At 65.5% G+C, this 57,671-nt stretch carries 48 protein-coding genes (1 of these 48 running past the window's edge); 29 read left to right on the top strand and 19 right to left on the bottom strand.

The features are described 5' to 3' along the window. The 18 genes from F3J20_RS24005 to F3J20_RS23920 form a co-directional block, all read left to right on the top strand. A protein-coding gene (locus F3J20_RS24005; RefSeq protein ID WP_167284718.1) for an FAD/FMN-binding oxidoreductase crosses the window boundary here: on the top strand, positions 1-2,128 show its 3' portion. 1,970 nt of this gene lie to the left of the window's left edge; 2,128 of the gene's 4,098 nt are visible here — the last part of the coding sequence; its start codon lies beyond the left edge, outside the window; it ends in the stop codon at positions 2,126-2,128. Between the two features lie 33 nt (positions 2,129-2,161). Beyond that, positions 2,162-2,590, top strand: coding sequence for an HIT family protein (locus tag F3J20_RS24000; protein WP_167035791.1), 429 nt, complete (start codon positions 2,162-2,164; stop codon positions 2,588-2,590). A gap of 95 nt (positions 2,591-2,685) precedes the next feature. Next, positions 2,686-3,099, top strand: a complete 414-nt coding sequence (locus F3J20_RS23995; protein ID WP_167035794.1) for a DUF971 domain-containing protein — start codon at positions 2,686-2,688, stop codon at positions 3,097-3,099. Between the two features lie 65 nt (positions 3,100-3,164). Beyond that, complete coding sequence (ubiE, locus tag F3J20_RS23990) at positions 3,165-3,896, top strand: bifunctional demethylmenaquinone methyltransferase/2-methoxy-6-polyprenyl-1,4-benzoquinol methylase UbiE (RefSeq protein WP_167035797.1); 732 nt, start codon at positions 3,165-3,167, stop codon at positions 3,894-3,896. A gap of 36 nt (positions 3,897-3,932) precedes the next feature. Next, entirely contained in the window at positions 3,933-4,931 is a 999-nt protein-coding gene (locus F3J20_RS23985; RefSeq protein ID WP_167035800.1) for a TIM44-like domain-containing protein, read from the top strand. A gap of 179 nt (positions 4,932-5,110) precedes the next feature. Beyond that, positions 5,111-5,755 (top strand): SCP2 sterol-binding domain-containing protein, encoded by a 645-nt coding sequence (locus F3J20_RS23980; protein ID WP_167035803.1) that lies wholly within the window; start codon positions 5,111-5,113, stop codon positions 5,753-5,755. A gap of 15 nt (positions 5,756-5,770) precedes the next feature. Beyond that, entirely contained in the window at positions 5,771-7,348 is a 1,578-nt protein-coding gene (gene ubiB / locus F3J20_RS23975) for a ubiquinone biosynthesis regulatory protein kinase UbiB (RefSeq protein ID WP_167284717.1), read from the top strand. A 48-nt stretch (positions 7,349-7,396) separates the two neighbouring features. Next, positions 7,397-8,020, top strand: a complete 624-nt coding sequence (locus F3J20_RS23970) for a methyltransferase domain-containing protein (RefSeq protein WP_167035809.1) — start codon at positions 7,397-7,399, stop codon at positions 8,018-8,020. 193 nt (positions 8,021-8,213) lie between these two features. Continuing rightward, on the top strand, positions 8,214-8,552 hold the full coding sequence (locus F3J20_RS23965) for an FmdB family zinc ribbon protein (RefSeq protein WP_167035812.1): 339 nt from the start codon (positions 8,214-8,216) through the stop codon (positions 8,550-8,552). A 75-nt stretch (positions 8,553-8,627) separates the two neighbouring features. After that, positions 8,628-9,284 carry a DUF502 domain-containing protein gene (locus F3J20_RS23960; RefSeq protein ID WP_167035815.1) on the top strand — a complete coding sequence of 219 codons (657 nt, stop codon included), beginning with the start codon at positions 8,628-8,630 and terminating at the stop codon, positions 9,282-9,284. A 76-nt stretch (positions 9,285-9,360) separates the two neighbouring features. Beyond that, positions 9,361-11,160 (top strand): aspartate--tRNA ligase, encoded by a 1,800-nt coding sequence (aspS, locus tag F3J20_RS23955; protein ID WP_167035818.1) that lies wholly within the window; start codon positions 9,361-9,363, stop codon positions 11,158-11,160. Between the two features lie 185 nt (positions 11,161-11,345). Further along, the gene (gene nudB / locus F3J20_RS23950; protein WP_167035820.1) at positions 11,346-11,849 is read left to right on the top strand and encodes a dihydroneopterin triphosphate diphosphatase; all 504 of its coding nucleotides are present in this window, start codon (positions 11,346-11,348) and stop codon (positions 11,847-11,849) included. A gap of 29 nt (positions 11,850-11,878) precedes the next feature. Continuing rightward, on the top strand, positions 11,879-13,105 hold the full coding sequence (clsB, locus tag F3J20_RS23945; protein WP_205192465.1) for a cardiolipin synthase ClsB: 1,227 nt from the start codon (positions 11,879-11,881) through the stop codon (positions 13,103-13,105). Between the two features lie 430 nt (positions 13,106-13,535). Then, positions 13,536-14,135, top strand: a complete 600-nt coding sequence (locus F3J20_RS23940) for a TetR/AcrR family transcriptional regulator (RefSeq protein ID WP_167035826.1) — start codon at positions 13,536-13,538, stop codon at positions 14,133-14,135. A gap of 96 nt (positions 14,136-14,231) precedes the next feature. Further along, entirely contained in the window at positions 14,232-16,019 is a 1,788-nt protein-coding gene (locus F3J20_RS23935) for an acyl-CoA dehydrogenase C-terminal domain-containing protein (protein WP_167284716.1), read from the top strand. A gap of 181 nt (positions 16,020-16,200) precedes the next feature. Next, positions 16,201-18,636 (top strand): 3-hydroxyacyl-CoA dehydrogenase/enoyl-CoA hydratase family protein, encoded by a 2,436-nt coding sequence (locus F3J20_RS23930; RefSeq protein ID WP_167035832.1) that lies wholly within the window; start codon positions 16,201-16,203, stop codon positions 18,634-18,636. A gap of 14 nt (positions 18,637-18,650) precedes the next feature. Beyond that, positions 18,651-19,850, top strand: coding sequence for an acetyl-CoA C-acyltransferase (locus F3J20_RS23925; RefSeq protein ID WP_167035835.1), 1,200 nt, complete (start codon positions 18,651-18,653; stop codon positions 19,848-19,850). Between the two features lie 127 nt (positions 19,851-19,977). Next, positions 19,978-20,748 (top strand): enoyl-CoA hydratase, encoded by a 771-nt coding sequence (locus F3J20_RS23920; RefSeq protein ID WP_167035838.1) that lies wholly within the window; start codon positions 19,978-19,980, stop codon positions 20,746-20,748. Positions 20,749-20,950: 202 nt separating this feature from the next. Here F3J20_RS23920 and fdhD read toward each other — a convergent pair whose 3' ends face one another. Beyond that, positions 20,951-21,868, bottom strand: a complete 918-nt coding sequence (fdhD, locus tag F3J20_RS23915) for a formate dehydrogenase accessory sulfurtransferase FdhD (protein WP_205192434.1) — start codon at positions 21,866-21,868, stop codon at positions 20,951-20,953. Positions 21,869-21,990: 122 nt separating this feature from the next. Between fdhD and F3J20_RS23910 the strand changes: the two genes are divergently transcribed. Both F3J20_RS23910 and F3J20_RS23905 read left to right on the top strand, forming a co-directional pair. Beyond that, positions 21,991-22,467, top strand: coding sequence for a nitrate reductase associated protein (locus F3J20_RS23910; RefSeq protein ID WP_167035841.1), 477 nt, complete (start codon positions 21,991-21,993; stop codon positions 22,465-22,467). 402 nt (positions 22,468-22,869) lie between these two features. Then, positions 22,870-25,971, top strand: coding sequence for an EAL domain-containing protein (locus F3J20_RS23905; RefSeq protein WP_167035845.1), 3,102 nt, complete (start codon positions 22,870-22,872; stop codon positions 25,969-25,971). Positions 25,972-25,983: 12 nt separating this feature from the next. Here F3J20_RS23905 and F3J20_RS23900 read toward each other — a convergent pair whose 3' ends face one another. After that, positions 25,984-26,379, bottom strand: a complete 396-nt coding sequence (locus F3J20_RS23900) for an acyl-CoA thioesterase (protein WP_167035848.1) — start codon at positions 26,377-26,379, stop codon at positions 25,984-25,986. A 307-nt stretch (positions 26,380-26,686) separates the two neighbouring features. Between F3J20_RS23900 and F3J20_RS23895 the strand changes: the two genes are divergently transcribed. Then, positions 26,687-28,594, top strand: coding sequence for an ABC transporter ATP-binding protein/permease (locus tag F3J20_RS23895; protein WP_167284715.1), 1,908 nt, complete (start codon positions 26,687-26,689; stop codon positions 28,592-28,594). Positions 28,595-28,700: 106 nt separating this feature from the next. Here F3J20_RS23895 and murU read toward each other — a convergent pair whose 3' ends face one another. After that, positions 28,701-29,420: an N-acetylmuramate alpha-1-phosphate uridylyltransferase MurU gene (murU, locus tag F3J20_RS23890; RefSeq protein ID WP_167284714.1), complete on the bottom strand. Its 720-nt coding sequence runs from the start codon at positions 29,418-29,420 to the stop codon at positions 28,701-28,703. A 3-nt stretch (positions 29,421-29,423) separates the two neighbouring features. Further along, positions 29,424-30,491, bottom strand: a complete 1,068-nt coding sequence (locus tag F3J20_RS23885) for a phosphotransferase (protein ID WP_167284713.1) — start codon at positions 30,489-30,491, stop codon at positions 29,424-29,426. Between the two features lie 268 nt (positions 30,492-30,759). Here F3J20_RS23885 and F3J20_RS23880 point away from each other — a divergent pair, with 268 nt between their 5' ends. From F3J20_RS23880 to rsmA, 4 genes are all read left to right on the top strand, one after another. Next, a complete protein-coding gene (locus F3J20_RS23880; protein ID WP_240158595.1) occupies positions 30,760-33,087 on the top strand; it encodes an LPS-assembly protein LptD in 2,328 nt (775 codons plus the stop codon). Between the two features lie 65 nt (positions 33,088-33,152). Next, positions 33,153-34,517 carry a peptidylprolyl isomerase gene (locus F3J20_RS23875; RefSeq protein ID WP_345889912.1) on the top strand — a complete coding sequence of 455 codons (1,365 nt, stop codon included), beginning with the start codon at positions 33,153-33,155 and terminating at the stop codon, positions 34,515-34,517. A gap of 14 nt (positions 34,518-34,531) precedes the next feature. Continuing rightward, on the top strand, positions 34,532-35,542 hold the full coding sequence (pdxA, locus tag F3J20_RS23870) for a 4-hydroxythreonine-4-phosphate dehydrogenase PdxA (RefSeq protein WP_167035866.1): 1,011 nt from the start codon (positions 34,532-34,534) through the stop codon (positions 35,540-35,542). Between the two features lie 102 nt (positions 35,543-35,644). Continuing rightward, positions 35,645-36,490, top strand: a complete 846-nt coding sequence (gene rsmA / locus F3J20_RS23865) for a 16S rRNA (adenine(1518)-N(6)/adenine(1519)-N(6))-dimethyltransferase RsmA (protein ID WP_167035869.1) — start codon at positions 35,645-35,647, stop codon at positions 36,488-36,490. Between the two features lie 49 nt (positions 36,491-36,539). On the opposite strand, the gene F3J20_RS23860 is transcribed toward rsmA, so the two are convergent. From F3J20_RS23860 to glyQ, 7 genes are all read right to left on the bottom strand, one after another. Then, positions 36,540-37,484, bottom strand: a complete 945-nt coding sequence (locus F3J20_RS23860; RefSeq protein ID WP_167035872.1) for a DMT family transporter — start codon at positions 37,482-37,484, stop codon at positions 36,540-36,542. 59 nt (positions 37,485-37,543) lie between these two features. After that, the gene (gene gloA, locus F3J20_RS23855) at positions 37,544-37,939 is read right to left on the bottom strand and encodes a lactoylglutathione lyase (RefSeq protein WP_167035875.1); all 396 of its coding nucleotides are present in this window, start codon (positions 37,937-37,939) and stop codon (positions 37,544-37,546) included. 217 nt (positions 37,940-38,156) lie between these two features. After that, entirely contained in the window at positions 38,157-39,050 is an 894-nt protein-coding gene (locus F3J20_RS23850; RefSeq protein WP_167284712.1) for a SprT family zinc-dependent metalloprotease, read from the bottom strand. 48 nt (positions 39,051-39,098) lie between these two features. Further along, a complete protein-coding gene (locus tag F3J20_RS23845) occupies positions 39,099-39,857 on the bottom strand; it encodes a lysophospholipid acyltransferase family protein (RefSeq protein WP_167035881.1) in 759 nt (252 codons plus the stop codon). Between the two features lie 40 nt (positions 39,858-39,897). Beyond that, positions 39,898-40,452: a D-glycero-beta-D-manno-heptose 1,7-bisphosphate 7-phosphatase gene (gene gmhB, locus F3J20_RS23840; RefSeq protein WP_167035884.1), complete on the bottom strand. Its 555-nt coding sequence runs from the start codon at positions 40,450-40,452 to the stop codon at positions 39,898-39,900. Between the two features lie 10 nt (positions 40,453-40,462). Further along, positions 40,463-42,562: a glycine--tRNA ligase subunit beta gene (gene glyS, locus F3J20_RS23835; protein ID WP_167035887.1), complete on the bottom strand. Its 2,100-nt coding sequence runs from the start codon at positions 42,560-42,562 to the stop codon at positions 40,463-40,465. Positions 42,563-42,577: 15 nt separating this feature from the next. Then, complete coding sequence (gene glyQ / locus F3J20_RS23830; RefSeq protein WP_167035890.1) at positions 42,578-43,585, bottom strand: glycine--tRNA ligase subunit alpha; 1,008 nt, start codon at positions 43,583-43,585, stop codon at positions 42,578-42,580. Positions 43,586-43,887: 302 nt separating this feature from the next. On the opposite strand from glyQ, the gene F3J20_RS23825 reads away from it, so the two are divergent. After that, complete coding sequence (locus F3J20_RS23825) at positions 43,888-44,733, top strand: hypothetical protein (RefSeq protein WP_167284711.1); 846 nt, start codon at positions 43,888-43,890, stop codon at positions 44,731-44,733. Positions 44,734-44,968: 235 nt separating this feature from the next. Here the strand turns inward: F3J20_RS23825 and F3J20_RS23820 are convergent, their stop codons facing one another. The 3 genes from F3J20_RS23820 to F3J20_RS23810 all read right to left on the bottom strand — a co-directional run bounded on the left by F3J20_RS23820 (position 44,969) and on the right by F3J20_RS23810 (position 48,872). Continuing rightward, positions 44,969-46,579, bottom strand: a complete 1,611-nt coding sequence (locus F3J20_RS23820) for an FMN-binding glutamate synthase family protein (protein WP_167035896.1) — start codon at positions 46,577-46,579, stop codon at positions 44,969-44,971. A gap of 474 nt (positions 46,580-47,053) precedes the next feature. After that, positions 47,054-48,274: a tRNA 2-thiouridine(34) synthase MnmA gene (gene mnmA / locus F3J20_RS23815; protein ID WP_167284710.1), complete on the bottom strand. Its 1,221-nt coding sequence runs from the start codon at positions 48,272-48,274 to the stop codon at positions 47,054-47,056. Positions 48,275-48,392: 118 nt separating this feature from the next. Continuing rightward, complete coding sequence (locus tag F3J20_RS23810; protein ID WP_167284709.1) at positions 48,393-48,872, bottom strand: NUDIX hydrolase; 480 nt, start codon at positions 48,870-48,872, stop codon at positions 48,393-48,395. Positions 48,873-49,232: 360 nt separating this feature from the next. Here F3J20_RS23810 and F3J20_RS23805 point away from each other — a divergent pair, with 360 nt between their 5' ends. The 3 genes from F3J20_RS23805 to F3J20_RS23795 are packed head-to-tail and all read left to right on the top strand — an operon-like array spanning position 49,233 to position 52,164. Continuing rightward, on the top strand, positions 49,233-50,372 hold the full coding sequence (locus F3J20_RS23805; protein WP_167035904.1) for a Re/Si-specific NAD(P)(+) transhydrogenase subunit alpha: 1,140 nt from the start codon (positions 49,233-49,235) through the stop codon (positions 50,370-50,372). A 13-nt stretch (positions 50,373-50,385) separates the two neighbouring features. Next, positions 50,386-50,712: an NAD(P) transhydrogenase subunit alpha gene (locus F3J20_RS23800; RefSeq protein ID WP_167035907.1), complete on the top strand. Its 327-nt coding sequence runs from the start codon at positions 50,386-50,388 to the stop codon at positions 50,710-50,712. Further along, a complete protein-coding gene (locus F3J20_RS23795; protein ID WP_167284708.1) occupies positions 50,713-52,164 on the top strand; it encodes an NAD(P)(+) transhydrogenase (Re/Si-specific) subunit beta in 1,452 nt (483 codons plus the stop codon). It begins immediately after the preceding gene. 89 nt (positions 52,165-52,253) lie between these two features. Here F3J20_RS23795 and F3J20_RS23790 read toward each other — a convergent pair whose 3' ends face one another. The 5 genes from F3J20_RS23790 to F3J20_RS23770 all read right to left on the bottom strand — a co-directional run. Continuing rightward, a complete protein-coding gene (locus tag F3J20_RS23790) occupies positions 52,254-52,994 on the bottom strand; it encodes a YafY family protein (protein ID WP_167284707.1) in 741 nt (246 codons plus the stop codon). A 37-nt stretch (positions 52,995-53,031) separates the two neighbouring features. After that, positions 53,032-53,415 carry a VOC family protein gene (locus tag F3J20_RS23785; protein ID WP_167035916.1) on the bottom strand — a complete coding sequence of 128 codons (384 nt, stop codon included), beginning with the start codon at positions 53,413-53,415 and terminating at the stop codon, positions 53,032-53,034. A gap of 231 nt (positions 53,416-53,646) precedes the next feature. Then, positions 53,647-54,945 (bottom strand): class I SAM-dependent RNA methyltransferase, encoded by a 1,299-nt coding sequence (locus tag F3J20_RS23780; RefSeq protein ID WP_167284706.1) that lies wholly within the window; start codon positions 54,943-54,945, stop codon positions 53,647-53,649. Between the two features lie 104 nt (positions 54,946-55,049). Continuing rightward, entirely contained in the window at positions 55,050-57,200 is a 2,151-nt protein-coding gene (locus F3J20_RS23775; protein ID WP_167035921.1) for a site-specific recombinase, read from the bottom strand. Between the two features lie 58 nt (positions 57,201-57,258). Further along, positions 57,259-57,671, bottom strand: a 413-nt coding sequence (locus tag F3J20_RS23770) for a PqiC family protein (RefSeq protein WP_167284705.1), incomplete at its 5' end; no start/stop codon positions are given.

The raw sequence follows: 57,671 nt of genomic DNA, 5'->3' as shown, positions 1-57,671 counted from the left end.
GGTCGGTCTCGGCTACGAAGCGCTCGCCGGGAAGTTCGCCGACCGCGTCGACGCGCAGCCCGACGCGACGGTGTTCCATCTCGCGCAGGACCGCACGATCCGCGTGTCGTGGAAGCAGGAAATCCGCGCCGAATTGCGGCAGATTTTCAATGGCGGCGAGTTCAAGCCGATCCTCGAGGAAGCCCAGACGATCCACAAGCGGGTGCTGCGTGGCCGCGTGTTCGTCGCGCTGCACATGCACGCGGGCGACGGCAACGTGCACACGAACCTGCCGGTCAACTCCGACAACTACGAGATGCTGCAGGACGCGCATGCGGCGGTCGCGCGCATCATGACGCTCGCGCGTTCGCTCGACGGCGTGATCTCGGGCGAGCACGGCATCGGCATCACGAAGCTCGAATTCCTGACCGACGACGAGATCGGCGAATTCCGCAAGTACAAGCAGCGCGTCGATCCGCACGGCCGCTTCAACGCGGGCAAGCTGCTCGAAGGCGCGGACCTGCGCAACGCCTACACGCCGAGCTTCGGCCTGATGGGCTACGAGTCGCTCATCATGCAGCAGTCCGATATCGGTGCGATTTCCGAATCGATCAAGGACTGCCTGCGCTGCGGCAAGTGCAAGCCGGTGTGCGCCACGCACGTGCCGCGCGCGAACCTGCTGTACAGCCCGCGCAACAAGATTCTCGCCACGTCGCTGCTGGTCGAGGCGTTCCTGTACGAGGAGCAGACGCGCCGCGGCGTGTCGATCAAGCACTGGGACGAGTTCAACGACGTCGCCGATCACTGCACCGTCTGCCACAAATGCGTGACGCCGTGCCCGGTGAAGATCGACTTCGGCGACGTGACGATGAACATGCGCAACCTGCTGCGCAAGATGGGCAAGAAGAAGTTCAACGCGGGCAACGCGGCGGGCATGTTCTTCCTGAACGCGACCAATCCGCAGACCATCAACCTCGCGCGCACCGCGATGATGGGCGTCGGCTACAAGGCACAGCGCCTCGGCAACGAGCTGCTGAAGAAGTTCACGAAGAAGCAGACCGCGCATCCGCCGGCCACGGTCGGCAAGCCGGTGGTCACGCAGCAGGTGATCCACTTCATGAACAAGAAGATGCCGGGCAACCTGCCGAAGAAGACCGCGCGCGCGTTGCTCGACATCGAGGACAACAAGATCGTCCCGATCATCCGCAATCCGCAGACGACCACCGCCGACACGGAAGCGGTGTTCTACTTCCCGGGCTGCGGCTCGGAGCGCCTGTTCTCGCAGGTCGGCCTTGCGACCCAGGCGATGCTGTGGGAAGCGGGCGTGCAAACGGTGCTGCCGCCGGGCTACCTGTGCTGCGGCTATCCGCAGCGCGGCTCGGGCCAGTTCGACAAGGCCGAGCAGATCGTCACCGACAACCGCGTGCTGTTCCACCGCGTCGCCAATACGCTGAACTACCTCGACATCAAGACGGTGGTGGTGTCGTGCGGCACGTGCTACGACCAGCTCGCCGGTTATGAATTCGACAAGATTTTCCCGGGCTGCCGGATCATCGACATCCACGAGTTTCTGCTGGAGAAGGGCATCAGGCTCGATGGCGTGAACGGCGTGCGCTACATGTACCACGACCCGTGCCACACGCCGATCAAGACGATCGACCCGGTCAAGCTCGTCAATCAGCTGATGGGTTCGGAGCACGACGGCTACAGGATCGAGAAGAACGATCGCTGCTGCGGCGAGTCGGGCACGCTGGCGGTTACGCGTCCCGACATCTCGACGCAGGTGCGTTTCCGCAAGGAAGAGGAAATCCGCAAGGGCGCGGCCAAGCTGCGCGGCATTCCGGTCGTGGCCGACGCGGGCGCGAACGCGCTCGACCCGGCCAATGCATCGGCCGGCGCGCCGAACGGCTCGGCGCTGACGGCCGGCGCCGCTCCGCAGCCTAATCACGGCAACGCGGGTGCGACCGACGTGAAGATCCTCACGAGCTGCCCGTCGTGCCTGCAAGGGCTGTCGCGCTACAACGAAGACGCGGGGACGGAAGCGGACTACATCGTGGTCGAAATGGCGCGCCACGTGCTCGGCGAGAACTGGATGGCGGATTACGTTCAACGGGCGAACAATGGCGGAATCGAGCGCGTGCTGGTTTAATGGCACGACCCACGATTTCTGCCGAGGACGACGATGGACTGCGTTTTTTGCCGTGAAGACGGTGGCGATGTGCTGTGGCAGGACGACTCGCTGCGGGTCGTCCTCGCCGACGAACACGATTACCCGGGCTTTTGCCGGGTGATCTGGAACGCGCACGTGGCCGAATTTTCGGACCTGTCGGCCAGCGAGCGCGACCGCGTGATGCAGGCGGTCTACGCGGTCGAGCGCGCGATCCGGCGCGTGATGCAGCCGGTGAAGGTGAACCTGGCGAGCCTCGGCAACCAGGTGCCGCATGTGCACTGGCATGTGATCCCGCGTTATTCGAACGACGCGCATTTTCCGCTGCCGATTTGGGCGCCGCGCCAGCGCACGGTGTCCGAAGCGATGCTGTCGTCGCGTCGCGCGCAGGCAACGCTGCTGCGCGAAGCGGTGCGGCAGGAAATCGAGCAGGCGCTCGGCTGAACCTCCCCGGGCGTGATTGACCGGTCGCCGCGCGAGGCCTATGCCCCAATGGGCGAAAGGCCGGCGCGGCCCGGCGTTTTCTATATGAGACCATGATGAGCGGATTGACTCCCGAGACCCCGGTGCCGACCGGCGTCGTCGTGCATTCGAAGTCGCGCGTGCTCGAATTGCAGTACGCGAACGGCGAATCGTATCGCCTGCCGTTCGAACTGCTGCGCGTGTATTCGCCGTCGGCGGAAGTGCAGGGCCACGGGCCCGGCCAGGAAACCTTGCAGACCGGCAAGCGCGACGTGACGATCACGATGATCGAAGGCGTCGGCAATTACGCGTTGCAGCCCACGTTCTCGGACGGCCATTCCACCGGCATTTATTCGTGGGATCTGCTGCATGACATGGCCGTGCGTCAGGATGAACTCTGGCGCGCGTATCTCGCCAGACTGGCGGCGGCCGGCGTCGATCGCGATACGCCGATGGTTCCGGCGGCGGCTGCGCACGGCCACTGTCACTGATACCATTCGCCCCGAACGCCGCGCGAGCGGCGCAACATTCAAGAACACGCGAAAGGACGAGCGCGATGAGCAAAACCCACTTCGGCTTTCAATCGGTCGACGAACAGGACAAGGCGCAGAAGGTGGCGGGGGTGTTCCACTCGGTGGCCGCCAACTACGACTTGATGAACGACCTGATGTCGGGCGGATTGCACCGCGCGTGGAAGATGTTCACGATCGCCCAGGCGAACGTGCGGCCGGGCTACCGGGTGCTCGACATCGCGGGCGGCACGGGCGACCTGTCGAAGGCGTTCGCGAAGCAGGCCGGCGAGAGCGGCGAGGTGTGGCACACCGACATCAACGAATCGATGCTGCGCGTGGGCCGCGACCGGCTGATCGACAAGGGCATCGTCACGCCGACGCTGCTCTGCGACGCCGAGAAAATTCCGTTTCCCGACAACTACTTCGACGTCGTGACCGTGGCGTTCGGCTTGCGCAACATGACCCACAAGGACGTCGCGCTCGCGGAAATGCGCCGTGTGCTGAAGCCGGCCGGGCGGCTGCTCGTGCTGGAGTTCTCGAAGGTGTGGGACCCGCTCAAGAAGTTTTACGATCTCTACTCGTTCAAGGTGCTGCCGTGGCTCGGCGAGCGCTTCGCCAAAGACGCAGACAGCTACCAGTACCTGGCGGAATCGATCCGCATGCATCCAGACCAGGAAACTTTGAAAACGATGATGGAACAAGCCGGCCTCGATGGCGTCAAATATTACAATTTGTCAGCTGGCGTGGTAGCTTTACATGTGGGGACCAAGTACTAGGGTTCCTAACCCATCGATTTTTAAAGGAAATGTGAAATGTCCGATTCGAATTTGTTATCTGCTCGTAAGGTTAAGGGGGCGCTGGCGAGAAGAATCGGACTGATCGCAATGGTCGGTCTGCTCGTGGCCGGCTCCCTCGCTTCCCTCGACGCGGAAGCGCGCCGCATGGGCGGCGGCCGCAGCATCGGCCGCCAATCGAATAGCCTGCAGCAACGTCAGACGCCGCCGCCGTCGCAACCGGCGCAGAGCAATCAGGCCACGCAGCAGCGTGCGCAACCGGCGCCCGCAACCACTCCTACACCGCCCGCCGCGCCGAACCGCAATCGTTGGCTCGGGCCGATCGCCGGTCTCGCGGCCGGCCTCGGCATCGCCGCGTTGCTGTCGCATTTCGGGCTCGGCGAGGCGTTCGCCGGCATGTTCGCCAACGTGATCGTGATCGCGCTGATCGCGATGGCCGTGATCTGGCTGATCCGCCGCTTTACCGGCCGCAAGCGCGATGCGTCGCAGCCGGCGTACGCGGGCACGGCGCCCTCGCTGAATGCCGGCAACACCGGCTACGCGCAGGAGCCGCGCTACAGTGCGCCGCCCGCCGGTTCATATCTCGAACCGCAAGGTAATCCGCTCGCTACGCCGTCTGTCGGCGCGGCGCCGTCGGTGCCGGCCGGCTTCGATACGGAAGCGTTCCTGCGTAACGCGAAGGTCTATTTCGTGCGCCTGCAGGCCGCATGGGACGTCGGCAACGTCGAGGACATCCGCGAATTCACGACGCCGGAAATGTTCGCCGAAGTGCGCGTCGATCTCGCGGCGCGCGGCACGCAGGCGAACCAGACCGACGTGGTGCAGCTGAATGCCGAACTGCTCGACATCGAGGAACGCGCGACCGAGTATTTCGCGAGCGTGCGCTTCTCCGGCCTGATTCGCGAGGAACCGGGCGCGGCGGCCGAGCCGTTCGTCGAGGTCTGGAATCTGTCGAAGGCACACCGTCCCGGCGAGGGCTGGCTGCTTGCCGGCATCCAGCAGGTCGAGCAGCACTGAGGCAACTGCGGGAGCACGGCGTCCAGCCGTCTCTCGACCAGGCCGGCGGCCGGCACGCCGCGCGCCGGCCAGTCGCATCACATTGGCCGTTCGGCCAGGCAGGCTGCGAAGCGAACGGACGTTACAATAGGAGCCCGCGCAAGCACCTCGCTCGCGCGGGTTTTTTCTTGCCACTTTCGATGACCCTTGCCGCCAAGCCCTTCGCTGCTGCTGTCAATCATCTGCTCGCCCGCGAATCGTGGGCCCGCGAGCGCCTCGCCCCTTATGCGGGCAAGACCGCCTGCCTGTCATGTCCGCCTGTCGTGCTGTCGCTGCTGGTGCAGCCGGACGGCTATCTGGGCACGCTCGGCGAGGCCGACGCGCCTCGCTTCGACGTGACGATCTCGGTGCCGTCCGACGCATTGCCGGCCTTCGTGCAAGGCGGTCAGGCCGCGGTGATGAAGCACGTGAAGATCGAGGGCGATGCCGAGTTCGCGACCGTGATCGCCAAGCTCGCCGAGCATCTGCGCTGGGAGCCCGAGGAAGACCTCGCGAAACTGATTGGCGACGGTCCGGCCTGGCGTATCGCCTCGCTCGTGCGTTCGGTCGGCGAGCACGTGCAGCGCACCGGCCGCAACCTGCTCGACACCGCCGCCGAGTATCTGCTCGACGAGAATCCGCAACTGGTGCGCCGCGCCGCGCTCGACGACTTCAACGTCGAACTGGCGCGTGCGCGCGATGCCCTGGCGCGCGTCGAAAAACGTATCGAGCGTCTCGAACAGAAGGTCGAAGCCCGTGGCGCGCATGCGCCGGGCGCCGCCGCCACGTTGCGCGGCACGCGCTAGTCACCGGGCCACACCATGCGTTTTCTGCGTTTTCTCAAGATATTTTTCGCGGTCATCCGCTTCGGCCTCGACGAAATGATGCTGAGCCGCATCAACGACCGGCGCGTGCGTCTGCTGCTGCGTATCACGACGATCGGCCGCAAGTTCGACGATCCGCCGGGCGTGCGTTTGCGGCTCGCGCTCGAAAGCCTCGGGCCGATCTTCGTCAAGTTCGGCCAGGTGCTGTCCACGCGCCGCGATCTGCTGCCGGTCGACATCGCCAACGAACTCGCGAAGCTGCAGGACCAGGTGCCGCCGTTCGATTCGGCGGTCGCGATCGGGATCGTCGAGAAGTCGCTCGGCGCGCCGGTCGACGAGCTGTTCGACGACTTCGAGCGGGTGCCGGTCGCGAGCGCGTCGATCGCGCAGGTTCACTTCGCCAAGGTGAAGGCCGGCCAGCATGCGGGCAAGGCCGTGGCGGTGAAGGTGCTGCGCCCGAACATGCTGCCGGTGATCGACTCCGACCTCGCGCTGCTGCGCGACATCGCCGTGTGGGCCGAGCGCCTGTGGGCCGACGGCAAGCGCCTGAAGCCGCGCGAGGTGGTCGCTGAATTCGACAAATACCTGCACGACGAACTCGACCTGATGCGCGAGGCAGCTAACGGCAGCCAGTTGCGGCGCAACTTTCAGGGGCTCGATCTGCTGCTCGTGCCGGAAATGTACTGGGAGTTCTGCACGCCCACGGTGCTGGTCATGGAGCGCATGATCGGCGTGCCGATCAGCCAGGTCGAGACGCTGCGGGCGGCCGGCGTCGACATTCCGAAGCTCGCGCGCGAAGGCGTCGAGATTTTCTTCACCCAGGTGTTCCGCGACGGCTTTTTCCACGCCGACATGCACCCGGGCAACATTCAGGTGAGTCTCGACCCGGCGCACTTCGGCCGCTATATCGCGCTCGACTTCGGCATCATCGGTGCGCTGTCGGACTTCGACAAGAACTACCTCGCGCAGAACTTCCTCGCGTTCTTCAAGCGCGACTACCACCGCGTCGCGACGCTGCATCTGGAGTCGGGCTGGGTGCCGCCGACGACGCGCGTCGAGGAACTCGAAAGCGCGATCCGCGCGGTGTGCGAGCCGTATTTCGATCGCGCGCTGAAGGACATTTCGCTCGGCCAGGTGCTGATGCGCCTGTTCTCCACGTCGCGGCGCTTCAACGTCGAAATCCAGCCGCAGCTGGTGCTGTTGCAGAAGACCATGCTGAACGTGGAAGGGCTGGGCCGTTCGCTCGATCCGGAACTGGACCTGTGGAAAACCGCGAAGCCCTATCTCGAACGCTGGATGAACGAGCAGATCGGCCTGCGCGGCTGGTTCGAGCGCCTGAAGATCGAGGCGCCGCAATGGAGCAAGACGCTGCCGCAGTTGCCGCGCCTCGTCCATAACATGCTCGCCGAGCGGCATCACCCGGCCGGCGGCGCGAACGACGACGTGATTCGCCAGATTCTGCTCGAGCAGAAGCGCACCAACCGTCTGCTGCAAGGCCTGCTGCTGTTCGGCGCGGCGGTCGGCGTCGGCGCGGTGCTGGCGCGGGCGTTTCTGGTGCTCGCCTATGGTGGATGAGGCGGCCGGCTGCCTGCCGCCGAGCGCACAACCCGTACGAGGCATCCGATGAGCGATCCGACCCAACCCCCCGTGCCCGATTTTTCGAGCCGCGATCCCAACTCGCCCGAGTTCTGGGACGAACGCTTCGAGCGCCGTTTCACGCCGTGGGATCAGGCGGGCGTGCCGGCGGCGTTCCGCGCGTTCGCCGCACGGCATCGCGACGCCGCGGTGCTGATTCCGGGCTGCGGCAGCGCGTACGAAGCGCTCTGGCTCGCCCAGCAGGGCAATCCGGTGCGCGCGATCGACTTCTCGCCGGCCGCCGTCGCGGCCGCGCGCGAGCAGTTGGGCGCGCAGCATGCGCAACTGGTCGAGCAGGCGGATTTCTTCGCCTACGAGCCGCCGTTCACGCCGGCATGGATTTATGAGCGCGCGTTTTTCTGCGCCTTGCCGCCCGCGCGCCGTGGCGACTACGTGCGCCGGATGGCCGAATTGCTGCCGGCCGGCGCGCTGCTCGCGGGGTTCTTTTTCATCGGCGCGACGCCGAAGGGGCCGCCGTTCGGCGTCGAGCGCGGCGAACTCGACGCGCTGCTCACGCCGCACTTCGAGCTGATCGAAGACGAGGCGGTGGCCGATTCGATCGCCGTATTCTCCGGACGTGAGCGCTGGCTCAGCTGGCGGCGTCGCGCGTAAGGACGGACGCCGTGGCGCGCGCGGCACGGGCGCGCTCTTGAGAGTGTCGCGGGTCGCCCCCATCTGGCGCGATGGCGGCGCGCGGCGCGCATCGGCTCCCGAAATGCGGGGAGCGCTTACCGTTTGCGGCTATAATTCAAGGCTTTGCAAGCGTTTACAAGATTTCAGTAGGGATTTGGAGTAGGAAAGGATCATGCCGATCTACGCTTATCGTTGCGGGTCATGCGGCTTCGGGAAGGATGTGCTCCAGAAGATGAGCGACCCCCAGTTGACGCAGTGTCCCGAGTGCGGGAAAGACACGTTTAGCAAGCAGCTCACCGCCGCCGGCTTCCAGTTGAAGGGCTCCGGCTGGTACGTGACCGATTTTCGCGGCGGCAGCGGCGGCACGAGCGCGCCGGCTGCTTCGGAAGCCAATAACGCCGCCAAACCCGATGCGGCTCCGGCAACAGCCGCCGCATCGGCGGCCCCCGCGGCCTCTACGGCCGCAACCACCGCCGCTCCGGCCGGCACGAGCGGCTCCGGCAACGCCTAGTGAGACTGCTGTCTTCGCGGGCGGCGCATCTACCGTGGGTCGGACTTCGACTCGCGCGGCTTTCTGGCGGTACACATGACGACGAAAAAAGCGACGCTCAAATCGGTGTTCCTGACCGGCCTGCTGGTGCTGGTGCCTCTGGCCATCACACTGTGGGTGCTCGGTCTGATCATCGGCACGATGGACCAGACGCTGCTCCTGCTGCCCACCTCCTGGCAGCCGGAGCGCGCGATCGGCTATCGCCTGCCCGGCCTCGGCGCGGTGCTCACGCTCGCGTTCATCTTTATCGTCGGGCTGTTGACGCAGAATTTCATCGGGCAGAAGCTCGTGAAGTGGTGGGAGCTGCTGGTCGCGCACATCCCGGTGGTCGGCCCGATCTACACGAGCGTCAAGCAGGTGTCCGACACGCTGCTTTCGAGCAGCGGCAACGCGTTCCGCAAGGCCCTGCTGATCGAGTATCCGCGCCGCGGTTCCTATACGATTGCGTTTCTGACCGGGATTCCGGGCGGCGACGTGGTCAATCACCTGAAAGAAGATTACGTCAGCGTCTATGTGCCGACTACGCCGAACCCGACGTCCGGCTTCTTCCTGATGGTGCCGAAAAGCGAAGTGATCGAGCTCGACATGACCGTCGACGCTGCGCTCAAGTACATCGTCTCGATGGGCGTCGTGGCGCCTTCCGCGCCGCCGCCGGCGCCCGTGCCCCGCACGACCGTCGAGCCTCCGCTGTAATGCCGGCGCGCAGAGTTTCAGGCAGTGTCCCACTGCGGCGCGCCGTTCAACCAATGCAAAACGAAAGACAAACATCATGTCGATGAGATCTCAATACTGCGGTCTGGTGACCGAAGAACTGCTGGGCCAATCCGTCTCGCTGTGCGGCTGGGTAAGCCGCCGCCGCGACCATGGCGGCGTCATCTTCATCGACCTGCGCGATCGCGAAGGGCTCGTTCAGGTCGTCTGCGACCCGGACCGCGCGGACATGTTCAAGGCCGCCGAAGGCGTGCGCAACGAGTTCTGCCTGCAGATCAAGGGTGTCGTGCGCAGCCGTCCTGAGGGCACGACCAATGCCGCGCTCAAGAGCGGCAAGATCGAAGTGCTGTGCCACGAGCTGATCGTGCTGAACGCCTCGGTCACGCCGCCGTTCCAGCTCGACGACGACAACCTCTCGGAAACCACGCGTCTCACGCACCGCGTGCTCGACCTGCGCCGCCCGCAGATGCAGCACAACCTGCGTCTGCGCTACCGCGTCGCGATCGAGGCGCGCAAGTATCTCGACGAGCAGGGCTTCATCGACATCGAAACGCCGATGCTGACCAAGAGCACGCCGGAAGGCGCGCGCGACTACCTCGTGCCGTCGCGTACGAACCCGGGCCAGTTCTTTGCGCTGCCGCAGTCGCCGCAGCTGTTCAAGCAGCTGCTGATGGTCGCGAACTTCGACCGCTACTACCAGATCGTCAAGTGCTTCCGCGACGAAGACCTGCGCGCCGACCGTCAGCCGGAATTCACGCAGATCGACTGCGAAACCTCGTTCCTGTCGGAACAGGAAATCCGCGATCTGTTCGAGGCGATGATCCGCCACGTGTTCAAGCAGACGATCGGCGTCGAGCTCGACGCGAAGTTCCCGGTCATGGAGTACTCGGAAGCAATGCGCCGCTTCGGCTCGGACAAGCCGGACCTGCGCGTGAAGCTCGAATTCACCGACCTGACCGACGCGGTCAAGGACGTCGACTTCAAGGTGTTCAGCACGCCGGCCAACACGAAGGACGGCCGCGTCGCGGCGCTGCGCGTGCCGAAGGGTGGCGAGCTTTCGCGCGGCGACATCGACAGCTACACGGAATTCGTGCGCATCTACGGCGCCAAGGGTCTCGCGTGGATCAAGGTCAACGAAGTGGCGAAGGGCCGTGACGGTCTGCAAAGCCCGATCGTCAAGAACCTGCACGACGAAGCGCTCAAGGCGATCGTCGAGCGCACCGGCGCGCAGGACGGCGACATCATCTTCTTCGCGGCCGATCGCGCGAAGGTCGTGAACGACAGCCTCGGCGCGCTGCGTCTGAAGATCGGTCATTCGGAGTTCGGCAAGGCCAACGGTCTCGTCGAAGCGGGCTGGAAGCCGCTGTGGGTGGTCGACTTCCCGATGTTCGAATACGACGAGGAAGACAACCGCTACGTGGCCGCGCATCACCCGTTCACGAGCCCGAAGGACGAGCATCTCGAATACCTCGAAACCGATCCGGCACGCTGCCTCGCGAAGGCTTACGACATGGTGCTGAACGGCTGGGAAATCGGCGGCGGCTCTGTGCGTATCCACCGCGAGGAAGTGCAGAGCAAGGTGTTCCGCGCGCTCAAGATCAATGCGGAAGAAGCGCAGGCCAAGTTCGGCTTCCTGCTCGACGCGCTGCAATACGGCGCGCCGCCGCACGGCGGTATCGCGTTCGGTCTGGACCGTATCGTCACGATGATGGCCGGCGCCGACTCGATCCGCGACGTGATCGCGTTCCCGAAGACGCAACGCGCGCAGTGTCTGCTCACGCAGGCGCCGAGCGAAGTCGACGAGCGCCAGTTGCGCGAGCTGCACATTCGTCTGCGTACGCCGGAGCCGAAGGCGTAAGCCGGGTCCGCATCGCGTGGGCCGCTTGCGGGCGGCCACGCAAGTCCTGCAAAAAAGGCGCTGAGGTGAATCACACCGCAGCGCCTTTTTGGTTTTTTGCGTTACAGTGAGGTCACCGCTTTCGAGGCACTTTCGACTGTCATCCGACATGTACCGCGCGCGTCGGCGCGCCCAGTTTTCAGATCATGCCGAAACCGCCGAAAATTCCGCACTCCGTGCTCGTCGTCATTCATACGCCCGCGCTCGACGTGCTGCTGATCGAGCGCGCCGATCATGCGGGGTTCTGGCAGTCGGTCACGGGCTCGAAAGACCGGCTCGACGAGCCGCTCGCCGAAACGGCGGTGCGCGAAGTCGGCGAGGAGACTGGCATCATGATCGGCGGCGCGCTCGTGCCGCATAGTGCGCTCGTCGACTGGCGCTACTCGATCGAATACGAGATTTATCCGGAATTCCGCCATCGCTACGAAGCGGGCGTGGTCCGCAACACCGAGCACTGGTTCAGCCTGCGGGTGCCTGGGCAGATCGACGTGACGCTTGCGCCGCGCGAGCACACCGCGTTTGTGTGGCTGCCGTATGAAGAAGCCGCCTCGCGCTGTTTTTCGTCCTCGAATGCCGATGCGATCCTGCAGCTGCCACGCCGGCTTGCCGCGCATTCAGCCGGTTCACAGGCTGGGGAGCGTGGCCAGTGAGCGCAGGCGGCGCGGGCCGTTTCGCCCGACTGCGCCACACGCTGCTCGGCCGCCGTTACTGGCAGCGCTACCGCTTCACCAGTCACAACGAGGTCAGGCTGCTGCGCTCCGGCGACGAGTTCTTCAGCGCGCTGATCGCGCGCATCGACGCCGCGCAGCGCGACGTCATGCTCGAAACCTACATCTTCTGCGACGACGAAGCTGGCCAGGACGTCAACGAAGCGTTGCTGCGCGCTGCTGCGCGCGGTGTCAGGGTGCGCGTGATTACCGACGGCGTCGGCACTGCGCGTCTGAAGATGTTCGAGCCATGGCCGGCGGGCGGCATCGAGCATCGCATCTACAACCCGCATCTATTCGGCCGCTTCGGCTTTTCGCGCACGCACCGCAAGCTCGCGGTGATCGACGATCAATACGCCTATTGCGGCGGCATCAATATCGTCGACGACTACGACAACAACGGCGAGAAGCTGCCGTACCGGCGCTGGGATTTTGCGGTCGAATTGCAGGGGCCTGTCGTTATCGATGTGCACGAAGCGTTCGAGGTGCAGTGGCGGCGCATTCGCGTCGGGCATCGGTCGCTCGAATCGATGAGGCCCGACCTCACGCCGCACGATACCGCTTCGCTCGGCAGTCTGCGGCGGCGTCGGCGGCGCCGCAACAAGGAGTTGTGGGCGGCCGGCGAGCCGTGCGTGGCTTTCGTCGCGCGCGACAACCTCATCAACCGCCGCGCGATCGAGAAGGCGTATCTGGCTGCGATCGGCCAGGCGCGCCGCGAAATCCTGCTGGCGAATCCGTACTTCATGCCGGGGCGCAAGCTGCGCCGCGCGCTCGTGCTCGCGGCGCGCCGCGGCGTGGTCGTGAAGCTCATCATCGGACGCAAGGAGTTCAAGGCGCTCGATTACGCGGTGCCGTTTCTTTATCACGCGTTGCTGCGCGCGGGCGTGCAGATCGCCGAATACGAGAAGACGCTGCTGCACGGCAAGGTCGCCGTGGTCGATTCGAGCTGGGGCACGGTGGGTTCGTCGAATCTCGACGCGCTGAGCCTGATGCTCAACAACGAGGCGAACGTCGTGCTCATCAACGATCCGTCGATCGCGGGCTTGCGCGAGGCGATTCTCGGCGCGTTCGCGGATGCGCGTCCCATCGACGAAGCGCACTACGACTCGCGTCCGGCGCGCGTGCGCGTGCTGAACTGGCTCGCCTACACGAGCTACCGCGTCGCGATGAAGCTGTTGACGGTGGGGGGCTACGACTAGCGCGCGGCTCGCTTGCTGCATCGTGGCGACGGGCGGCGATGGTTGGAGAAGCGATAGAACAGGCACTGGAAGCAACAGACAGAAGCAACGGACAGAAAAAACGGGCACGAAGGCAATCGACGAGGCGATCAAACGGAGAATCGAAGCGGCGATCGAGCAGCGAGACAGCCAGGCAGCGAGATGCGACAACCATCACGCCGGTTTGCTTGCAGGAATCCGGCAACGAGAACACGCATACGCTGATCGGCAACCCTCGTTTCAAGGCAAACGCCTCTAAAAATCTGATTGATCTGATTGTCGAAAGCCGCAAAATTAGAACGCTGGTTAGACACCGGTTTCTAATAAAGTCCTTGTTTCGCGGACGGCAGCACTTAATAATAGTACGTCCGTTCGATTTTATTTCGATCACATTAGAACGGTAAGAACAGCTATGCGAAAAGGCGAACAAACGCGAGCGGCGATTCTCGATGCAGCACTCGATCTGGCAAGCCGTGACGGACTCGAAGGTCTCACCATCGGTTTGCTGGCCGAGCGTATGCAGATGAGCAAAAGCGGTGTGTTCGCGCATTTCGGGTCGCGCGAGGATCTGCAGGTCGAGGTCGTGCGCGAATATCACCGCCGTTTCGAAGACGAGGTGTTTTTCCCGAGTCTGCGCGAGCCCCGCGGTTTGCCGCGGTTGCGCGCGATGATTTCCCGCTGGATCGAGAAACGCATTCAGGAAGTCACGACCGGGTGCATCTACATCAGCGGTGCCGTCGAATACGACGATCGCGCGGATAGCCAGGTGCGCGAGCAACTGGTGTCGAGCGTGACGATCTGGCGTGCGGCGCTCACGCGCGCGATTTCGCAGGCAATGGACGAAGGGCATCTGCGTGCCGATACCGATCCGCAACTGATGCTGTTCGAACTGTATAGCGTCACGCTCGGCCTGCATCACGACGCGCGCTTCCTGCATCTGCCCGATGCGGTGCGTCTCACGTGGGCCGCGCTGGAAAAACTGATTGATTCGTATCAGAGCGAAAGCCGTTAGCCGCGTCGCCAGGACTTCCTGGAATCGCGCGGCGCAAGAGGTCCGTTCACGGACCCGGCCAACGGCCTGGCTTTTTGTCAAACTTGGGAGAGAGTCATGGGACAGTACGCCGCGCCGCTGCGCGACATGCAATTCGTGTTGCACGAATTGCTCAACGTCGAAGCCGAACTCCGGCAAATGCCGAAGCACGCCGATCTCGACGCCGACACGATCAACGCGGTGCTCGAGGAAGCCGGCAAGTTCTGCTCCGAAGTGCTGTTCCCGCTTAATCACAGCGGCGACCAGGAAGGCTGCACGTACGCCGGCGACGGCGTCGTGACCACGCCGAAGGGCTTCAAGGAAGCCTATGCGCAATACGTCGAAGCCGGCTGGCCGGCGCTCGGCTGCGATCCGGAATACGGCGGCCAGGGGTTGCCCGCGTTCGTCAACAACGCGCTCTACGAAATGCTGAACTCGGCGAATCAGGCGTGGACGATGTATCCGGGCCTCTCGCACGGCGCGTACGAATGTCTGCATGCGCATGGCACGCCCGAGTTGCAGCAGCGCTATCTGCCGAAGCTCGTCGCCGGCGTCTGGACCGGCACGATGTGTCTGACCGAGCCGCATTGCGGCACCGACCTCGGCATCCTGCGCACCAAGGCCGAGCCGAACAGCGACGGCTCGTATGCGATCAGCGGCACGAAGATTTTTATTTCGAGCGGCGAGCACGATCTGTCGGAAAACATCGTTCACCTCGTGCTCGCGCGTCTGCCCGATGCGCCGAAGGGCACCAAAGGCATATCGCTTTTCATCGTGCCGAAGTTCATCCCGAACGAAGCGGGCGAGCCCGGCGAGCGCAACGGCGTGAAGTGCGGCTCGATCGAGCACAAGATGGGTATCCACGGCAACGCGACCTGCGTGATCAATCTCGACAACGCGAAGGGCTGGCTCGTCGGCGAGCCGAACAAAGGCCTGAACGCGATGTTCGTGATGATGAATGCCGCGCGTCTCGGCGTCGGCATGCAGAGCCTCGGCCTCACCGAAGTCGCTTATCAGAATTCGCTCACGTACGCGAAAGAGCGTCTGCAGATGCGTTCGCTGACGGGCCCGAAGGCGCCTGAAAAAGCCGCCGATCCGATCATCGTGCATCCGGACGTGCGCCGCATGCTGCTCACGCAGAAGGCCTACGCCGAAGCCGGCCGCGCGTTCTCGTACTGGGCCGCGCTGCAGATCGACAAGGAGCTCTCGCACGCCGACGAAGCCGAGCGCAAGGAAGCCGCCGACCTCGTCGCGCTGCTCACGCCGATCCTGAAGGCGTTCCTCTCGGACAACGCCTTCGAAGGCACCAATCATGCGATGCAGATTTACGGCGGCCACGGCTTCATCGCCGAATGGGGCATGGAGCAGTACGTGCGCGATGCGCGCATCAACATGATCTACGAAGGCACCAACGGCATCCAGTCGCTCGACCTGCTCGGCCGCAAGGTGCTCGGCGACATGGGCGCGAAGATGAAGAAGTTCGGCAAGCTCGTCGCCGAATTCGTCGAGGCCGAAGGTATCAAGCCGGAAATGCAGGAGTTCGTGAACCCGCTCGCCGACATCGGCGAAAAGGTGCAGAAGCTGACGATGGAAATCGGCATGAAGGCGATGCAGAACCCCGACGAAGTCGGCGCCGCGGCCGTGCCGTATCTGCGCACGGTCGGCCATCTGGTGTTCTCGTACTTCTGGGCGCGCATGGCGCGTATCGCGCTCGACAAGGAGGCCGCGGGCGATTCGTTCTACAAGGCGAAGCTCGCCACCGCGCGCTTCTACTTCGCCAGGCTGCTGCCCGAAACGGCGATGACGATCCGCCAGGCGCGCGCCGGTTCGAAGTCGATGATGGAAGTCGACGAAGCGTTGTTCTGACGCTCGCGCTGAAAACGAGCGAGGCGGGCGCGCGTGCCGGATGCGCGACGCCTCGTTCGAACTGCACGCGGGATGTATCGCAAAAAACAGCGAAAGACCCAGCTAAAGACCCACCGAGACAAACCTCGCGCGAAGCGCCGCTGAAGCTTCGCGACACCGCATCAATTCCCGGAGAAACGACGTGAGCAATCTGATCATTCGCAAGGTCGCCGTGCTCGGCGCCGGCGTGATGGGCGCACAGATCGCGGCGCACCTCATCAACGCCAAGGTGCCCGTGCTGCTGTTCGACCTGCCTGCCAAGGAAGGCCCGAAAAACGGCATCGCGCTGAAGGCGATCGAGAATCTGAAGAAGCTGTCGCCGGCGCCGTTCGGCGTGAAGGACGACGCGCAATACATCCAGCCGGCCAACTATGACGACGACATCGAAAAGCTCGCCGAATGCGACGTTGTGATCGAAGCGATCGCCGAACGCATGGACTGGAAGCACGACCTGTACAGGAAGGTCGCACCGCATATCGGCGCGAACGCGATCTTCGCGACCAACACCTCGGGCCTGTCGATCACGGCACTCTCCGAAGGTTTCGCGGACGACCTGAAGGCGCGCTTCTGCGGCGTGCACTTCTTCAATCCGCCGCGCTACATGCATCTGGTCGAGCTGATCCCGACCGCGACGACGCGCCCCGAAATTCTCGACCAGCTCGAAACGTTCCTGACCAGCGTGGTCGGCAAGGGCGTCGTGCGGGCGAAAGACACACCGAATTTCATCGCGAACCGCGTCGGCATTTTCTCGATCCTCGCGGTCATGACCGAGGCTGCGAAGTTCGGCCTGCGTTTCGACGAAGTGGACGACCTGACCGGCGCGCGCCTCGGCCGCGCGAAGTCGGCGACGTTCCGCACCGCCGACGTGGTCGGTCTCGACACGATGGCGCACGTCATCAAGACGATGCAGGACACGCTGCCCGACGACCCGTTCTTCCCGGTCTACGAAACGCCGGCCGTGCTGGCCGAACTCGTGAAGCAGGGCGCGCTCGGCCAGAAGACCGGTGCGGGCTTTTACCGCAAGGAAGGCAAGGCGATCAAGGTGCTCGATCCGAAGACGGGCGGGTACGTCGAGGGTGGCGCGAAGGCGGACGAAATCGTCGGCCGCATTCTCAAGCGTCCGGCTGCCGAGCGTCTGAAGCTGCTGCGCGAAACGCAGCATCCGCAGGCACAGTTCCTGTGGTCGATCTTCCGCGACGTCTATCACTACATCGCCGTGCATCTGGAGTCGATCGCGGATAACGCGCGCGACGTCGACCTCGCGATCCGCTGGGGCTTCGGCTGGAACGAAGGCCCGTTCGAAGGCTGGCAGACGGCCGGCTGGAAGCAGGTTGCCGAGTGGGTGCAGGAAGACATCGCGGCGGGCAAGGGGCTCGCCAACGTGCCGCTGCCGTCGTGGGTGCTCGAAGGCGCGGTCGCCGAAAAGGGCGGCGTGCATACGGCCGAAGGTTCGTGGTCGCCGGCCACGCAGAGCTTCGTGCCGCGCTCGTCGCTCGACGTGTACAGGAGGCAGGTGTTCCGCGCGCCGCTCGTCGGCGAAACCGGCGCCGATCCGAAGACCTACGGCAAGACGCTGTTCGAGACCGAGGCGGTGCGCGCATGGGTCGACGACCGCGCGGGCGAGAACGACGTCCTGATCCTCTCGTTTAAGAGCAAGATGAACACGATCGGACCGTCGGTGATCGACGGCATCGTGCAGGCGATCGAACTGGCCGAGCAGGACTACAAGGGCCTCGTCGTGTGGCAGCCGACCTCGCTGAAACTCGGCACGCCGGGCGGTCCGTTCTCGGCGGGCGCGAATCTCGAAGAAGCGATGCCCGCGTTCATGATGGGCGGTGCGAAGGGTATCGAGCCGTTCGTGAAGAAATTCCAGCAGGGCATGCTGCGCGTGAAGTACGCGAACGTGCCGGTCATTGCGGCGATCTCGGGCATCGCGCTCGGCGGCGGCTGCGAGCTTGCGCTGCATAGCGCGAAACGGGTCGCGCACATCGAGAGCTATATGGGCCTCGTCGAAGTCGGCGTGGGTCTCGTGCCGGCAGGCGGCGGTCTGAAGGAAGCGGCGTTGCGCGCGGCCGAAGCGGCAAGCCAGGTCGGCGCGACCAGCGATCTGCTGAAGTTCCTGCAGAAGTCGTTCGAAAACGCGGCGATGGCGAAGGTCTCGGCTTCCGCGCTCGACGCCCGCGCGATGGGCTATCTGAAGCCGTCCGACACGATCGTCTTCAACGTGTTCGAACTGCTCGACGTGGCGAAGAAGGAAGCGCGCGCGTTGGCCGCATCCGGTTACCGTGCGCCGCTGCGCGCGACTCAGGTGCCGGTCGCGGGCCGCTCGGCGATCTCGACGATCAAAGCCTCGCTCGTCAACATGCGCGACGGCCGTTTCATCAGCGAGCACGATTTCCTGATCGCGAGCCGCATCGCCGAGGCGGTGTGCGGCGGCGACGTCGAAGCGGGCAGCCTCGTCGACGAGGAATGGCTGCTGCAACTCGAACGGCGCGCGTTCGTCGACCTGCTCGGCACGCAGAAGACGCAGGAACGGATCATGGGCATGCTGCAGACCGGCAAGCCGGTGCGCAATTAAGCGGAGAATCACACATGGCAAAGCAATTGCAAGACGCATATATCGTCGCCGCGAGCCGCACGCCGATCGGCAAGGCGCCGCGCGGTATGTTCCGCAACACGCGCCCGGACGAACTGCTCGTCCACGCGATCAGGTCGGCCGTGGCGCAGGTGCCGGGCCTCGACACCGGCGTGATCGAAGACGCGATCGTTGGCTGCGCGATTCCCGAAGCGGAGCAGGGCCTCAACGTCGCGCGGATCGGCGCGCTGCTCGCCGGCCTGCCGAACACGGTCGGCGGCGTCACGGTGAACCGCTTCTGCGCCTCGGGGCTGACCGCGCTCGCGATGGCCGCGGACCGCATCCGCGTCGGCGAGGCGGACGCGATGATCGCGGGCGGCTGCGAATCGATGAGCATGGTGCCGATGATGGGCAACAAGCCGTCGCTGTCGCCGCATATCTTCGATCGCAGCGAAGACGTCGGCATCGCGTACGGCATGGGCCTGACCGCCGAGAAGGTCGCCGAGCGCTGGAAGATCAGCCGCGAAGCGCAGGACGCGTTCTCGGTCGAATCGCATCGCCGCGCGATCGCCGCGCAGCAGGCCGGCGAATTCAACGACGAGATCGCTGCCTACACGATCACCGAGCGCTTGCCTGATCTCGCCACCGGCGAAGTCAGCGTGAAGACGCGCGAGGTTGCGCTCGACGAAGGTCCGCGCGCGGATACCTCGATGGAAGGCCTCGCGAAGCTGCGCGCGGTGTTCGCGAACAAGGGCTCGGTCACGGCCGGCAATAGCTCGCAGACCTCGGACGGCGCGGGCGCGCTGATCGTCGTATCGGAAAAGATCCTCAAGCAGTTCAACCTGACGCCGCTCGCGCGCTTCGTCAGCTTCGCGGTGCGCGGCGTGCCGCCGGAAATCATGGGCATCGGCCCGAAGGAAGCGATTCCGGCCGCGCTGAAGGCCGCGGGCCTGAAGCAGGACGACCTCGACTGGATCGAGCTGAACGAAGCGTTTGCCGCGCAATCGCTCGCGGTGATCCAGGACCTCGGCCTCGACACCTCGAAGATCAACCCGCTCGGCGGCGCGATCGCCTTGGGCCACCCGCTCGGCGCGACGGGCGCGATCCGTGCGGCGACCGTGGTGCATGGCCTGCGCCGCCGCAACTACAAGTACGGCATGGTGACGATGTGCGTCGGCACCGGCATGGGCGCGGCGGGCATCATCGAGCGGCTGTAAGCGGGTGATCCTCGCAGTGATCCACCCCATGACTCACGCGGTGTACCACTAGCCGCGCAACGGTTCGCAGGCCGCGAGGCTTGCGGACCGTTTTTACATTCGGCAGGACCGAAAGGAGATGAACGGGATGACGACGGATATTCTGGTCGAGCGCGCCGACGCGGTGCTGACGATCGCTTTCAACCGGCCCGGCAGGAAGAACGCGATCACGGCCGCGATGTATCAGACGATGGCCGATGCGCTTGTCGAGGCGCAGCGCGACGCGTCGGTGCGCGCGATCCTCATGCGCGGCAGCGCCGGCATTTTCAGCGCCGGCAACGATCTCGACGATTTCATGAAGACCCCGCCGATGGGCGAGAACGCGCCGGTGTTCCAGTTCCTGCGTGCGATCAGCTCGGCGGAGAAGCCGGTGGTGGCGTCGGTCGCGGGGCCGGCGGTGGGCATCGGCACGACGCTGCTGCTGCACTGCGATCTCGTCTATGCGGCCGATACCGCGAGCTTCTCGCTGCCGTTCACGCAGCTCGGGCTGTGCCCGGAAGCGGCGTCGAGCCTGCTGCTGCCGCGCGTGGGCGGCTATCAGGCGGCGGCGGAAAAACTGCTGCTCGGCGAGGCGTTCGACGCGGCCGAGGCGCACCGCATGGGCTTCGTCAATCGTGTGCTGCCGGCCGGCGAGGTCGATGCGTTCGCGGCGGCGCAGGCCGCGAAGCTGGCGGCGTTGCCGGCTTCGTCGCTGCGCGTGACGAAGAGTCTGATGAAGCACGCGAGCCGCCAGGAACTGCAAACGCAGATGAGCGAGGAGGCCGTGCACTTCGGCAAGATGCTGCTCGCGCCCGAAGCACGCGAGGCGTTCAAGGCGTTCTTCGAGAAGCGCAAGCCGGATTTCCGGCAGTTCGATTGAGGCGGGGGCGGCATACATGGCACCGCGCCGCGCCGGGTTGGCGGTGCCGGCCGTTGCGGTGCATCGGCACTCCTCGTCGCTTTATTGCCGCTTTATTGCTTGATCGCTTCGATCGGCCCCGCCCCGCTGGCGCAGATGTGCCGTAGTTGAAGCGGCGTGAGCCGAGATGGCGCGGTTCGGGGCTGACCGCCGCTTCAATCGCTCACGCTTGCGGCGGCTGCCCCGTGTCGTAATCGACGTAGCTGCTTTCGCGGCAGAAGCTCACGAGCCGCACGCCCGCCTGACGCGCAATCGTAATCGCCAGCGAGGACGGCGCGGAGATCGTCGCGAGCATCGGCACGTCGACGCGCGCGGCCTTGCGCACGAGTTCATAACTCGCGCGGCTCGACAGAAACACGAAGCCGTCACGCGTATCCGCGCGATCGAGCACGAGCTGGCCGATCAGTTTGTCGAGCGCGTTGTGGCGGCCGACGTCCTCGAACGCATGGCGGATCGCGCCTGCCGCATCGCACCACGCGGCCGCGTGCAGGCCGCCCGTCAGACGCGTGAGCGCCTGATGCTCGGGCAGGGCACGCGCGGCGCGCGCGATCGCATCGGGCGCGAGCCGTTGCAGAAAGCCGGTGTCGGGCACGCGAGCCGGCTTCAGATCGAGCAGATCGATGCTTTCGATCCCGCATACGCCACAGCCGGTGCGCCCCGCGAGCGCGCGGCGCTTTTCCTTCAACGCGACGAACGCCTGTTGCACGACCTGTAGCTGCACTTCCGCGTGCGGCAGCTCGCCGTCGTCGTGCAATTCGACCTCGATGTCCCGAATGTCGCTGCCACGCTCGACGATGCCTTCCGAAATCGCGAAGCCGACCGCGAACGCTTCGAGGTCGCGCGGCGTACACATCATCACCGCATGCGAAATGCCGTTGAAGACGAGCGCGACCGGCCATTCCTGGCCGACGTGATCGGTGACGGTTTCGACCTGCGCGCCGCGATGCCGGCGCACCTCGCGCTGCACCGCGCCGGGTTGTTCGGTGGCGTCGTGGTCCGTGCCGCCTCGCTGAGCGTTATTGGGCGCGTGGTCCTGGCCGATTCCCTGCCTGCCGTTCTGCCCGATTTCCTGTCCGTTCAAGCTGCTTTGCTCCTGTACCATGCCGCGCTCACGGGCGTTTGCCCGCGATGTCGCGCGAATAAGGTTCTAAAATACCTCAAGCGACGCCCGCATGCTGTCCGTCACCGCGAAGGAGCCTGGTCATGGCACTCAACGAAGCCCCGCTTCTGTTCGACTTCGAAGTCGCGTCTTCGGAGAATTTCACCTATATCCCGATGTCGGTGCGCTTCAATCTCGATCGTTTCGGGCTGCGTATTTCGCTCGATCAATGGCAGCAGTTGCCGCTCGAAGACCGCAAGCTGCTCGCACGCTTTCCGGTCGACGAGGACATCGAAACCGAACCGAACTTCGATCACGCGCTGTTCGAAATGCTGCGCACTCACGCGAACGTCGAGCCGGAGTGGTTCACGCCCGAAGCCGCCCCCGCATGGCGCCGCATCGACGACGTGCCCGCAGGCGTCGCGCATCAGGCGGGACTCGCGGGCCTCGCCGCGCCGAGCGTCGCGCGCTGGGCCGAACTCGATCCGTTCAAGCGCTACGTGCTCGCCAAGCTGTCGCGCAAGTCCGAGGCGAATCACGACTTCGTCCCGGCGATGAAGGAGTTCGGCGCGGCCGGCTAGGCGCGGCCGCTTGTCTTGCGCGTGTCGTGCCGCGATCGGCGCGACGTGCCGTTCATCGGCGAGGCAAGGTCCAACATCGTCCTGTCATAGTGCAATGCGATTCTATAAAAGAGTCAGCATTGCGATACTGATCGAACGCTCGATCCACGAAGGGACTCCAAAGAAGCCACCTCGCTTTCGGTCCCAGCGCCGACGTATCCCGAGCCTCGCCCCGCCTCTCGCCCTCTACCTCCGATCGCTCGCGGCCGCTATCCCGCGACGGTATTTTTTCCTTCCCTCCCTCAATCTTTTCGCAACGCGGTCGTTATCCATAAGTTAGCGCGTAAAAAGATTCGCATCGATGCCGCAGGACGCACCGAAAGCGAGCGCTTCCGCCCTCGGAACGATTGACGTTCGGAATCCATGAATTCTTTCTTATCGAAGCGGCTGCTGATCAACCTGGCGGTCGTCGTCGTGGCGGTCGGCGCCAACGCGTTGGTCGCCTACACGCAGATCCGCGGACAAAGTGACGCCGACGTGCGCATGTTGCGTTCGACGAGCGTGCGCCAGCACCTCGATGCCTACCGGGCGACGCTCGACAACGCGCTTGCCGCGCTCGGCCGCTTCGAAGCGTCGGGCCAGCGCGCGCCGCTCGACACGGCCGCCGCGACGAGCTCGAAGCTCGTCAGCCTGGAGCTCGAGCTGCGCGACGACTTCACGGACGAGCCGTTGATGAGCGGCGCGCTGACCCGGCTTTCCACGGACAGTCTCGCGCTGCAACACGACATCGACGCCGAGCGGCAGAGCACGGCCGCCGTGCCGGAGGCGTCGAGCGAGGCGGCCGCGCCCACGCGTCTCACGCCCGCGCTCAGACGTGTGCAGGCGGCGCTCGCCGCGCTGCGCGCCGAGGAAAACCGCGCGTTGCAGAACTCCCTCGCAGCGGCGGCGAGCGACGGCGAACGCGCGACTTTCGTGCTGATCGTGACGATGCTCGCCGGCAGCACGCTGCTCATCATGACGTTCGGCGCGCGCGAGAGCAGCGCGCGCGAAAAGCTGCACAGCGCCCGCGCGCTCGTGCGCGGCGAACAACGCTTTCGCAGCCTGTTCGACGATCACGCCGCGCCGATGTACATCTTCGATCGCGAGACGCTGCGCTTTCTCGCCGTCAACGCGGCTGCGGTCCAGCAATACGGCTACTCGGAAAGCGAGTTTCTCGGCATGACGATTCGTGCGATCCGCACGCAGCCCGAGATCGCGCGCCTCGAAGCGCATCTCGCCCGCTGCCCGGCAGTCGTTCACGGCCACACGATGGCGGGTATCTGGCGTCACCGCCGCAAGGACGGCACGATCATCAGCGTCGACGTGTCGTATCACGCGCTGAACTTCATGGGCTGCGACGCGTTTTTCGTGCTTGCCGACGACGTCACCGAGCAGATCAATGCCGAAGCCGAAGCGCGGCGCTCGAACCAGATGCTCGAAGCCGTGATCGACAGCATTCCGCAGCGCATTTTCTGGAAGGATCTGAACTCGCGCTATCTCGGCTGCAACATGGCGTTCGCGCGCGACGCGGGGCTCGCGTATCCCGAGCAGGTGGTCGGCAAGAGCGACGCCGATCTGCCGTGGAGCAAGTTCGCGAGCGAGATGACCGAATACGACACCGAAGTGGTCAGCACCGGCGTGCCGCAGATGAACTACGAAGTCGAACTGATGATCGACGGCGAGTACCGCACGCGCATCACGAGCAAGCAGCCGTTCACCGACGGCGACGGCCGCGTGATCGGCGTGCTTGGCTCGTACCAGGACGTGACCGAGCGCAAGCGCGCCGACCTCGCGCTGCGTCTGCAAAGCCGCGCGCTCGACGCGAGCGTCAACGCGATCCTGATTACGGCGCCGTCGCCGGCGGGCAACCTGATCGAATACGTGAACCCGGCCTTCATGCGCATCACCGGCTACGATCCCGCCGAGGTGATCGGCCACGACTGCCGCGTGCTGCAACGCGACGACCGCGAGCAGGAAGGCGTCGCGCTGATTCGCGAGGCGCTCGCGGCGAACCGCGAGGTCAGCGCGGTGGTGCGCAACTATCGCAAGGACGGCGCGCTGTTCTGGAATCAGCTGTTCATCGCGCCGGTGCCGGATGCGGATGGCGTGATTACGCATCACATCGGCGTGATCAATGACGTGACCGAGTTGATCCGCTATCAGGAGCAGCTCGAATATCAGGCCAATTACGACAGCCTCACGCGGCTGCCGAACCGCAATCTGCTGCGCGACCGGCTCGAACATGCGCTCGTTCTCGCGCGGCGGCATCACAGCGGCGTGGCGGTCGTGTTCCTCGATCTCGACGGCTTCAAGAACGTCAACGACAGCCTCGGCCACAGCGTCGGCGATAGGCTGCTCGGCGTGGTCGCCGAACGGCTCACGCGCTGCTCGCGCACGAGCGACACGATCGCGCGGCACGGTGGCGACGAGTTCGTGATCGTGATGACCGACACCGTCGACGAAAAATCGCTGATCGCGTGGATGGAGCGCGTGCGCTCGTCGATCGCGGAGCCGGTCTGGCTCGACGGCAACGAGCTGTACGTCGGTTGCAGCATGGGCGCGAGCCTGTTCCCGCAGGACGGCGACGACGCCGAAACGCTGATGAAGAAGGCCGACGTCGCGATGTATCGCGCGAAGGACATGGGCCGCAACACGTTCCAGTTCTATCAGCCGGAGATGAACGCGAGCGCGGGCGTGCGCCTGAATCTCGAACGGCGTTTGCGCCGCGCGCTGCGCGACAACGAGTTTCTGCTGCATTACCAGCCGCAAGTCGATATCGGCAGCGGGCAGATCGTCGGTATCGAGGCACTGGTGCGCTGGCACGACCCCGAGGTCGGGCTCGTGCCGCCGTCGTCGTTCATTCCGCTCGCGGAAGAGAGCGGGCTGATCGGTCCGCTGTCGGAATGGGTGCTGCGCGAAGCGTGCCGCCAGAACAAGGCGTGGCAGGACGAGGGGCTGCCGCCCGCGCGCGTGTCGGTGAACCTGTCGGCGCGCGTGTTCCAGCAGCGCGACATCGCGAAGCTCGTCATGCAGGTGCTCGCCGAAACCGGGCTCGAACCGAAGTACCTCGAACTCGAACTGACCGAGAGCACGATCATGCGCAACGCCGAAGAAGCCGTGTCGATGCTCAACGAACTGCACGCGCTCGGCATCGGTCTTGCCATCGACGACTTCGGCACCGGCTATTCGAGCTTGAGCTACCTGAAGCGCTTCCCGGTGGATCGGCTCAAGATCGACCGCTCGTTCGTGTCGGATATCGGCGTCTCGGGCGACGACGAAACGATCACCTCGGCGATCATTGCGCTCGCGCATTCGCTGAAGCTGCAGGTGATCGCCGAGGGCGTGGAGACGTCCGCGCAACTCGATTTCCTGCGCGAGCGCGAGTGCGACGAAATGCAGGGCTATTACTTCGCGAAGCCGTTGTCGACCGATGCGATTTCGGCGCTGCTGAACGGCGGACTGGTGAAGGAGCTGGAGACGGCCTGAGGCGCCGGCGGCTCAGCCGAGCGCGGGCAGCGGGCGTGGCCGGCGGTTGCTGTCGGTGGCGACGTAGGTCAGGGTGGCTTCGGTGACCTTCACGACTTCCTGGGCGAGGCTCATGCGCTGCGCGTAAACCTCGACCGACACCGTGACCGACGTGTTGCCGGTCTTGATGATATCGGCGTAAAAGCTCAGCAGATCGCCGACGAACACCGGCTGCTTGAACAGGAACGAATTGACCGCAATTGTCGCGACGCGCCCGTTCGCGCGACGGCTTGCCGGGATCGAGCCGGCAATGTCGACCTGGGCCATGATCCAGCCGCCGAACACGTCGCCGTGGATGTTCGCGTCCGCCGGTTGCGGCATCACGCGCAGCGCGCAGGATTTGGACGGAAGTTGCAGAAGATCGGTCATCGGGACATCCTTGGGAAACGTGTTCACGCGTATCGGCGTATGGGCTGGAGCGCCTTGACCGTGGGCCCCGGGCGGGCGGCCGGGGCGTGACGCCCGCGGCCCATGAAAAGCGGCGCCAGCCGGCTTCTGCGACAATGCGAAGATCAGGAATTGTACGGGAAAGCGCCCAGCCCAGCGAAGCGCGAGCCGCCCGAAGCGTCACAGGCAGGATCGGGCGCTGCGGCCGGCTCGCCCGGGTCATGTGCGGTGCGAACCTCACGCGTCGCCGCGCGCTCCGGCAGTTCCACCTATTTCCCCAGCCGACCCCATGCGCCGCTCGCCTTCGTCCGAACCCTCGCCGATTTCCACCCAGCCTCGCAACGACTGGCAGACGATCCTGTCGCTGCTGCCGTACCTCGCCACCTACAAATGGCGCGTCGGCTTCGCGCTGAGCTGTCTGATCGGCGCGAAGGTCGCCAATCTCGGCGTGCCGATCGTGATGAAGCGCATCGTCGACAGCCTCGCGTCCGTGCAGCATCTGACCGCGCTCGGCCGCGCCCAGGACGCGCCCGGCATCGTGCTGCTCGGCGGCGTCGGCCTGCTCGTGGTCGCGTATGCGGTGGTGCGCCTGTCGACCTCGTTTTTCACCGAGCTGCGCGAGATCCTGTTTTCGAAAGTGACCGAAAGCGCGGTGCGCCAGCTTGCGCTGAAGGTGTTCCGCCATCTGCATGCGCTGTCGTTGCGCTTTCATCTCGAACGGCAGACGGGCGGCATGTCGCGCGATATCGAGCGCGGCACGCGCGGCATCACGCAGCTGATTTCCTATTCGCTCTACAGCATCCTGCCGACGCTCGTCGAAGTCGGTCTCGTGCTCGGCTTTTTCGTCGTCAAATACGAGGCCTATTACGCGATCGTCACGTTCGTCGCGCTCGCGGTGTACATCGTGTTCACGGTGAAGGTCACGGAGTGGCGCACGCATTTTCGCCGCACGATGAACGAGCTCGATTCGAAGGCGAATTCGCGCGCGATCGACTCGCTGCTCAACTACGAAACCGTCAAGTACTTCGGCAACGAGGACTGGGAAGCGAATCGTTATGATGAAAACCTCAAGCGCTATCGCGCGGCGGCGATCAAGTCGCAGCGCTCGCTGTCGGCGCTGAACTTCGGGCAGCAGGCGATCATCGGCACGGGGCTCGTGTTCATCCTGTGGCGCGCGACCCAGGGCGTAATGGCCGGGCGCCTTACGCTCGGCGATCTCGTGCTCATCAACACGTTCATGTTGCAGCTCTATATTCCGCTCAATTTTCTCGGTGTCGTGTATCGCGAACTGAAGCAGAGCCTGACCGACATGGACCGCATGTTCTCGCTGCTCGGCGCGCCCCGGGAAGTACCCGACGCGCCCGCGGCGGCGCCGCTCGCCGTGGCCGGCGCGCAGGTGCGCTTCGAGCACGTGAGCTTCGCGTACGAGGCCGCGCGGCCGATTCTGCACGACGTGAGCTTCACGATCGCCGCCGGTACGACGACGGCGGTGGTCGGCCATAGCGGCTCGGGCAAGTCGACGCTCGCGCGCCTGCTGTTCCGCTTCTACGATCTCGACCGCGCGACGGGCGGCGCGATCGTGATCGATGGGCAGGATATTCGCGACGTCACGCAGGATTCGCTGCGCGCGTCGATCGGCATCGTGCCGCAGGACACGGTGCTGTTCAACGATTCGATCTACTACAACATCGCATACGGCCGGCCCTCGGCGACGCGCGACGAAGTGATCGCGGCGGCGCGCGCGGCGCATATCCACGAGTTCATCGAGAGTCTGCCGAAGGGCTATGACACGCCGGTCGGCGAGCGCGGGCTCAAGCTCTCGGGCGGCGAGAAACAGCGCGTCGCGATTGCGCGCACCGTCCTCAAGAATCCGCCGATCCTGCTGTTCGACGAGGCGACGTCCGCGCTCGATTCGCGCTCCGAGCGCGCGATCCAGCACGAGCTCGACCAGATCGCGCGCGAGCGCACCACGCTCATCATCGCGCACCGGCTCTCGACGGTCGTGCACGCGCAGCAGATCATCGTGATGGACAAGGGGCGCATTGTCGAGCGCGGTACGCACGCGGAGTTGCTGCGCGCAAATGGACTCTTCGCGCAGATGTGGGCGTTGCAGCAGCGCGCCGCGCAGACGCCGGACGCGATGGAAGGGGCGGACCTGAAGCAGGGCGAGGTCGGAGCGGACGCCGGCGCGCGGTGATTGCCGGGGCAGCGGGCTCTACTTCGGGCTGGGCTCGCGCGGCGGGCAACTGTGCCCGCCTTCGGTTCCGTGCACCCGCCTGCGGCTCAGTACACCCACCTGCGGCTCAGCGCGCCCGCAGCAGCCGATCGAGCGCTGCCAGTTGTTCCGGGGTCCCGACGTTCTCCCACAAGCCTTCGTACAGCTCGCCGCTCGCGAGCCCGCGCGCGATCGTCTCGCGATAATACGGGCTCAGCGCGCGCCGCGTGCCGAGCGGCAGGGCGCGGAACATGCGCGTGTCGTAGAGCCCGATGCTGCCGAACGTGAGACGCGGCGGCGTATCGAGCGACAGCACGCCATCGGCGAAACCGAAGTCGCCGTTCGGGTGGAACGGCGGGTTCGGCACCATCACCAGATGCATGCCCGGCTCGGGCAGCGCGCGCAGGCGTTCGGCATGCGCGGTAAGCGTCGTGTAATCGAAATCGGCATACACGTCGCCGGCGACCGCGACGAACACTTCGCTCGCGCCCCCGTCTTCGAGCAGCGGCAGCGCATAGGCGATGCCGCCCGCGGTTTCCAGCGCCTCGCCCCCTGGTTCGGCCGAATAGCGCAACTCGATCTGCCAGCGCGAACCGTCGCCGAGCGCGGCTTCGAGCTGTGCGCCGAGCCACGCGTGATTGATGACGATCGTCTCGATGCCGGCCCGCGCGAGGCGCTCGATCTGCCATACGATCAAGGGCTTGCCGCCCGCTTCGAGCAGGGGCTTCGGACACGCGTCGGTCAACGGGCGCATGCGCTCGCCGCGGCCCGCGGCGAAAATCATCGCTTTCTTCACGGAGAGGCTCATCGCTCAGAAGGTGTAGCCGACTTCCTGCGCGCGGCCTTCGAGGTCGTCGAGCAGTTTCGCGAACGGGCGCAGCGGCGCGTAACGTTCCGCCACCTTGCGTGCATAGCCGATGAAGCGCGGCAGGTCGTTCATGTAATGCGCCTTGCCGTCGCGGTAGTGGATCCGGCAGAAGAGGCCCAGCACCTTGATGTGGCGTTGCAGCCCCATCCATTCGAGCTGGCGGTAGAACTCGCCGAAATCGGCATCGACGGGCAGGCCGGCTTTTTTGGCGCGCTCCCAGTAGTACGCGAAGCAGTCGAGTTCGAACTCTTCGTCCCAGCTGAGGAAGGCGTCGCGCAGCAGCGATACCACGTCGTAGGTGAGCGGGCCGTACACGGCGTCCTGGAAGTCGAGCACGCCGGGATTGGGCTCGGCGATCATCAGATTGCGCGGCATGAAATCGCGCAGCATGAAGCCTTGCGGCTGCGCGCGCGCGCTCGCGATCAGCAGCGCGAACGTGCGATCGAGCAGCGCGCGCGTCGCGGCGTCGACCTCGCGGCCGAGGTGCCGGCCGATGAACCACTCGGGCATGAGCTCCATCTCGCGGCGCAGGAACGCTTCGTCGAACGGCGGCAGCACGTCTTCGCGCGAGCTCAGTTGCCAGCGGATCAGCGCGTCGAGCGCGTCGCGCATCAGCGCGCGGGCCGCGCGCGCGTCGCCGCTCGTCTGCGCCCCGGTCAGCGCGCCGAGGTACGAGGCGGTGCCGAGGTCGGTGACGAGCATGAAGCCCGCGTCGAAATCGACTTCGAGCACGCGCGGCACGTGCACGCCGGCCGCGTCGAGCAACTGCGCGATCTGCGCGAACTCGCGGCATTTTTCGGGCGGCGGGGCGTCGACGGCGATCAGCGTGGCCGCGCCGTTGCCTTGCGCCGCCTTGCCGGCGAGCCGGAAATAGCGCCGGAAACTGGCGTCGGACGAAGCGGGAACGAGGCTGTCGGGCTCGAGCGCATGGCGTGCCGCGTGGCTTTGCAGCCAGGCTTTGAGCAGGGGGAGACGGGAGTCGGTGAGGTCTGGGTTCGAAGGCGGCGTCATGAAAAGCGGCGGCAAATTCTGGGGGGCAACGTCTTGCCATATAATACCCCACGACTTTTTTGACGCGACTCGCACGCCCGCTTGCGCGTGTTTCGTTCCACCGCCCGCCCTATCGTTCGGCAACCTGTAAATCCTGACGTGCAGCCGACTGTCACGGTCGCGGTGTGCAGGCGGTGGATCGCGATGACGCAAGCGTTGGCACGGGCCGATTGCCAAACGATACATGCCGCCTAGACAGCTTTCCAAAATCAATTCCTCCTGTGCAGTCATGCCGCGCAAAAGGCGGCTCGTCGCGGCGTTGATCGCCGTTCCGGGCCTCATGCCCGCGCTGGCGCACGCCCAGCTGGCGGGGGAAGCTGCGCAGCCGCAGGCGATCGATCCGCCGTGGGGCATGCAGCTTGCTCCGCAGCTCGAAGAGCATCCGCTGCAGACGGGCCAGCGGCCCGCCACCTTCGTGCTCGGCGACCAGGCGAGCGGCACGATCGACCAGGATCTGGCGGCCAAGGGCTCGGCCGAAGTGCGCCACAACACGGCCGTCATCAAGGCCGACGCGCTGCACTACGATCAGGACACGGACATGGCCGACGCCTACGGCAATGTCCACGTGGTCAACACCGGCAACACCTTCATCGGGCCCGAGGCGCATCTGCGCGTCGATTCGACCGAAGGCTTCATGAACGCGCCGAAGTACCACTTCAACATGACGGGCGGCTCGGGCAGCGCGCAGCGCGTCGACCTGCTCGACGCCGAGCGCTCGGTGTTCACGAAGGGCACCTACACGGCCTGCTCGTGCACGGACAATCCGGCCTGGTACATCAAGGGCAGCGAGTTCGATTTCGATACCGGCGCGGACGAAGGCGTCGCCTACAACAGCGTGCTGTTCTTCCAGGGCGTGCCGGTGTTCGCCTCGCCGTGGCTGTCGTTCCCGCTCTCGGGCGACCGGCGCAGCGGCCTGCTGCCGCCCACGTTCTCGCTGAGTTCGTCGAACGGCTTCGAACTGTCGGTGCCGTATTACTTCAACATCGCGCCGAATCGCGACCTGACGCTCACGCCGCGCCTGATCTCGAAGCGCGGTGTGCAACTGCAGAGCACGTTCCGCTATCTGTCGCCGACGTACTCCGGCTCGATCACGGGCGAGTTCCTGCCTGACGATCACCTGACGAAGACCAACCGCTACGCGCTGTACATCCAGCACAACCAGAACTTCGGCAACGGGTTCGGCGGCTACATCTACTACAACAAGGTTTCGGACAACACGTATCCGGAAGACCTGTCGTCGTCGGTCAACCAGTTCATGAACGGCACCCAGCTCCTGTACCAGCAGGAAGCCGGGTTGACCTACAACAACGGACCGTGGTCCGTGCTCGCGCGCGAGCAGCACTGGCAGACGCTGCAGCCGTCGGTCGCGCCGTACGGCCGCGAGCCGCAGTTGAACGTGAAGTACGCGAAGTACAACGTCGGCGGCTTCGACTTCGGCGCCGAGGCCGACTACACGAACTTCCGCATTACGACGGCCGACGTGACCGAAGGCCAGCGGGTGCTGTTCAACCCGTACCTGTCGTATTCGGTGGTGGGGCCGGGCTACTTCGTCACGCCGAAGATCCAGTGGCACTTCGCGTCGTATAACCTGAACAATATCGGCACCGACCTGTCGGGCGTGTCGAATGCGCAGAAGAATTTCACCGAGTCGATCCCGACCTTCACGTTCGACACCGGGCTGACGTTCGAGCGCTCGGTGCGCGTGTTCGGGCAGGACTACATCCAGACGCTGGAACCGCGCCTGTACTACGTGTACACGCCGTACCGCAACCAGGACAACGCGCCGCTCTTCGACACCGCCGACTCCGACTTCGGCCTCGCGGAAATCTTCACGCCGAACACCTTCGTCGGCAACGACCGGATCGCCGACGCGAACCGCCTGACCGTCGGTCTCACCACGCGCTTCATCAACCCGGCCACCGGCGACGAACGCGCGCGCTTCGTGATCGCGCAGCAGTATTACTTCCAGGATCAGCGCGTCACGCTGGAGCCGAGCCAGACCAGCACCGAGGCCACGCACTCGGACCTGATCGCGGGCGCGTCGGTCAAGCTGGGCGCCGGTTTCGCTTCGGAAACTGCGTTCCAATATAATGCCGACAACAATCAGCTCACGAAGACGAGCGTCGGCTTCGGGTTCAGTCCGGCGAGCGGCAAGGTGATCAATGTCGCGTACCGCTACACGCGCGCCAACACCACGCTCGACAACGAGCCGATCAATCAGGTGCTGATTTCGGGCCAGTGGCCTCTGTCGCATCGGGTGTACGGGGTCGGTCGCTTCAATTACGACCTCGGCGGCCACCGGATCGTCGACGGCCTGATCGGCCTGCAATACGACGCGGACTGCTGGACGCTCGGCGCCGGTATCCAGCGCTATGCGAACGGCCTGAACACCTCGGGGCAGAATCAGTCGAGCACGCGGTTTCTGGCGCAGTTGACGTTCAAGGGGTTGTCGAGCGTCGACAACGGGCTGATGACCGCGTTCCGCACCAGCGTGGCCGGTTACACGCCGTTGCCGCCGCCGCCGCCGCCGGAGTCGAGGTTCACCAACTACGAATGACGGTCGCCCGGTCATTCATGGCTTGCGAAAAGACGGGCGAAGCGCCCGACATCATTGGAGTATCTGTGGCAATCATGAAACAGCTTCGCTTGGCAACGCTCGCGGCGGCTCTCGTCGCCGTGGCGTCTTTCCTTCCGGTTGCGCCGGCGCAGGCGCAGGCGTTGAGCGACAGTGGCGGCCAGACGGTCGACACGATCGCCGCGGTGGTCAACAACGGCGTCATCACGCAGCGTGAGCTCGACGAACGCATGGGCCTCATCACGCGCCGGCTGAACCAGCAGAACGCGCCGGTTCCGCCGATGGACCAGTTGCGCCAGCAGGTGCTCACGCAGATGGTGCTGGAGCGCATCCAGCTGCAGAAAGCCAAGGAAGACGGCATCACCGTCGACGACGCGGCCGTGCAGCACACGCTCGAACGTCTCGCGCAGGCCAACAACATGACGCTCGCGGTGTATCGCGCGCGCATCGAGTCGGAAGGCGTGCCCTGGACCACCTTCATGAGCGACGCGCGCACCGAGCTGACGCTCTCGCGTCTGCGCGAAAAGGAAGTGGACAGCAAGATCACGGTGACGGACGCCGAGGTCGTGAACTACATCGCGAGCCAGCGCGGTCCGAACGCCGGGCAGACGAACGATCTGCACATCCAGCACATTTTCCTGAAGGCGCCGCTGAACGCGTCGGAGACCGACATCGAAGCGGCGCAGAAGAAGGCTGACGCGCTGCTCGCCGAAGCGAAGGGCGGCGCGAACTTCGAAAAGCTCGCGAAGGCCAATTCGCAGGCGCCGGATGCGGCGAAGAACGGCGGCGACCTCGGTTTCCTCGCGCCGTCGAAGCTGCCGCCCGAGTTCGTCACGGCCGCGGCAACGCTGCGCCCGGGCGAGGTCGACCCGCAGGTGATCCGCACCAACGACGGCTTCGAGATCGTGCGCCTCGTCGAGCGCCGCGCCGGCCAGGGCACCACGGCGGACGCGCCGAAGCTCGTGCAGACGCACGTGCGCCACATCCTGCTGCGCGTCGGCGACGGCATCTCGGAGCCGCAGGCGCGCGAGAAGCTGCTCGACATCCGCAACCAGATCGTCGCGGGCGGCGACTTCGCGAAGTTCGCGCGCACCTACTCGCAGGACGGTTCCGCCTCGCAGGGCGGCGACCTCGGCTGGATCAGCCCGGGCGAGACGGTGCCGGAATTCGAGCGCGCGATGAACTCGCTGCAGGACGGCCAGATCAGCGAGCCGGTGCGCAGCGAATACGGCTACCACCTGATCCAGGTGCTGGGCCGCCGCGATGCGGAAGGCTCGGTCTCGCAGCAGATGGATCTCGCGCGCCAGGCGATCGGCCAGCGCAAGGCGGAACAGGCCTACGCCGACTGGCTGCGCGAATTGCGCGACACGGCTTACGTGGAAGTGAAACCGGTCATGTCGAGCGCGCAGTAAGCGAGGTCGTCACCATGACAGGCGTCGCCCAGTCTGCCCAACTCCCGCTGCAGATCGCGATCACGACCGGCGAGCCCGCCGGCGTCGGTCCCGAACTGACCGCGCAGGCGTTGGCCGGGGCGGCGGCGCACTGGCCCGGCGCGCAGTTCACGGTGCTCGGCGACGCGCCCTTGCTCGCCGAACGCGCGCGCGCCGTCGGCGTCGACTGGGCCGCGCTGCTCGCCGACGGCCAGCGCGTGCGCGTCGAACACCGCGCGCTCGGCGCGCCGTCGCAGGCGGGCAAGCTCGACGCCGCGAACGGCCGCTACGTGCTCGATCTGCTCGATACCGCGATCGACGGCGCCGTGGCCGGCCGGTTCGACGCGATCGTCACTGCGCCGCTGCAAAAGAGCACGATCAACGATGCCGGCGTGCCGTTCACGGGCCATACCGAATACCTCGCCGAGCGCACCCATACGCCACGTGTCGTCATGATGCTCGCGGGCACCGGCAAGCGGCCACTGCGCGTCGCGCTCGCGACCACGCATCTGCCGCTGAAAGACGTTTCCGCGGCGTTGTCGATCGACAGCCTCGCCGAGACGCTGCATATCATCGACCGCGACTTGCGCCAGCACTTCGGCCTGCCCGCGCCGCGCATCCTCGTGACGGGGCTGAACCCGCATGCGGGCGAAAACGGCTACCTGGGCCGCGAGGAGATCGACGTCATCACGCCGGCGCTGCAACATGCGAACGCGCAGGGCATCGACGCGCGCGGTCCCTATCCGGCCGACACGCTGTTCCAGCCGCGCTATCTCGAAGAGGCCGACTGCGTGCTCGCGATGTTCCACGACCAGGGCCTGCCGGTCCTGAAGTTCGCGACGTTCGGCGAGGGCATCAACGTCACGCTCGGCTTGCCGATCATTCGCACCTCGGTCGATCACGGCACCGCGCTCGATCTCGCCGGCACCGGCCGCGCCGATGCGGGCAGCCTGATGGCCGCGATCGACACGGCGGTGTCGATGGCGCGGCATCGTCGCACGGCCTGAGGCGGCCGCCGCGCGAGTGGCCCGAATGAGCGGCTCGAATGAGCGGCTCAAGTACGCGGCACAATCCTTTTCTCAAGCAGTTTTCTTTCTGGCGTTTCTTCGATGTCCACCAGCAGACAGCAACAAGGCCGGCACCAGGGCCATCTCGCGCGCAAACGTTTCGGTCAGAACTTCCTGGTCGACATGGGCGTGATCGATTCGATCGTCGACGTGATCCGGCCGCAGCGCGGCGAGCGCATGGTCGAAATCGGGCCGGGGCTCGGCGCGCTGACCGGACCGCTGATCGAGCGGCTCGCGACGCCCGAGGCGCCGCTGCATGCGGTCGAACTCGACCGCGACCTGATCGGCCGTCTGAAAACGAAATTCGGCAATCTGCTCGAACTGCATGCGGGCGACGCGCTCGCGTTCGATTTCGGCTCGCTCGCCGCGCCGGGCGAGAAGGCGTCGCTGCGGATCGTCGGCAACTTGCCGTACAACATTTCGAGCCCGCTGCTGTTTCATCTGGCGACGTTCGCGGAGCGTGTGATCGACCAGCACTTCATGCTGCAGAACGAAGTGGTCGAGCGCATGGTCGCGGAGCCCGGCACCAAGGCGTTCAGCCGCCTCTCGGTGATGCTGCAGTACCGCTACGTGATCGACAAGCAGCTCGACGTGCCGCCCGAGGCGTTCCAGCCGCCGCCGAAGGTCGATTCGGCGATCGTGCGGATGATTCCGTACGAGCCGCACGAGCTGCCGGTGGTCGACGCAAACGTGCTCGGCGAAGTCGTGACGGCCGCGTTTTCGCAGCGTCGCAAGATGCTGCGCAATACGCTTTCCGCGCTGCGCGACCGTGTCGATTTCGAGGCGCTCGGCTTCGATCTGCAACGCCGCGCCGAAGACGTGCCGGTGGCCGAATATGTGAGCGTCGCGCAGGCGCTGGCGGCGAATTCGAAGGGCGCACCGCAATAAGCGGCGCGTGCGCCGTCGTCGTGAGATCGCGAGATGAGCGGCGGCGTGCCTAGGCCTTGCCGGGCTTTGCCTGTGCCGGTGCGTTGACGAGCGCGATGCCGGCCAGCACGAGCAGCGCGGCGCTCAGAAAGCGCGCGCTGAACGATTCGCCGAGCAGCAGCACGCCGAAGGTCACGCCGAACAGCGGCGTGAGAAACGAAAACACCGAGAGTCGCGACGCGATATAGCGCGTGAGCAGCCAGAACCACAACAGATAGCTGACGAATGCGACGACCACCGCCTGATAGGCGAGGCTCGCCAGCGCGAGCGGCGTGACGGTGTCCACGCGCATCTGACCGAGCCCGAGCGCCAGCGCGAGCAATACCACCGCCGATACCGCTAGCTGATAGAACAGCGTCTTGCTCGCGCTCATATGCGCGAGCCGCGAGCCGCGCACGACGACGGTCGTCGCGGCCCATGCGATGCCGGCGAGCACGCCGAGTGCGTCGCCGGCCGCGCCCGCAAGCGTCGAGCCGTGAGCCGCGCTGGTGTGCAGGAAGCCGTCGGCGAAGGCGAGCGCCATGCCCGCGAACGCGATGATGATGCCGAGCCACTGGATGCGCCGCATCCGTTCGCCCTCGACGAACCAGTGCAGACCGAGCGCGGTGAAGCACGGCGCGGTGTAGAGAAACACCGCCATGCGCGACGCGCTCGTGAGCGTCAGCCCAAGAAAGATGCAGATGAACTCGGCCGCGAACAGCACGCCCGCGAGCAGGCCTGCGCCGAGCGTGCCGTCGTCGCGAAAGAGCGGCGTGCCGCGCGAGCGCGCCCATGCCCACACGAGCACCGCCGCAATCGCCGAGCGCAGCCCCGCCTGGAAGACGGGCGGCAGCGCCGCGTTGGTGCTCTTGATCGCGACCTGCTGGAGTCCCCAGATCGCGCAGAGCCCGATCATCAGCAGGATCGCGAAGCTATCCGGGGCGCGGCGCGCGGGCAAGGCGGTCGTGGTGCTCATGGACGATGGGGTGACGAGAACGTTGTGATTCCGATACCGGGCCCAGGCAAGCGCGGGTCTCAGTCGACGCGGCCCTTCTTCTGGATCAGTTCGATCTTGTAGCCGTCCGGGTCGGCCACGAAGGCGATGACCGTCGTGCCGTGTTTCATCGGACCGGCTTCGCGAGTCACGACACCGCCGCGCTTCTTCACTTCTTCGCATGCGGCATAGGCGTCGTCCACTTCGAGAGCGATATGGCCGTAGCCGGTTCCGAGGTCGTATTGATCGGTGTCCCAGTTGTGCGTCAGCTCGATCGCCGCGGCTTCGGATTCGTCCTCGTAGCCGACGAATGCCAGCGTGAATTTTCCGTCCGGGAAGTCGCTCTTGCGGAGCAGGCGCATGCCGAGAACTTCGGTGTAGAAACGGATGGAAGCGTCCAGATTGCCGACTCGCAGCATGGTATGCAAGATTCGCATGGGTAATCCTTTGAAGGTGGGGCGGTAAATGTCTGGTTGAGTGACGGCAATTGTAAATGATTGCCTCATAGCCTGAATTCGACGCCGCGCGGGCGATGCGGCCTGAGCGGGAGGCACGTCGGCGGGTGCGGCTCGCTCGGGAGCGGGCACGAAGACCGCCGCGACCGGCATGCTGCAAATGCCGCGGCGCATCGAGGCGGCAAATCGAGGCGATGCCTCAAAGCGTCGGCAACAACTCCGGCGGATGCGACTTCAGTGTCTGCCGCGCCTCGCGAAATTCCGGAAAGATCGATTCGACGGTTTGCCAGAAGCGCGGACTGTGATTCATCTCGCGCAGATGCGCGAGTTCGTGCGCGACGACGTAATCGATGATGGACAGCGGAAAGTGAATGAGCCGCCAGTTCAGGCGAATCTTGCCGTCGCTCGAACAACTGCCCCAGCGCGTCGCCGCCGACGACAACGCATACGCGCGATAGTTGACGCCGAGCTTCTGCGCGTAAATCGCGAGGCGCTCGCCGAACAGCCGCTTCGCTTCGCCTTGCAGCCAGCCCTGCACGCGGTCCTTGATCTGCTGCGGATCGGCCTGCAACGGCAGCGGCAATTGCAGCGCGGCATGCTCGGCGCTGAACGCGAGCGTGCCGTGCGGCGCGCCGAGCGTGACGCGCACCGGCTGACCGAGGTACGGCACTTCAGCGCCATCTTTCCAGTCGATCTTCGGCAAGGCGCGCTGTTCGACACGCGTTTGCCATTCGATCAGCTTCGTGAAAATCCAGCGCTGCTTTTCGGTGATCGCGGTTTCGATATCGGCGAGCGTGACCCAGCGCGGCGCGGTGATCGTGAGACCGGTGCTGTCGATCGCAAAGCCGATCGAGCGGCGCGCCGAACGCTTGAGCACGTAGTGCAGCGTGCGCGAACCGATGACGAGACTGCGCAGCTTGCTGCCGTCCGGCGCGAGCGGCACGGCGGGCGGCATGACCGGTGCCGGATTCGATGAACCCGGCGCGGCAGGTGAAGGGGACGACGACATCGACCCCGGCTCGGCGAAGAGCGGGAGATCGAGCTGGCGGTTTTCGAGCGCCGCAGCGGACGGCGGCGTGGGAGACTTCTGCATCGGCTTCGCTTCGCGCAATACGCCTTCGGGCTTCGAGGGCGTGGCGCGTCAGATGGGGGCGGCGGCGGAGTCGCTGGCCGCCGCGCTATAGGCCGAGGGATCGATGCGGCGCATTTCGGCTTCGATCCACTGTTCGACGCGCGTGTTCACTTCGTCGGGCGTGAGCCCCGTCGTGTCGATCGGCTTGCCGATCGACACCGTGACTATACCCGGATATTTCGTAAACGAGTTGCGCGGCCACACGCGTCCCGCGTTGTGCGCGATCGGCACGACCGGCGCGCCGGTCGCGATCGCGAAGCGCGCGCCGCCGGTCTTGTACTTGCCCTGCTTGCCGGTCGGCGTGCGCGTGCCTTCCGGAAACATGATGACCCACGCGCCTTCGGCCATGCGCGCCTTGCCCTGCTTCGTGACCGATTCGAACGCGTACTTGCCTTCCTTGCGGTTGATGTGAACCATCTTCAGCATGCCGAGCGCCCAGCCGAAGAACGGCACGTACAGCAGTTCGCGCTTGAATACATAGCACAGCGGGCGCGGCATGATCGCCGGAAACGCGAGCGTTTCCCACGCCGACTGATGCTTCGACAGCAGCACGGCCGGACCGTCGGGCAGATTCTCGAAACCTTCGATGCGATAGCGGATGCCGTTCAGGTAGCGCACCGTCCACAGCGTGAGGCGGCACCAGCCGGCTGCCATCCAGTAGCGGTTTTCCGCGCGCAGGAACGGAAACGCGATGAAGCACGCGGTCGCATACGGCACCGTGACCAGCACGAAATAGATCAGCAGCAGCAGGGAACGGAGGAAGCGCATCGGCGTGGTCGGTGAAGGTTGGAAACGCGCGGTGCGCGCGTTATTCCTGAGCGTCGGCGAGAAAGTCGAGCGCGAACGCGCGCAGGTCGTCGTGCACGAGCGTGCCGTCGGGCAGGCCGCCGGCCGCGAGCGTCTTGCGGCCCTTGCCGCTCAGCACGAGATGGGTCGGATGACCGAGCGCCGCGCCCGCCTGCAGATCGCGCAGCGAATCGCCCACGACATGCGTTTGTGCCGGATCGATTTCGAAGCGTTCGGCGATCATCTTCAGCATGCCGGGCTTCGGCTTGCGGCATTCGCAATGATCTTCCGCCGTGTGCGGGCAGAAGAACACCGCGTCGATGCGCGCGCCGACGGCCGCGGCCATGCGATGCATCTTCAGATGCATCGCGTTCAACGCGTCCATGTCGAACAGACCGCGGCCGATGCCCGACTGGTTCGTCGCGACCGCAACGCGATAGCCCGCCTGGTTCAGGCGCGCGATCGCTTCGAGCGCGCCGGGCAGCGCGATCCATTCGTCGGGCGACTTGATGAACGCGTCGGAGTCGACGTTGATCACGCCGTCGCGGTCGAGGATCACCACTTTCTTGTTCGGCATGGCGCGGTACTCAGGCGGCGAGTCGGGAAATGTCGGCGACGCAGTTCATCTGCTGATGCAACGCGCCGAGCAAGGCCAGGCGATTGGCACGCAGCGCCGGGTCGTCGGCGTTGACCATCACGTCGTTGAAGAACGTGTCGACCGGTTCGCGCAGCGCGGCGAGCGCGGTGAGCGCGCCGGTGTACTCGCGCGCGGCCAGTTGCGACTGCACGCGCGGCGCGACCTGTTCGAGCTGCGCGTGCAGCGCTTTTTCCGCCGCCTCGGTAAGCAGCGCCGGCTGCACGCCGCCGTTCGCCGCGCCGTCCGACTTCTTCAGGATGTTCGAGATGCGTTTGTTGGCCGCCGCGAGCGATGCCGCTTCGGCGAGCGACGCGAATTCGCGCACCGCGTCGAGACGCGCGACGATGTCGTCGAGGCGCGTCGGATTCAGCGCGAGCACCGCGTCGATTTCGCCGGCCGCATAGCCGCGTTCGCGCAGGAGGCCGCGCAGGCGGTCCATGCTGAACTCGTAGATCGCGTCGGTCGAATCGGCGACGTTCGGCACGCCGGCGAATTGCGCATAGGCGGCGCGCAGCAGTTCGACGAAATCGACCGGCAACTGCTTTTCGACCAGGATGCGCAGCACGCCGAGCGCATGACGGCGCAGCGCGAACGGGTCTTTCTCGCCGGTCGGCTGCAGGCCGATGCCCCAGATGCCGACCAGCGTTTCGAGCTTGTCCGCGAGCGCGACGACGGTGCCGGTCGCGGTGGTCGGCAAGGCGTCGCCCGAGAAGCGCGGCTGATAGTGTTCCGAGCAGGCGAGCGCGACCTCTTCCGGCTCGCCGTCGTGGCGCGCGTAGTACGTGCCCATCGTGCCTTGCAGCTCGGGGAATTCGCCGACCATGTCGGTGATGAGGTCGGCCTTGGCGAGACGCGCGGCGCGCTTCGCGAGCGCGACGTCGGCGCCGGTCAGCGCGGCGATCGCGCCGGCCAGCCCTTCGAGGCGCTCGACGCGTTGCAGCGCCGAGCCGAGCTTGTTGTGATAGACGACGTTCGCGAGCAGCGGCACGCGGTCGGCGAGCGGCTTCTTCTTGTCCTGCGTGAAGAAGAACTTCGCGTCGGCGAGGCGCGGACGCACCACGCGCTCGTTGCCTTCGACGATCTCGTCCGGCGTTTCCGTCTCGATGTTCGACACGATCAGGAAGCGCGAGCGCAGCTTGCCGTTCGCATCGGTCAGCGCGAAGTACTTCTGGTTCGTCTGCATCGTGAGGATCAGGCATTCCTGCGGCACCTGCAGGAATTCGTCCTCGAAGCGGCAGGCGTAGACCACCGGCCATTCGACCAGCGCGGTCACTTCGTCGAGCAGCGACTCGGGCATCACGACCTTGTCGTCGCCGGCCTGTTCGAGCAGTTGCGTGCGGATTGCGTTCTTGCGTTTCGCGAAGCTCGCGATCACGCGGCCCCTGTGTTCGAGCGTTTCGGCATACGAATGCGCATGCTGGATCTGCACGAAGCCTTCGGAGAGGAAGCGATGGCCGAGCGTGGTGTCGTCGGCGTCGATGCCGAGCGCGCTGACCGGCACGACTTCTTCGCCGTGCAGCGCGGTCAGACGATGCGCCGGGCGCACGAATTGCACGCTCGAACCGTCCGGGCGCTGATAGGTCATGAACTTCGGAATCGGCAGCTTCCCGAGCGTTTCGTCGAGCGCGGCCTGCAGGCCGTCGACGAGCGTCGCGCCCGGCGCCGCGTAGCGCAGGAAGAACGCCTCGGCCTTGCCGTCCTGGGCACGTTCGAGATCGTTCACCGAGAAGTCGGGGAAGCCGAGCGCGGCGAGTTTCTTGGCGAGCGGCGCGGTGGGCTGGCCGTCTTTATCGAGCGCGACGGAAACCGGCAGCACTTTTTCGCGCACGTGTTTTTCCGGCGCAACGGCGCGCACGTTGTGAAGCATCACCGCGAGGCGGCGCGGCGTCGCATAGCCTTCGAACGACGGTTCGCCGTCGATCAGATCGCGCGCCGCGAGGCGCTGCGCAATGCCTTCGGCGAAAGCGTCGCCGAGACGCGCGAGCGCTTTCGGCGGCAGTTCTTCGGTCAGCAGCTCGACGAGCAGGGTAGCGTGTTGAGATTGAGTCATGGGTTGATATTCTCGTCAGTCCTGATCGATCTTGCGTTCGACTTTCAGCGGCGGCGCCCACGCGGGCATCGCGGCTTCCTGCTCGTCGGTCGTGAGGCCGGGCACGCCGTGCACCGGATTGCCGAGCATCGGGAAGCCGAGCTTTTCGCGCGAGTCGTAGTAGGCCTGCGCGACCAGACGCGACAGCGCGCGAATCCGGCCGATGTAGGCCGCGCGTTCGGTGACCGAGATCGCGCCGCGCGCGTCGAGCAGGTTGAACGTGTGGCCGGCCTTCAGCACGAGTTCATAGGCGGGCAGCGCGAGCTGCGTTTCGATCATGCGCTTCGCTTCCGCTTCGTAGCTGTTGAAGAACGTGAACAGCAGATCGACGTTCGCGTGCTCGAAGTTGTAGGTGGACTGCTCGACTTCGTTCTGGTGATACACGTCGCCATAGCTCAGGCGGCGCAGTTCGGGGCCGTTCGGGCCTTGCTCTTCCCACTCGGTCCAGACGAGGTCGTAGACGTTCTCGACCTTCTGCAGGTACATCGCGAGACGTTCGAGACCGTAGGTGATTTCGCCGAGCACCGGCTTGCAGTCGAGACCGCCGACCTGCTGGAAGTAGGTGAACTGGGTCACTTCCATGCCGTTCAGCCACACTTCCCAGCCGAGCCCCCAGGCGCCGAGCGTGGGGTTTTCCCAGTCGTCCTCGACGAAGCGCACGTCGTTCTGCTTGAGGTCGAAGCCGAGCGCTTCGAGCGAGCCGAGGTACAGGTCGAGGATGTTTTCCGGCGCGGGCTTGAGCACCACCTGGTACTGGTAGTAGTGCTGCAGACGGTTCGGGTTCTCGCCGTAGCGGCCGTCTTTCGGGCGGCGCGACGGTTGCACGTAGGCGGCGCGCCACGGCTCGGGGCCGATCGCGCGCAGGAACGTATGGACGTGGGACGTGCCCGCGCCGACTTCCATGTCGATCGGCTGGAGCAACGCGCAGCCCTGCTTGTCCCAGTAGGACTGCAAGGTCAGGATGATTTGCTGAAACGTGAGCATGAAGTGCCTTTCGGGCAGGGGGCCGTGCCGCGTGCGCCTGAGCGCCCGAGGCGGCCGTGGAGCGAAGTGCTAAACGCGAGATTTTAACGGAAAGGGCGCGGGGCGGCCTGTTTTGCGGGGGCGGACGGGTTGGGGTGCGGTTTTTGGGCGACAGGCGGGGGCGGGCGGCGCGGCCGTCGTTGGGCCGTCACGAAGTGCCTGTCTGAATAAATTTCTCATTTGGGATAAAAATTAGTCCAATTCTGATAGACGCCGGTGCCTGCGCTTTCGATACTGCCGTTTGCACATCACTTCATGCACACATGTTCGAACCATTGCGGGAGCGCATTTTCCGTTTCGCCGGGAACGGACTTTTCAAGCCGAAGGCGCGAGATCGCGGCGGTACCGCAATGGCGGGTGCGGGCAGCCAGATGATTTCGCGCCTGATAACAGGCGTCAGACGGATCGGCATCCGGTTACTGCTTGCAGTCGTCATTGCAGTGCCGGCGAGGGCCAATGACATGCAGGGAACAATGACGAACAGGCAGATGACTTCCGACCAGCAGGCGCAACTGCTGCGCTTCACTGAAGTCGGTTTGAAATGGGCCGCAGGGCAAATCACGTTCGACGACGTAATACAGCGCCTTGGCAAACCTCAATATCAGTCGGAGCAGATAGACCTGATCAAGTATGCGTATTACCAGAACGGTGTTATGTCGATGCATTTCGTTTACGACAAATTGAAACTCGTCGATGGAAAACCCCGCATCGCTTTCGTCGAGATCGAGGTCAGTAACGACGTTCGCACGAACATTCCCTATGAACATTTCGAAAGTCTGGGTCTGCACCGCCTGGTGCGTGGGGAGACAATCGATGGTATTCGTCGGGAAACCCGCCACTTTTTTTCCCCGACAGGCGCGCTCGAAATACCGCAATTCCACGGAAAGAACTACGTCACTTTTGGGTATCGTTTACCGATGCCGCGTGATTCCCTATTCGACGTAACTGCGGGCTTTAGCTACGACGTGAAATGGATCGACGATAGCGGTCCGCCAGCTCTCCACAATATTCGCAAAGCTGAAAACTTACGCGGCCTCGGAATCAGCCGTCATTACCTGACGCCCAAAGAACTGGAACAGCGACGTCAGGCCACGCAATGGAAGTACTGAACGATCAATCTGCGCATCGCGCAGGGTATGTCCGTACTTTCACGCCATTAGCTGCTCCTGACGCGGCAGGCATAAGCGACTTCTGATTCGGCACGGAAAGATCAGACATGACAGCAATGGAAAAAACGCGAAGCCACATTCCAGCCTCGGCACGGTCAATCTCGGTTCAGGTGGGAGCCGATGACATGCAAGATACTGCCATCAACAAGCCAACGACTCCCGCCGGGCACCGCGCTCAGGTCGCCGCCAGCTCCACCTTCGGCGAGAACGAATCGCATTGCGCGATCGGCCAGTACTTCTCGAACAGCGTATAGCGATAGTTGCCGTTGAGCAGGTCGTTCGGTTCGAGATACTTGAGCAGGTCCGACATGAGCCGCACTTCATGCGACGACACGCGCCGCACGATGTGATGCGCGCGCAGTTCCGCCGGGTGGTGCAGCCCCGCCGCCTGGATGATCTCCTGCAAGGCGTGCAGCGTGTTGTGGTGGAAGTTGAACACGCGCTCGGCCTTGTCCGGCACGACGAGCGCGCGCTGGCGCACCGGGTCCTGGGTCGCGACGCCGGTCGGGCAGCGGCCCGTGTGGCAGGTCTGCGCCTGGATGCAGCCGACCGCGAACATGAAGCCGCGTGCCGCGTTGACCCAGTCCGCGCCGATTGCGAGCGTCTTCGCGATGTCGAACGCGGTAATCATCTTGCCGCTCGCGCCGATGCGGATGCGCTGCCGCAAGCCGATGCCGACCAGCGTGTTGTGCACGAGCAGCAGCCCTTCCTGCAGCGGCACGCCGACGTGATCGGTGAATTCGAGCGGTGCCGCGCCGGTGCCGCCTTCCGCGCCATCGACGACGATGAAGTCTGGCAGGATGCCGGTGTCCAGCATCGCCTTGGCGATGCCGAAGAATTCCCACGGATGCCCGATGCACAGCTTGAAGCCGGTCGGCTTGCCGCCCGACAGCGTGCGCAGCCGCTCGACGAATTCGAGCAGTTCGCGCGGCGTCGAGAACTCGGAGTGCGTGGCCGGCGAAATGCAGTCGCGGCCCATCGGCACGCCGCGCGTTTCCGCGATTTCGGGCGTGATCTTGGCGGCCGGCAGCACGCCGCCGTGGCCGGGCTTCGCGCCTTGCGAAAGCTTGATCTCGATCATCTTCACCTGCGGCTCGGCGGCCTGTCTGGCGAATTTCTCGGGGTTGAACGTGCCGTCGTCGTTACGGCATCCAAAGTAACCCGAAGCGATTTCCCAGATGATGTCGCCGCCATGTTCGCGGTGATACTTCGACATCGAGCCTTCGCCGGTGTCGTGCGCGAAGTTGCCTTTCTTCGCGCCGAGGTTCAGCGCCATGATCGCGTTGGCCGACAGCGAGCCGAAGCTCATCGCCGAGACGTTGAAGATCGACATCGAATACGGCTGCGCGCGATCGGGGCCGACGACGATGCGAAAGTCGTGGCCGTCGAGCTTCGTCGGCGCGAGCGAGTGGCTGATCCATTCGTGCGCGACCGCTTTCACGTCGAGTTCGGTGCCGTACGGGCGGCTGTCGACGTCGTTCTTCGCGCGCTGATAGACGATGCTGCGCTGCGCGCGCGAGAACGGTTTTTCGTCGGTATCGTCCTCGACGAAGTACTGCCGGATCTCCGGGCGGATGAACTCGAAGATGAAGCGCATATGGCCCCAGAGCGGGTAGTTGCGCAGGATCGCATGGCGCTGCTGGGTCAGGTCGAACAGGCCGAGCGCGACGAGCGCCGCCGGCACGACGAGCCAGAACCACGACAGGTGATGCGTCGCGGCAAGCGCGGCACATGCGACGAGGAGCGCGACTGCGCACCACATGGCCAGATAGCGTCGAGAAAACATGGAGACTCCGGTACGGTGAAAATCATTGCGGCGGGATCGTGCGCGCGGGTCGCGCGGACGGTATCCGCCGCGAAGGAAAACGGGTGGCCGTGGGTCGGCGTACAGCGGATGTTAGCCCGAAATGTTAGCCCGAAGCGGCCGCGCGCGCCGTGGCGTGCGCAGGGCGTGCAAAGCGCGCGAGCCCGGGGACGCACGAAAAGGCACGAAAAGCGGCGCAGCGCGGGCCGGCGGGCGGCAGCTTACGGTCGCACGCGAAGGTGAAGCTCGTGTGAATCGGGCGCGCGAGGTGAAGGGATAGGATGAGGCGAGCGCAGCGGCTGCGGCGGACATGGCGGCCACGGCCGGGGGGCCGGGGCGGCGGGACGTATCAGGCGCGGCGGGGGGCCAGGGCAGCGGGGCATATCAGGCGCGGTGCGGCGGGGAGCCGGAACCACGCAACACGCCGTTCCCGCCACCCACGCCGCTTTGCCTCGCTCAATGTCCGCCGAGCAGCGCCGCTTTTTGCAGTGTGCCCTGCGGCTTTTTCCGCGCGCGCGCTTTCGGCTGCTTGGGCGGCTGGGCTTGCGGCAGTTCCGCCGGCTGGCCGGTCATTGCCTGTTCGATGATGCCGCCGCCGAGGCACACGTCGCCGTCGTAGAGCACCGCCGATTGTCCCGGCGTGACGGCCCATTGCGCGGCCTCGAAGGTCAGCTCGAAGAGGCCGTTGCCGGCCGCGCCGCCCTTGGCGCTGCCGAACGTGCAGGCCGCGTCGGCTTGCCGGTAGCGCGTTTTCGCGCCGCACACGAAGCCTTCGGGCGGCGGCTCGCCTGCGACCCAGCTCGTATTGCCGGCCGACAGCGTGTGGCACAGCAGCCACGGATGCTCGTGGCCCTGCGCGACGAACAGCGTATTCGAGGCAATGTCCTTGGCCGCGGCGAACCACGGATCGCCGTTGCCGTCCTTGCTGCCACCGAGGCCGATGCCCTTGCGCTGGCCGAACGTGTAGAACGCGAGGCCGATGTGTTCGCCGACCACCTTGCCGTCGGTCGTCATCATCGGGCCGGGCTGGGTCGGCAGATAGCGGTTCAGGAAATCGCGGAACGGCCGTTCGCCGATGAAACAGATGCCGGTCGAGTCCTTCTTCTTCGCGTTCGGCAGGCCGATCTGTGCGGCGATCTCGCGTACCTTCGTCTTCGGCATTTCGCCGAGCGGAAACAGCGTCTTCGACAGTTGCGCCTGGTTCAGCCGGTGCAGGAAGTACGACTGGTCTTTCGTATGATCCAACGCCTTCAGCAGTTCGAAGCGGCCGTCGCGCTCGTGGTTCTGGCGCACGCGCGCGTAGTGGCCGGTCGCGATGGTTTCCGCGCCGAGCGACATCGCGTGATCGAGAAAGGCCTTGAACTTGATTTCGGCGTTGCACAGCACGTCCGGGTTCGGCGTGCGGCCGGCCGAGTATTCGCGCAGGAATTCGGCGAACACGCGGTCCTTGTATTCGGCCGCGAAGTTGACCGCTTCGACGTCGATGCCGATCAGGTCCGCCACCGACACCACGTCGATCCAGTCCTGGCGGGTCGAGCAGTATTCGCTGTCGTCGTCGTCTTCCCAGTTCTTCATGAACAGGCCGACCACGTCGTAGCCCTGTTCCTTCAGCAGCCACGCGGTGACCGACGAATCGACGCCGCCCGACATGCCTACTACGACTTTGCGCTTGCTCATAAGGTGCTCATTGGGTGCTGCATGACTGCATGGATCGTGAAATGGCCGCTCGTGACGGCTGCTGCAACGGTTGCCGGGCGGTTGGCCGCGGCGCTTATCTGGCGCTTATCTCTGGCGCTTATCTTTTCGGCCCGACCGAATGCGTGTGCACGAAGTCGAGCGGGAAACGCCGGCCGGCCAGGTAATCGTCGACGCATTGCATGACGAGCGGCGTGCGGTGCCGCTCGGGGCAGGCACGTAACTCGTCGGCGCTCATCCACAGCGTGCGGACGATGTCGGGATCGAGCGCGCGCGCCGGGTCCGGTGCGCCGCCCGCGCCGCAATAGGTGAAGCGCAGGTACGTGATGCCCTCGCGCTCCGGCCGCTCGAAGTGGGTCATGTACATGCCGACTAGCGCTTCAGGCGCGAACGGATGGGCGGTTTCCTCGAGCGTTTCGCGGATCACCGCGTCCAGCAGCGTTTCGCCCGCTTCCAGATGGCCGGCGGGCTGGTTCAGGCGCAGGCCGGCGGCGGTGTGCTCCTCGACCAGCAGGAAGCGCCCGTCACGCTCGACGATCGCCGCGACGGTCACGTGCGGCAGCCAGGTTTCCGGTTTCATGGATGCGCATTTTACCGGTTATGGGCATGGGCTGCCGGGCGTCGGCGCGGGCGCGGCCGGGGTAGCCGGCGCGGCTTGCGTGGCCGTATGGCCGCGCGGCCGGAGGATGGGAGTGCGGATAAGCCAGGGATTGGCGAGGAATAGGCGAGGCATCAGCCGGGAATAAGCAACGAATAAGCAACGAATAAGCACGCCCGTCCGGAATCGCCCAGCCACATTGCCGTGCCCCCCGCATTGACCCCGATTTTTGCACCGCGGCGGTTTCGGTTAAAGTGGGACCTTCGTTAGCCGTTGCATCTGCAAGCCGGCGTGCCTCGTCGGCCGATCCGTCGTCAAACAGGAAGTCGAGGAGGAACAACGATGCACATCGGAGTGCCAGCCGAGACGCGCGCGCATGAAACCCGCGTTGCCGCGACGCCCGAAACGGTCAAGAAATACGTGGCGCAGGGCCACCGCGTCACGCTCCAGAGCGGCGCCGGGGCCGGCGCGAGCTTTCCCGACGAGGCCTATACGGCCGTGGGCGCGGAAATCGTCGATGCGGCCACCGCGTTCGGCGCCGATCTCGTCCTCAAGGTCCAGTCCCCCACCGACACCGAACTGCCGCTCCTGAAGCGCGGCGCGACGCTCGTCGGCATGCTCGATCCGTTCAACGCCGACAACGCCCAGAAGCTCGCCGCCGCCGGCCTCACCGCGTTCGCGCTCGAAGCCGCGCCGCGCACGACGCGCGCGCAGAGCCTCGACGTGCTGTCGTCGCAGGCGAACATCGCCGGCTACAAGGCGGTGCTGCTCGCGGCGACGCTCTATCCGCGTTTCATGCCGATGCTGATGACGGCCGCCGGCACCGTAAAGGCCGCGCGCGTGCTGATTCTCGGCGCGGGCGTGGCCGGCTTGCAGGCCATCGCGACCGCGAAGCGCCTCGGCGCCGTGCTCGAAGCCTCCGACGTGCGGCCGGCCGTGAAGGAGCAGATCGAATCACTCGGCGCGAAGTTTCTCGACGTGCCCTACGAAACCGACGAGGAGCGCGAGGCCGCGCAGGGCGTCGGCGGCTACGCGCGGCCGATGCCGCCGTCGTGGCTCGCGCGCCAGGCGGCGCTCGTGCATGAGCGCGCGAAGCAGGCCGACGTGGTGATCTCGACCGCGCTGATTCCGGGCCGTCCCGCGCCGACGCTGCTGTCGGTCGACACCGTGCAGGCGATGAAGCCGGGCTCGGTCATCGTCGATCTGGCGGCCGGGCGCGGTGCGGAATACGAGGGCCGGCGCGGCGGCAACTGCCCGCTGACCGAGGCGGACCAGGTGGTCGTCAAGCACGGCGTGCAGATCGTCGGCTATACGAACCTGCCGGCGATGGTGCCCGCCGATGCGTCGTCGCTGTACGCGCGCAACCTGCTCGACTTCCTGAAGCTGATCGTCACCAAGGAAGGCGCGTTGAACATCGATCTCGCGGACGACATCGTCGCGGCCACGCTGCTGGCGCGCGACGGTCAGGTCACGCGCAAGTAACGGGAGAGCGGCGATGGAAGTCATCAATCACACCGTGATCAATCTGATCATCTTCGTGCTGGCGATCTACGTCGGCTATCACGTGGTCTGGAATGTCACGCCCGCGCTGCATACGCCGCTGATGGCCGTGACCAATGCGATCTCGGCGATCGTGATCGTCGGCGCGATGCTCGCGGCGGGCCTGACGGTCGGCGGCGCGGGCAAGTTCTTCGGCACGATCGCGGTCGCGCTCGCGGCCGTCAACGTGTTCGGCGGCTTTCTCGTCACGCGGAGAATGCTCGAGATGTTCAAGAAGAAAGAGCCGAAGAAACTTCCCGCTGGCGGCAAGGAGGGTGCGTAAATGAGCCTGAACGTCGTCACGCTGCTGTATCTGGTCGCGTCGGTCTGCTTCATCCAGGCGCTCAAGGGGCTGTCCAATCCGAAGACCGCGCGCGTCGGCAATACCTTCGGCATGGTCGGCATGGCGATCGCGATTCTCACGACCATCGCGCTGATCTCGAAAGAGGCCGCCGCGCTCGGCTCCAATCTCGGCCTCGGGCTTGGCCTGCTGCTGGGCGGGCTGGTGGTCGGCGGCGCGATCGGCGCGTTCGTCGCCGCGCGCGTCGAGATGACGAAGATGCCCGAACTCGTCGCGGCCATGCACTCGCTGATCGGTCTAGCCGCGGTGTGCATCGCGTATGCGGTCGTCTCCGAGCCCGCCGCGTTCGGCCTCGTCGATCCCGACAATCCAATCCCGGGCTTCCTGCCGTACGGCAATCGTATCGAGCTGTTCATCGGCACGTTCGTCGGCGCGATCACGTTCTCGGGCTCGGTGATCGCGTTCGGCAAGCTGTCGGGCAAGTACAAGTTCCGGCTCTTCCAGGGCGCGCCGGTCGTGTACGCGGGCCAGCATCTGATCAACCTGATGCTCGCGCTCGCGATGATCGGCTTCGGCATCCTCTTCTTCCTCACGCAATCGTGGCTGCCGTTCATCATCATGACGGTCATTGCGTTCGTGCTCGGTGTGCTCATCATCATTCCGATCGGCGGCGCGGACATGCCGGTCGTCGTGTCGATGCTGAACTCGTACTCGGGTTGGGCGGCGGCCGGCATCGGCTTCTCGCTGAACAATCCGATGCTGATCATCGCGGGCTCGCTCGTGGGTTCGTCGGGGGCGATCCTGTCGTACATCATGTGCAAGGCGATGAACCGCTCGTTCTTCAACGTGATTCTCGGCGGCTTCGGCAACGAGGCGGGCGCGGCGACGGGCGGTGCGACGGAGCAGCGTCCGGTGAAATCCGGTTCGGCCGACGATGCCTCGTTCATGCTCGGCAATGCCGAAACCGTCGTGATCGTGCCGGGCTACGGGCTGGCCGTGGCGCGCGCGCAGCATGCGTTGAAGGAGTTGACCGACAAGCTCGTCGAGAAGGGCATCGAGGTGAAGTACGCGATTCACCCGGTGGCGGGCCGCATGCCGGGCCACATGAACGTGCTGCTCGCCGAGGCCGAAGTGCCGTACGACATGGTCTACGAGATGGAAGACATCAACGGCGAGTTCGGCCAGGTCGACGTGGTGCTCGTGCTCGGCGCGAACGACGTGGTGAATCCGGCGGCGAAGAACGATCCGAAGTCGCCGATCGCGGGCATGCCGATCATCGAGGCGTACAAGGCGCGCACCGTGATCGTCAACAAGCGTTCGATGGCGGCGGGCTATGCCGGGCTCGACAACGACCTGTTCTACATGGACAAGACGATGATGGTATTCGGCGACGCGAAGAAGGTGATCGAGGAGATGGTGAAGGCGGTGGAGTAGGCGTACCCGGTTTCGTTGTTCGCGGTTCGTTTCAGTCCACTCGCCGCTCGCCGCCTGTGCTGATAGCAACGGCGACGGGCGGCGGGCTCTCACCGCGACTTCGCATTGACATGCCGCAGCAGGTCCGCGAGCCGCCTGCCTTCCCGATCAGGATAAGTTTCGAGCACCTCGAGATCGCGGATCTTTTCGAGCCCGAAATTGCGGAAATCGCCGCGCAGTTCGCACCATGCACCGAGCGTCCAGCGCGCGCCCCAATACGCGAGCGCGAGCGGCCAGACGCGCCGCTCGGTGTTCGCGCCGTTCGCGTCGGTGTACGCGAAACGCACCACCTGGCGCATGTCGATCGCGCGATGCAGCGTGTCGAGCTGCGCCGAAAAATCCCCTTTGATGTGAAACGACGGTGCGAAGATCGCGAGCCGTTCGAGCGTCGCGCGCTTGTCGGCGGGCATCGCCGAGGCGATCTTCGCAAGTGCTCCGCGCGCGCCGCTTGCGAAGCCCGCGCCGCCCCACGATTCGAGCATGCGCGCGCCGGCTGCGAGCGCGGCGAGTTCGTCGGCGGTGAAGGTGAGCGGCGGCAGACTCGCCGAGCGCGAGAGCCGGTAGCCGATGCCGGCTTCGCCTTCGATCGGCACCCCTGACAATTGCAGATCGCGCACGTCGCGATAGACCGTGCGCAGCGAAACGTTGAGCCAGTCGGCCAGTTGCTGCGCGGTGGTCAGGCGCCGCCCGCGCAGCAACTCGGCGATCTGGAACAGGCGGTCGGCGCGGCGCGTCATCGTGGGCGTCGGGTAGAAGAGGAGGGGGAGGGTCCCGCGATGATAGCGCCGCATGGCGGCTTCCGGTGGACGTGCGGCGAGCCGGGTGCGCCTAGCCGTTGGTACGCGAATGCAGGCCGACGCGGTTGCCCTCGGTATCGATGAAGAACGCGATATAGCCGATATCCTGCGGCAGCTCGATCACCGGGCCGTCGGTCTTGCCGCCCGCCCGCTCGATGCGCGCGAGGGCGGCGTTGACGGTGGGCTGCGCGTTCAGGTAGACGGTGACGCCGTCGGCGGCAGGCTTCATCGACGGGCCGTGGACGATCGCGCCGCCGGTGGCCGGCTCTTCATAGCCGAACGTGGCGATCGGCTGACCGCCGAACTCCTGGCGGTTCAGTTCGACATCGAGCGCGGCTTCGTAAAAGCGCACCGCGCGGTCGAAATCGACGGACGGAATTTCGAACCAGGCAACGACTTTGGGCAATGCGGACATGACACTCTCCTTCGGTTGGCAGTAGGCCGTACAAGGCGCCGGATGGCGTGAGAAGGAGTGTGCTGGAGGGCTGCTGACAGCGTAGTGGCAGTAGGGGACGAGTGGTTTGTCTGTGCCGTCGTCCCTTACCACATCAAATGAAAAAGCCACGGTCGTGAGACCATGGCTTTTCTTGCCGGCATGGCGTGCTTGCAATGCGGCGTCGCTTGAGGCTTGACGCGCTTCGTTGCCTTAGCCCGCCGCCGACACATCCCCCTGCGGCCGCTGCCGTACACTGCCCGCGATCAGGTCGAAGCGGAACAGCCGGCATTCGAGCGCGCCGTTAAAGAGCGGTGTCTTGGTCGATTCGCGCAGCCGCAACTGGCCCGGCAGCTTGCGATCCGAGGTCAGGATAAACGCGTTCCAGCCGGCAAAACGCTGCTTCAATGCATTGCCGAGCGACTGGAAAAATTCGCTGTCGGGCGCTTCTTCCTGAATGCGGCGAAAGCCGTCGTCGTCGCGATGCTCGCGATTGCCGCGTCCTTCGCGCAACTCGCCGCGTGCATTGCGGCCGCGCACTTCGATCCGCTCGCCATACGGCGGATTCGCGACGAGGATGCCGGCCCCCGAGGCGGGCGGCGTCATGTCGCGCGCATCGAGCTGCTTGAGCGGAATCGTCGGCAAGCCGGCGCGCTCGAAGTTCGCGCGTGCTTTTTCGAGCATGTCGCCGGAGATGTCGCTGCCGAAAATCTGCAAGTCGGTGCCGCGAGAACCGCGTGCCGTGTTTTTCGCTTCGAGCGCCGCGCCCTTCAGCGCTTGCCAGGTCCGCGAGTCGAACTGCTTGAGCTTCTCGAAGCCGAAGCGGCGCTCGACGCCCGGCGCGATGTTCAGCGCAACCTGCGCCGCTTCCGCGAGGAACGTGCCGCTGCCGCACATCGGGTCGTAGAGCGGCGTGCCGGCTTGCCAGCCCGTGAGACGCAGAATGCCCGCCGCGAGGTTTTCGCGCAGCGGCGCGGCACCCTTGTCGAGACGCCAGCCGCGCTTGAAGAGCGGGTCGCCCGACGTGTCGAGGTAAAGCGTGCAATCGGTCGCCGTCAGGAACGCGAACACGCGCACGTCGGGCATCGCGGTGTCGATGCTCGGGCGCGCGCCGCTCTTTTCGCGCAGACGGTCGCAGATCGCGTCCTTCACGCGCAGCGTCGTGAATTCGAGGCTGCGCAGCGGCGACTTGATCGCGGTGACGTCGACACGCAGCGTCTCGTGCGCGGAGAACCACTGCTCCCAGCGCTGTTCGACCGCGAGTGCGTAGATGTCCTGTTCGTTGCGGTAGGGCCGATGCGCGATTTTCAGCAGCACGCGGCTCGCGAGCCGCGAATGCAGGTTGGCGGCCATGCCGGCGGCCCAGCCGCCGCGGAAATGCACGCCGCCCGGCACCTGGGCGCCGGCCGTGAACGGTGCGCCGTTCAGATGCTGGGCGGCAATTTCGGCGAGTTCGGCCGCGAGCGGAGCTTCGAGCCCGCGCGGGCAAGGAAGGAAGAAATCGAAGGACATTGAGGTTGCCGCAAGGCTTGGGATAAGGCGCTATTGTACGCGGTCGGGGTGGGCGGCCCGGCGCGATTCGTGCCGAGCCAGGCGAGGGTGCCGCCCGGCTCGCCTTACCGCCCCTGCGGTTCCACCTTTGCCGGCCACACGAGTTCCAGCGGCCGCCGCCGCAGCCGCTGCCAGATTGCGCCACGCAGCGAGCGCACCGCGCTGCGCCGCAAATCGCGCGATTTCGCGGCCATATAGAACGCCAGCGCGAAACTGACTGCGACGTTGAGAATCGCCATGCTGCCGACGCCCGCCACCGCCCACCACAGCGCCGGCAGTCGCAGCGCGTCCTTGCCGAGCACGCCGAGCGCGACGCCGATCGAGCCGGCGCTGAGCGTCACGTGACGCACCTCGAACTTGAACGCGAACGCGGTCAGGATCGCCGGCACGAGTCCGAGCATCAGACCGAGCGTGATATTGCCGGCCACGCCCGCGACGTTCGTGCGGCAGAAACGTGCGAGACGCTCGGCACCGGCCGCGCCGAGCGTCATGCGCAGACGGCGGTTGTAGGCGAGCGCATCGGCGACGCGATGCAGGATGAACCAGTTGTCCGCCCAGCCCGCGAGCAGGCTCGACGACCACAGCAGCACGCCGGTCAGCGCCGCGTAGAACGGCGTCGGCCCGACGAGCGAGAACGACTGCAGCGTCGCGAGCGCCTTGTCGGCGGAGATCAGATCGGTGTGGAACAGCGCGTGCCACAGCAGGTCCACGCCGAGGCTCACGGGGAACACGAGCAGCACGTTGCCGAGCACGGCGGCGGCCTGGGTGCGCATCAGCGCCGTCACCGAGCTGACGAAGCTGTCGACGCCCGCCGGCGTGCCGACGTCGTCGAGTTCGCGCGCGAGCGTCGGCGCGGTCATGGCCGGCTGCTTGGTCGCGAGCGAGAAGTGCAGGAAGTGCATGAGCAGGAAGCTCGCCGAGTAGTTGATGCCGGCGAGCAGGCCTTCGAGCATCGCGTGCAGATGCGCGCCCGTGATCGCGAACTTCACGCAGACCGTCACGACGGTGACGAGCCCGCCGCCGGCCGCCATGCGCATCATCTTCAGATACTCGGCGCGGTCGCGCGCGATGTAGTGCTCGCCGGTGTCGGCACTGTACTCGACGACCTTGCGCGCGAGCAGCGAGAAATTGCTGCGCGCGAGATGCGCGACGCTCTGGCTGGCCTGATTCGCGCGCACGAGTTCGGCGCTCAGGCGCGCGACCGCGCGCAGGTCGTCGCGCGCGAGCCAGGCGTCGAGCAGATGCTCGGCGCGCTCGATGCGCATGCGCATCCGCTCGACCTGGAACACGATGTCGACGCTCACGCCGTTGCGATACAGATGCGCGAACACGTTGTCGGTCGCGACGCGGCACTCGTCGAGCAGCAGCCGCAGATAGTTGACCTCGCGCAGCAGCGGCTCCTGCGGGCTGCCCGCGGCGTAGGCGTCGTGCGCGGCTTCGAGCGCGAGCATCGCGCGCGTGAGCCGGTAGAACGGCTGTTTTTCCATCGCGACGCGCACGTCGCTCGTGTCGTCGGCGAGTGCGTCGCTTGCGGCCGCGCCGCCGAGGCGGCTGCGCACCGTCTGCGACAGACCGGTCGAGCTGATCTGGCAGGTGAGGTTATGCAGCGCGGCGAGCAGATCGAGCGAGAACGGCGTGCTGTTGCGCGCTGCGTCTTCAGCGGAGGCGAAGCCGAACAGCGCGTGAATGCGCGCGAGCAGATCGGCGGGCAGCGTGTCGATCCATTCCGCGTCGAGCCCGGAGCCGAACATCAGCGTGACGATCGCGGTGAGGTCGCGGCGGTTCGGCGCGGGCGGGATCAGCGAGGCTTCGACGCGTTCGAACACCGCGCCGAAGAAGCCGGAATGCACGGGCATGCCGGCGTCGCAGAGCAGCGAAAGGCTGTCGCTTTCGCGCAGCAGCGCGCGCAGAATGCCGGCCACGTTGGCCTTCCACGCGGGATTGCGATCGAGCACGTGCAGCAGATAGCGGATGCGCGTGTGCGCGGGGTTCTTCGATGGCGGCGCGGCGGATTCGGCGGCGCTGTTCGCGGTCTCGGCCGCGCCGGGCTGCACCGTGCGGCCGCGGCGAATCCAGTGCGCGAGTTCGATCAGCCATTCGCTGCGCTCCGCGTAGGGCGCGGTTTGATCGGCGATCGCGAGCAGCGCATCGAGTTGATGCCCGCCGTCGCGCGACGCGCGCCATTTTCTGATGAGTCGTTTGAGCGAGTCGAACATGGTTTTTCTGTGTCCTGCGGATGCCGAGGGGGATGGGTGGGCCGGTGCCTCGAATGCCTCAGGCGCCGCTTCCCGTGTTCATCCCCGCGGCCGGACACGGCGGCACGGCCACCGCCGCCGCTTTCCCTGCCGCCGCACCCACACCGCTCGCCGCCATCGCCCGCACCGCCGACGCGATCTGCGTCGACACTTCCGCGAGCGCGCGCCGATGTCCGTCGACGAGCGCGTCATACCCGCTGCCAACCGTCTCGCCGACCACGCTGCGGCACGTCATCACCGCATTGCCGCGCACGGCCCGCACGCTCCACACCGCATCGATCAGCGCATGCGAGCCGGGCCACGATTCGAAGCGCTGCACGTTCATGGCGATCCGGTACACCGGCGTGTTGTCCGAACGCGCGGTGCCGAACGCATCGAGGGTGCCGAGCTGCTGCGTCAGGTCCGTCGACAGCGCGCGGCGAATTTCGTCGA

This window comes from Paraburkholderia sp. Cy-641 (assembly GCF_011752945.1).
In the GTDB taxonomy this organism is placed as follows: domain Bacteria; phylum Pseudomonadota; class Gammaproteobacteria; order Burkholderiales; family Burkholderiaceae; genus Paraburkholderia.
This window is presented reverse-complemented; position numbering and strand designations above follow the sequence as displayed.

What these genes read in the sequence shown, in the direction of transcription:
- F3J20_RS24000 (WP_167035791.1), top strand. Translation starts at nt 2,162, where the DNA reads ATGGACTGCGTTTTTTGCCGTGAAGACGGTGGCGATGTGCTGTGGCAG.
- F3J20_RS23995 (WP_167035794.1), top strand. Translation starts at nt 2,686, where the DNA reads ATGAGCGGATTGACTCCCGAGACCCCGGTGCCGACCGGCGTCGTCGTG.
- ubiE (WP_167035797.1), top strand. Translation starts at nt 3,165, where the DNA reads ATGAGCAAAACCCACTTCGGCTTTCAATCGGTCGACGAACAGGACAAG.
- F3J20_RS23985 (WP_167035800.1), top strand. Translation starts at nt 3,933, where the DNA reads ATGTCCGATTCGAATTTGTTATCTGCTCGTAAGGTTAAGGGGGCGCTG.
- F3J20_RS23980 (WP_167035803.1), top strand. Translation starts at nt 5,111, where the DNA reads ATGACCCTTGCCGCCAAGCCCTTCGCTGCTGCTGTCAATCATCTGCTC.
- ubiB (WP_167284717.1), top strand. Translation starts at nt 5,771, where the DNA reads ATGCGTTTTCTGCGTTTTCTCAAGATATTTTTCGCGGTCATCCGCTTC.
- F3J20_RS23970 (WP_167035809.1), top strand. Translation starts at nt 7,397, where the DNA reads ATGAGCGATCCGACCCAACCCCCCGTGCCCGATTTTTCGAGCCGCGAT.
- F3J20_RS23965 (WP_167035812.1), top strand. Translation starts at nt 8,214, where the DNA reads ATGCCGATCTACGCTTATCGTTGCGGGTCATGCGGCTTCGGGAAGGAT.
- F3J20_RS23960 (WP_167035815.1), top strand. Translation starts at nt 8,628, where the DNA reads ATGACGACGAAAAAAGCGACGCTCAAATCGGTGTTCCTGACCGGCCTG.
- aspS (WP_167035818.1), top strand. Translation starts at nt 9,361, where the DNA reads ATGTCGATGAGATCTCAATACTGCGGTCTGGTGACCGAAGAACTGCTG.
- nudB (WP_167035820.1), top strand. Translation starts at nt 11,346, where the DNA reads ATGCCGAAACCGCCGAAAATTCCGCACTCCGTGCTCGTCGTCATTCAT.
- F3J20_RS23940 (WP_167035826.1), top strand. Translation starts at nt 13,536, where the DNA reads ATGCGAAAAGGCGAACAAACGCGAGCGGCGATTCTCGATGCAGCACTC.
- F3J20_RS23935 (WP_167284716.1), top strand. Translation starts at nt 14,232, where the DNA reads ATGGGACAGTACGCCGCGCCGCTGCGCGACATGCAATTCGTGTTGCAC.
- F3J20_RS23925 (WP_167035835.1), top strand. Translation starts at nt 18,651, where the DNA reads ATGGCAAAGCAATTGCAAGACGCATATATCGTCGCCGCGAGCCGCACG.
- F3J20_RS23920 (WP_167035838.1), top strand. Translation starts at nt 19,978, where the DNA reads ATGACGACGGATATTCTGGTCGAGCGCGCCGACGCGGTGCTGACGATC.
- F3J20_RS23910 (WP_167035841.1), top strand. Translation starts at nt 21,991, where the DNA reads ATGGCACTCAACGAAGCCCCGCTTCTGTTCGACTTCGAAGTCGCGTCT.
- F3J20_RS23905 (WP_167035845.1), top strand. Translation starts at nt 22,870, where the DNA reads ATGAATTCTTTCTTATCGAAGCGGCTGCTGATCAACCTGGCGGTCGTC.
- F3J20_RS23900 (WP_167035848.1), bottom strand. Translation starts at nt 26,379, where the DNA reads ATGACCGATCTTCTGCAACTTCCGTCCAAATCCTGCGCGCTGCGCGTG.
- F3J20_RS23895 (WP_167284715.1), top strand. Translation starts at nt 26,687, where the DNA reads ATGCGCCGCTCGCCTTCGTCCGAACCCTCGCCGATTTCCACCCAGCCT.
- murU (WP_167284714.1), bottom strand. Translation starts at nt 29,420, where the DNA reads ATGAGCCTCTCCGTGAAGAAAGCGATGATTTTCGCCGCGGGCCGCGGC.
- F3J20_RS23885 (WP_167284713.1), bottom strand. Translation starts at nt 30,491, where the DNA reads ATGACGCCGCCTTCGAACCCAGACCTCACCGACTCCCGTCTCCCCCTG.
- F3J20_RS23880 (WP_240158595.1), top strand. Translation starts at nt 30,760, where the DNA reads ATGCCGCGCAAAAGGCGGCTCGTCGCGGCGTTGATCGCCGTTCCGGGC.
- pdxA (WP_167035866.1), top strand. Translation starts at nt 34,532, where the DNA reads ATGACAGGCGTCGCCCAGTCTGCCCAACTCCCGCTGCAGATCGCGATC.
- rsmA (WP_167035869.1), top strand. Translation starts at nt 35,645, where the DNA reads ATGTCCACCAGCAGACAGCAACAAGGCCGGCACCAGGGCCATCTCGCG.
- F3J20_RS23860 (WP_167035872.1), bottom strand. Translation starts at nt 37,484, where the DNA reads ATGAGCACCACGACCGCCTTGCCCGCGCGCCGCGCCCCGGATAGCTTC.
- gloA (WP_167035875.1), bottom strand. Translation starts at nt 37,939, where the DNA reads ATGCGAATCTTGCATACCATGCTGCGAGTCGGCAATCTGGACGCTTCC.
- F3J20_RS23850 (WP_167284712.1), bottom strand. Translation starts at nt 39,050, where the DNA reads ATGCAGAAGTCTCCCACGCCGCCGTCCGCTGCGGCGCTCGAAAACCGC.
- F3J20_RS23845 (WP_167035881.1), bottom strand. Translation starts at nt 39,857, where the DNA reads ATGCGCTTCCTCCGTTCCCTGCTGCTGCTGATCTATTTCGTGCTGGTC.
- gmhB (WP_167035884.1), bottom strand. Translation starts at nt 40,452, where the DNA reads ATGCCGAACAAGAAAGTGGTGATCCTCGACCGCGACGGCGTGATCAAC.
- glyS (WP_167035887.1), bottom strand. Translation starts at nt 42,562, where the DNA reads ATGACTCAATCTCAACACGCTACCCTGCTCGTCGAGCTGCTGACCGAA.
- glyQ (WP_167035890.1), bottom strand. Translation starts at nt 43,585, where the DNA reads ATGCTCACGTTTCAGCAAATCATCCTGACCTTGCAGTCCTACTGGGAC.
- F3J20_RS23825 (WP_167284711.1), top strand. Translation starts at nt 43,888, where the DNA reads ATGTTCGAACCATTGCGGGAGCGCATTTTCCGTTTCGCCGGGAACGGA.
- F3J20_RS23820 (WP_167035896.1), bottom strand. Translation starts at nt 46,579, where the DNA reads ATGTTTTCTCGACGCTATCTGGCCATGTGGTGCGCAGTCGCGCTCCTC.
- mnmA (WP_167284710.1), bottom strand. Translation starts at nt 48,274, where the DNA reads ATGAGCAAGCGCAAAGTCGTAGTAGGCATGTCGGGCGGCGTCGATTCG.
- F3J20_RS23810 (WP_167284709.1), bottom strand. Translation starts at nt 48,872, where the DNA reads ATGAAACCGGAAACCTGGCTGCCGCACGTGACCGTCGCGGCGATCGTC.
- F3J20_RS23805 (WP_167035904.1), top strand. Translation starts at nt 49,233, where the DNA reads ATGCACATCGGAGTGCCAGCCGAGACGCGCGCGCATGAAACCCGCGTT.
- F3J20_RS23800 (WP_167035907.1), top strand. Translation starts at nt 50,386, where the DNA reads ATGGAAGTCATCAATCACACCGTGATCAATCTGATCATCTTCGTGCTG.
- F3J20_RS23795 (WP_167284708.1), top strand. Translation starts at nt 50,713, where the DNA reads ATGAGCCTGAACGTCGTCACGCTGCTGTATCTGGTCGCGTCGGTCTGC.
- F3J20_RS23790 (WP_167284707.1), bottom strand. Translation starts at nt 52,994, where the DNA reads ATGCGGCGCTATCATCGCGGGACCCTCCCCCTCCTCTTCTACCCGACG.
- F3J20_RS23785 (WP_167035916.1), bottom strand. Translation starts at nt 53,415, where the DNA reads ATGTCCGCATTGCCCAAAGTCGTTGCCTGGTTCGAAATTCCGTCCGTC.
- F3J20_RS23780 (WP_167284706.1), bottom strand. Translation starts at nt 54,945, where the DNA reads ATGTCCTTCGATTTCTTCCTTCCTTGCCCGCGCGGGCTCGAAGCTCCG.
- F3J20_RS23775 (WP_167035921.1), bottom strand. Translation starts at nt 57,200, where the DNA reads ATGTTCGACTCGCTCAAACGACTCATCAGAAAATGGCGCGCGTCGCGC.